The sequence below is a fragment of the Streptomyces sp. NPDC052064 genome, assembly GCF_055585925.1.
On the sequence record NZ_JBVJJE010000019.1, the window covers coordinates 1 to 56864 of the forward strand.

General features: G+C 70.3%; 44 protein-coding genes and 4 pseudogenes (1 of these 48 running past the window's edge). 15 read left to right on the top strand and 33 right to left on the bottom strand.

Annotated features, from left to right (window positions below):
- Positions 1-244: 244 nt before the first annotated feature.
- The 5 genes and pseudogenes from ACZ6TU_RS36575 to ACZ6TU_RS36595 all read right to left on the bottom strand — a co-directional run.
- A pseudogene (locus tag ACZ6TU_RS36575) lies at positions 245-355 on the bottom strand (IS5/IS1182 family transposase); the annotation flags it as partial.
- A 236-nt stretch (positions 356-591) separates the two neighbouring features.
- The gene (locus ACZ6TU_RS36580; RefSeq protein WP_469553120.1) at positions 592-1254 is read right to left on the bottom strand and encodes a hypothetical protein; all 663 of its coding nucleotides are present in this window, start codon (positions 1252-1254) and stop codon (positions 592-594) included.
- On the bottom strand, positions 1242-1781 hold the full coding sequence (locus tag ACZ6TU_RS36585) for a hypothetical protein (RefSeq protein WP_467681901.1): 540 nt from the start codon (positions 1779-1781) through the stop codon (positions 1242-1244). The genes ACZ6TU_RS36580 and ACZ6TU_RS36585 overlap by 13 nt, the downstream gene beginning before the upstream one ends.
- 91 nt (positions 1782-1872) lie before the next feature.
- Positions 1873-2070, bottom strand: coding sequence for an acyl carrier protein (locus ACZ6TU_RS36590; protein WP_467681907.1), 198 nt, complete (start codon positions 2068-2070; stop codon positions 1873-1875).
- Positions 2071-2319: 249 nt separating this feature from the next.
- A pseudogene (locus ACZ6TU_RS36595) lies at positions 2320-2586 on the bottom strand (DUF6336 family protein); the annotation flags it as partial.
- A 26-nt stretch (positions 2587-2612) separates the two neighbouring features.
- On the opposite strand from ACZ6TU_RS36595, the gene ACZ6TU_RS36600 reads away from it, so the two are divergent.
- The gene (locus ACZ6TU_RS36600; RefSeq protein WP_467681899.1) at positions 2613-3008 is read left to right on the top strand and encodes a PadR family transcriptional regulator; all 396 of its coding nucleotides are present in this window, start codon (positions 2613-2615) and stop codon (positions 3006-3008) included.
- Positions 2987-3571 carry a hypothetical protein gene (locus ACZ6TU_RS36605; protein ID WP_469553123.1) on the top strand — a complete coding sequence of 195 codons (585 nt, stop codon included), beginning with the start codon at positions 2987-2989 and terminating at the stop codon, positions 3569-3571. Before ACZ6TU_RS36600 ends, ACZ6TU_RS36605 begins: the two co-directional genes overlap by 22 nt.
- An 8-nt stretch (positions 3572-3579) precedes the next feature.
- Here the strand turns inward: ACZ6TU_RS36605 and ACZ6TU_RS36610 are convergent, their stop codons facing one another.
- A complete protein-coding gene (locus ACZ6TU_RS36610; RefSeq protein WP_467681895.1) occupies positions 3580-3813 on the bottom strand; it encodes a hypothetical protein in 234 nt (77 codons plus the stop codon).
- Positions 3814-3971: 158 nt separating this feature from the next.
- Here ACZ6TU_RS36610 and tap point away from each other — a divergent pair, with 158 nt between their 5' ends.
- Complete coding sequence (gene tap / locus ACZ6TU_RS36615) at positions 3972-6200, top strand: telomere-associated protein Tap (RefSeq protein WP_469553125.1); 2229 nt, start codon at positions 3972-3974, stop codon at positions 6198-6200.
- 9 nt (positions 6201-6209) lie between these two features.
- Positions 6210-6767, top strand: coding sequence for a telomere-protecting terminal protein Tpg (tpg, locus tag ACZ6TU_RS36620; RefSeq protein ID WP_469553127.1), 558 nt, complete (start codon positions 6210-6212; stop codon positions 6765-6767).
- Positions 6768-7266: 499 nt separating this feature from the next.
- On the opposite strand, the gene ACZ6TU_RS36625 is transcribed toward tpg, so the two are convergent.
- The 4 genes from ACZ6TU_RS36625 to ACZ6TU_RS36640 all read right to left on the bottom strand — a co-directional run bounded on the left by ACZ6TU_RS36625 (position 7267) and on the right by ACZ6TU_RS36640 (position 12573).
- Positions 7267-8418 carry a hypothetical protein gene (locus ACZ6TU_RS36625; protein WP_469553130.1) on the bottom strand — a complete coding sequence of 384 codons (1152 nt, stop codon included), beginning with the start codon at positions 8416-8418 and terminating at the stop codon, positions 7267-7269.
- Between the two features lie 86 nt (positions 8419-8504).
- Positions 8505-9059, bottom strand: coding sequence for a hypothetical protein (locus ACZ6TU_RS36630; RefSeq protein ID WP_467681888.1), 555 nt, complete (start codon positions 9057-9059; stop codon positions 8505-8507).
- 59 nt (positions 9060-9118) lie between these two features.
- Positions 9119-12034, bottom strand: coding sequence for a M48 family metalloprotease (locus ACZ6TU_RS36635; RefSeq protein WP_467681886.1), 2916 nt, complete (start codon positions 12032-12034; stop codon positions 9119-9121).
- Positions 12034-12573 carry a hypothetical protein gene (locus ACZ6TU_RS36640; protein ID WP_469553133.1) on the bottom strand — a complete coding sequence of 180 codons (540 nt, stop codon included), beginning with the start codon at positions 12571-12573 and terminating at the stop codon, positions 12034-12036. The genes ACZ6TU_RS36635 and ACZ6TU_RS36640 overlap by 1 nt, the downstream gene beginning before the upstream one ends.
- 590 nt (positions 12574-13163) lie before the next feature.
- On the opposite strand from ACZ6TU_RS36640, the gene ACZ6TU_RS36645 reads away from it, so the two are divergent.
- Positions 13164-13328: an SDR family oxidoreductase gene (locus ACZ6TU_RS36645; RefSeq protein WP_469553135.1), complete on the top strand. Its 165-nt coding sequence runs from the start codon at positions 13164-13166 to the stop codon at positions 13326-13328.
- 138 nt (positions 13329-13466) lie between these two features.
- Here the strand turns inward: ACZ6TU_RS36645 and ACZ6TU_RS36650 are convergent, their stop codons facing one another.
- From ACZ6TU_RS36650 to ACZ6TU_RS36675, 6 genes are all read right to left on the bottom strand, one after another.
- Entirely contained in the window at positions 13467-13619 is a 153-nt protein-coding gene (locus tag ACZ6TU_RS36650) for a hypothetical protein (RefSeq protein ID WP_469553137.1), read from the bottom strand.
- A 111-nt stretch (positions 13620-13730) separates the two neighbouring features.
- Positions 13731-15494, bottom strand: a complete 1764-nt coding sequence (locus ACZ6TU_RS36655) for a hydroxysqualene dehydroxylase (RefSeq protein ID WP_467681878.1) — start codon at positions 15492-15494, stop codon at positions 13731-13733.
- 382 nt (positions 15495-15876) lie between these two features.
- Positions 15877-16899, bottom strand: a complete 1023-nt coding sequence (locus ACZ6TU_RS36660) for a LacI family DNA-binding transcriptional regulator (RefSeq protein WP_467681876.1) — start codon at positions 16897-16899, stop codon at positions 15877-15879.
- Positions 16900-16976: 77 nt separating this feature from the next.
- Complete coding sequence (locus tag ACZ6TU_RS36665; RefSeq protein WP_467681874.1) at positions 16977-17810, bottom strand: ATP-binding cassette domain-containing protein; 834 nt, start codon at positions 17808-17810, stop codon at positions 16977-16979.
- Positions 17807-18820 (bottom strand): ABC transporter permease, encoded by a 1014-nt coding sequence (locus ACZ6TU_RS36670; protein WP_467681872.1) that lies wholly within the window; start codon positions 18818-18820, stop codon positions 17807-17809. The genes ACZ6TU_RS36665 and ACZ6TU_RS36670 overlap by 4 nt, the downstream gene beginning before the upstream one ends.
- Positions 18821-18945: 125 nt before the next feature.
- Positions 18946-19968 (bottom strand): substrate-binding domain-containing protein, encoded by a 1023-nt coding sequence (locus tag ACZ6TU_RS36675; protein ID WP_467681870.1) that lies wholly within the window; start codon positions 19966-19968, stop codon positions 18946-18948.
- Between the two features lie 246 nt (positions 19969-20214).
- On the opposite strand from ACZ6TU_RS36675, the gene ACZ6TU_RS36680 reads away from it, so the two are divergent.
- From ACZ6TU_RS36680 to ACZ6TU_RS36690, 3 genes are all read left to right on the top strand, one after another.
- On the top strand, positions 20215-21201 hold the full coding sequence (locus ACZ6TU_RS36680) for a carbohydrate kinase family protein (RefSeq protein ID WP_469553141.1): 987 nt from the start codon (positions 20215-20217) through the stop codon (positions 21199-21201).
- A 14-nt stretch (positions 21202-21215) separates the two neighbouring features.
- Positions 21216-21518 carry a putative quinol monooxygenase gene (locus ACZ6TU_RS36685; RefSeq protein WP_467681866.1) on the top strand — a complete coding sequence of 101 codons (303 nt, stop codon included), beginning with the start codon at positions 21216-21218 and terminating at the stop codon, positions 21516-21518.
- A 101-nt stretch (positions 21519-21619) separates the two neighbouring features.
- Positions 21620-21922 (top strand): nucleotidyltransferase domain-containing protein, encoded by a 303-nt coding sequence (locus tag ACZ6TU_RS36690; protein WP_467681905.1) that lies wholly within the window; start codon positions 21620-21622, stop codon positions 21920-21922.
- On the opposite strand, the gene ACZ6TU_RS36695 is transcribed toward ACZ6TU_RS36690, so the two are convergent.
- The 3 genes from ACZ6TU_RS36695 to ACZ6TU_RS36705 form a co-directional block, all read right to left on the bottom strand.
- Complete coding sequence (locus tag ACZ6TU_RS36695; RefSeq protein ID WP_467681864.1) at positions 21807-22229, bottom strand: DUF350 domain-containing protein; 423 nt, start codon at positions 22227-22229, stop codon at positions 21807-21809. The two genes, ACZ6TU_RS36690 and ACZ6TU_RS36695, sit on opposite strands and share 116 nt — an antisense overlap.
- Positions 22230-22613: 384 nt before the next feature.
- Positions 22614-22811, bottom strand: coding sequence for a hypothetical protein (locus ACZ6TU_RS36700; protein ID WP_467681862.1), 198 nt, complete (start codon positions 22809-22811; stop codon positions 22614-22616).
- 112 nt (positions 22812-22923) lie between these two features.
- Positions 22924-23358 carry a VOC family protein gene (locus ACZ6TU_RS36705; RefSeq protein WP_469553145.1) on the bottom strand — a complete coding sequence of 145 codons (435 nt, stop codon included), beginning with the start codon at positions 23356-23358 and terminating at the stop codon, positions 22924-22926.
- 367 nt (positions 23359-23725) lie between these two features.
- On the opposite strand from ACZ6TU_RS36705, the gene ACZ6TU_RS36710 reads away from it, so the two are divergent.
- A complete protein-coding gene (locus ACZ6TU_RS36710; protein WP_469553147.1) occupies positions 23726-24283 on the top strand; it encodes a hypothetical protein in 558 nt (185 codons plus the stop codon).
- Positions 24284-25135: 852 nt separating this feature from the next.
- Positions 25136-26458 carry a serine/threonine-protein kinase gene (locus ACZ6TU_RS36715; RefSeq protein WP_469553149.1) on the top strand — a complete coding sequence of 441 codons (1323 nt, stop codon included), beginning with the start codon at positions 25136-25138 and terminating at the stop codon, positions 26456-26458.
- Positions 26459-26863: 405 nt separating this feature from the next.
- On the opposite strand, the gene ACZ6TU_RS36720 is transcribed toward ACZ6TU_RS36715, so the two are convergent.
- Both ACZ6TU_RS36720 and ACZ6TU_RS36725 read right to left on the bottom strand, forming a co-directional pair.
- The gene (locus tag ACZ6TU_RS36720) at positions 26864-29014 is read right to left on the bottom strand and encodes an FG-GAP repeat domain-containing protein (protein WP_469553150.1); all 2151 of its coding nucleotides are present in this window, start codon (positions 29012-29014) and stop codon (positions 26864-26866) included.
- Between the two features lie 523 nt (positions 29015-29537).
- Positions 29538-31967: a SpoIIE family protein phosphatase gene (locus tag ACZ6TU_RS36725; protein WP_469553152.1), complete on the bottom strand. Its 2430-nt coding sequence runs from the start codon at positions 31965-31967 to the stop codon at positions 29538-29540.
- Positions 31968-32142: 175 nt separating this feature from the next.
- Between ACZ6TU_RS36725 and ACZ6TU_RS36730 the strand changes: the two genes are divergently transcribed.
- Positions 32143-33606: an aldehyde dehydrogenase family protein gene (locus tag ACZ6TU_RS36730; RefSeq protein ID WP_467681850.1), complete on the top strand. Its 1464-nt coding sequence runs from the start codon at positions 32143-32145 to the stop codon at positions 33604-33606.
- On the opposite strand, the pseudogene ACZ6TU_RS36735 reads toward ACZ6TU_RS36730, so the two are convergent.
- From ACZ6TU_RS36735 to ACZ6TU_RS36750, 4 genes and pseudogenes are all read right to left on the bottom strand, one after another.
- Positions 33566-33682, bottom strand: a pseudogene (locus tag ACZ6TU_RS36735) (AbfB domain-containing protein); the annotation flags it as partial. The gene ACZ6TU_RS36730 and the pseudogene ACZ6TU_RS36735 sit on opposite strands and share 41 nt — an antisense overlap.
- 137 nt (positions 33683-33819) lie before the next feature.
- Entirely contained in the window at positions 33820-37134 is a 3315-nt protein-coding gene (locus tag ACZ6TU_RS36740) for a family 78 glycoside hydrolase catalytic domain (RefSeq protein WP_469553155.1), read from the bottom strand.
- Positions 37124-38230, bottom strand: coding sequence for an alpha-L-rhamnosidase-related protein (locus tag ACZ6TU_RS36745; protein ID WP_469553157.1), 1107 nt, complete (start codon positions 38228-38230; stop codon positions 37124-37126). Before ACZ6TU_RS36745 ends, ACZ6TU_RS36740 begins: the two co-directional genes overlap by 11 nt.
- 200 nt (positions 38231-38430) lie before the next feature.
- Positions 38431-39477 carry a LacI family DNA-binding transcriptional regulator gene (locus ACZ6TU_RS36750; protein ID WP_469553159.1) on the bottom strand — a complete coding sequence of 349 codons (1047 nt, stop codon included), beginning with the start codon at positions 39475-39477 and terminating at the stop codon, positions 38431-38433.
- A 371-nt stretch (positions 39478-39848) separates the two neighbouring features.
- Here ACZ6TU_RS36750 and ACZ6TU_RS36755 point away from each other — a divergent pair.
- A pseudogene (locus ACZ6TU_RS36755) lies at positions 39849-40034 on the top strand (transposase); the annotation flags it as partial.
- Positions 40035-40098: 64 nt separating this feature from the next.
- On the opposite strand, the gene ACZ6TU_RS36760 reads toward ACZ6TU_RS36755, so the two are convergent.
- Together ACZ6TU_RS36760 and ACZ6TU_RS36765 are read right to left on the bottom strand one after the other, a co-directional pair.
- Entirely contained in the window at positions 40099-40773 is a 675-nt protein-coding gene (locus ACZ6TU_RS36760; protein WP_469553161.1) for an HAD family hydrolase, read from the bottom strand.
- An 83-nt stretch (positions 40774-40856) separates the two neighbouring features.
- Complete coding sequence (locus ACZ6TU_RS36765; protein ID WP_469553163.1) at positions 40857-41492, bottom strand: LysE family translocator; 636 nt, start codon at positions 41490-41492, stop codon at positions 40857-40859.
- Between the two features lie 377 nt (positions 41493-41869).
- Between ACZ6TU_RS36765 and ACZ6TU_RS36770 the strand changes: the two genes are divergently transcribed.
- Complete coding sequence (locus tag ACZ6TU_RS36770; protein ID WP_467681838.1) at positions 41870-42463, top strand: isochorismatase family protein; 594 nt, start codon at positions 41870-41872, stop codon at positions 42461-42463.
- Positions 42464-42778: 315 nt separating this feature from the next.
- Here ACZ6TU_RS36770 and ACZ6TU_RS36775 read toward each other — a convergent pair whose 3' ends face one another.
- The 3 genes from ACZ6TU_RS36775 to ACZ6TU_RS36785 form a co-directional block, all read right to left on the bottom strand.
- Positions 42779-43216 (bottom strand): glutaredoxin domain-containing protein, encoded by a 438-nt coding sequence (locus ACZ6TU_RS36775; protein WP_467681836.1) that lies wholly within the window; start codon positions 43214-43216, stop codon positions 42779-42781.
- Between the two features lie 128 nt (positions 43217-43344).
- Positions 43345-44838 carry an FAD-dependent oxidoreductase gene (locus ACZ6TU_RS36780; RefSeq protein WP_469553166.1) on the bottom strand — a complete coding sequence of 498 codons (1494 nt, stop codon included), beginning with the start codon at positions 44836-44838 and terminating at the stop codon, positions 43345-43347.
- Positions 44835-52988, bottom strand: a complete 8154-nt coding sequence (locus ACZ6TU_RS36785) for a type I polyketide synthase (protein ID WP_469553168.1) — start codon at positions 52986-52988, stop codon at positions 44835-44837. Before ACZ6TU_RS36785 ends, ACZ6TU_RS36780 begins: the two co-directional genes overlap by 4 nt.
- 106 nt (positions 52989-53094) lie before the next feature.
- Here ACZ6TU_RS36785 and ACZ6TU_RS36790 point away from each other — a divergent pair, with 106 nt between their 5' ends.
- Positions 53095-53634 (top strand): phenolic acid decarboxylase, encoded by a 540-nt coding sequence (locus tag ACZ6TU_RS36790; RefSeq protein WP_467681830.1) that lies wholly within the window; start codon positions 53095-53097, stop codon positions 53632-53634.
- 27 nt (positions 53635-53661) lie between these two features.
- On the opposite strand, the gene ACZ6TU_RS36795 is transcribed toward ACZ6TU_RS36790, so the two are convergent.
- From ACZ6TU_RS36795 to ACZ6TU_RS36805, 3 genes are read right to left on the bottom strand one after another with little or no spacing between them, the layout of a single operon-like run.
- Positions 53662-53907 (bottom strand): non-oxidative hydroxyarylic acid decarboxylases subunit D, encoded by a 246-nt coding sequence (locus ACZ6TU_RS36795; protein WP_467681828.1) that lies wholly within the window; start codon positions 53905-53907, stop codon positions 53662-53664.
- A 38-nt stretch (positions 53908-53945) separates the two neighbouring features.
- A complete protein-coding gene (locus tag ACZ6TU_RS36800; protein ID WP_467681826.1) occupies positions 53946-55370 on the bottom strand; it encodes a non-oxidative hydroxyarylic acid decarboxylases subunit C in 1425 nt (474 codons plus the stop codon).
- 58 nt (positions 55371-55428) lie between these two features.
- Positions 55429-56019, bottom strand: a complete 591-nt coding sequence (locus tag ACZ6TU_RS36805; protein WP_467681824.1) for a non-oxidative hydroxyarylic acid decarboxylases subunit B — start codon at positions 56017-56019, stop codon at positions 55429-55431.
- A gap of 128 nt (positions 56020-56147) precedes the next feature.
- Here ACZ6TU_RS36805 and ACZ6TU_RS36810 point away from each other — a divergent pair, with 128 nt between their 5' ends.
- Positions 56148-56864, top strand: the 5' portion of a protein-coding gene (locus ACZ6TU_RS36810) for a helix-turn-helix transcriptional regulator (protein WP_467681822.1). Its footprint extends 177 nt past the window's final position; only the first 717 of its 894 coding nucleotides appear in the window; it begins with the start codon at positions 56148-56150; its stop codon lies beyond the right edge, outside the window.

Genomic DNA, 56864 nt, shown 5'->3' on the forward strand with positions numbered 1-56864 from the left:
CCGTTGGAACAGTTCCCACAGCTCATCCGGCACCAGCCGCTCAACGATCGAGACCACGACCGACAGCCTACCGACCCAAATGAGATGACGTCTTAGCCGCCGATTCGCCGGCTGCTGACGTAACCGGTCCAGTCGCGCTTGGCCAGGGTGGCCCACCGGGCCGCATTGCTCACGCTGTATTTGTGACTTCAGCGAGGATCGACGCAGGAACGTCGGCGGCCAGCGCTAGGAGCTGTCCGGCCGATCACGTGCGAAGCCAGATGACCAGGGCGGCGGCGGTTACTGTGCCGAGGCAGACGTAGCCGCGCTTGTCGTAACGGGTGGCCACGGCTCGTGCGTTCTTGAGCCGGTGCCGGGCGCGTCTTGCGAGCTCGCGTTCAGTCATGCGGGTCTCCTAGGGACGGAAGACCCACCTGTCGATAACGTCCGTCAGTTTTAGACCTAGGCCGTTGCCACAGCTCACACCTCCTCGGGCGCCGCGGTCAACCAGGGTTGCGCGGCGGTCACAGTAGGGTCGCGCAGTTCCTCGGCCCGGAGTTCGTAGGAGGCCGGCGGGTCGCGGCGCCGGTGGAGGTACGAGACCGTGCCGGCTCAGGAACGGGCGGTTCCTGAAGGGAGGAAGGCGACGACGGCGGCGGCGATGCAGACCGCCAGGGGGACGGCGAAGGCGAAGTGCGCGCCCAGGGGGAGCAGGGCGGCGACGGCGAAACCGGCCAGGCCGTACCCGGCGCCGTTGGCGGCGTACAAGGCGGAGAACCCGGCGCTCCACGCCGACTCCGGCAGGTCCCGCTGCAGGGTCAGAGAGCGGGCGGTGAGCTGTGGCGCGGCGAACAGCCCCGCCGCCACGATGCTGACCGCGATGACCGGCAGGCTGGGCACCAGCGCCGCCGGCAGCAGGACCAGGCACAGGGCCGCCGGCAGCGCCGCCGCCTGGCGGTGGATCCTGCCCGGCCAGCGCCGCAGCCCGTAGAACAGCCCGCCCACGACGCTGGTGATGGAGTAGCCGGTGAACAGGACCCCGGCGAGCGAGGCGTGGGAACCGGAGGCGTCCAGTACGGGTGGCACCGCGGTGTCCAGGACGCCGCCGGCGAAGCCGCCGACCAGGGCCAGTGCGAGGGAGGGCAGGGCCGTGCGCAGCAGGATCGGGCCCAGCGCCAGTCCCGAAGGCCGGGCGCCGTCGGCCCCGTCGCCGTCGGACGGTGCCGCCGGCAGGCGCAGCGAGGCCAGTGCCGCGGCGGCGGCTAGCACGGCCATGGTGGCCACGCCAGCCGGGGGTCGCCGACGGCGACCAGCACGGACACGCCGACCGGGGCCACGGTCCAGGCCAGCTCCAGCAGTGTGGTGTCCAGACTCATCGCCGGGTGCAGCAGCGGCGGGTCCATGGTGCGGGCGAGCAGCGCTCCGAGCTGTCCGGGCACTCCGGCCCCGATGCCGCCCGCCACGCCCGCCAGGATCACCAGGGCCGCGGCGGGCAGCACGGTGGCGGTGGCGGCCAGCAGGGTGTAGGCGGCGGCGCGGACGACCGGCGCCACCCGCACGTAGCGGTGGCCGCGCCACCGGTCGGCGAGCACGCCGAGCCACGGCGCCGGCGCGGCCTCGGTGATGGCGTGGGCGCCGGAGGCCAGTCCGCCGACGGTGAACGATCCCGTCTGATGGCCCAGCAGCACCAGCGCCAGCGGCGCCATCGCGTCGGGGATCCGGCTCAGCAGTGTGGTCAGCGCCCAGGGCCGCCACCCGGGCACCGACATCACCTGCCGGTATCCCGCCGGTCGTGCGGTCACCCCCGTACCCAACAGGGCCCTCCCTTCCACGAACGCGGCCAGCGCTCGCACCGGCCCCCGTGGGCGCGTCGGGTTCCCCCGTGAAAGTCCGTCATGGGTGCCTCACCGTGCGCAGCCGGGCGGCGAGCGCGCCGACCGTCGGGTGGCGGAACAACTCGGTCGGCGGCAGGTCCGGCGCCAGCGCACTCATGGCGCGGATCGCCCGGAACGAGTCACCGCCCAGGGCGAAGAAGTCCGCATCCGGTCCCGGCTGCGGGACCTGCAGCACCTCGGCCCACACCGCCGCCACCCGCTGCTCCTCCGGATCCGCGGGGCCGTCGTGCGTCCCCGGCTCTCCCGTCGGCCGCGGTCCGCTCGGGGCGGGCCCCGGGCGGACCGGGAGGTGCCTGGGCCAGCCGCCGCCGGTCGACCTTGCCGTTGGGGCTGAGCGGGAGGCTGTCGGCGGCCGCGGCGGCCGCCCGCGACCAGGTAGTGGATCGCGCCCCGCTGGCCCACCAGAATCCAGCCCCGACCACGAACACCATGCACCGAAGAGGCCGATACCACTGACGACGGAGAGAAACTCTTGTCGGTCGTGGTGGTCGGCGATGCACAAGGCCGTCACCGCGAGCGGAACAATGCCCAGCAGGCCGAAGCGATCCCCTCGCCATACGACGCCACTCAGCCGCAGCCGGGGAGTTGTCACGCGGTCTTCGTCCACCCTCATGACGGCGCCCATAAAACGGCGAGCTGATCTGTCCATACCTGCCGCGAGGACCTGACCCGTCGGAGCCCTGTCATGCGTCGCAAGTATCTTGCGGCGCATGGCAATGGCTGACTATCTTGTACCGCATGACAAAGGGGCTGCCCGCTATCGGTGACCAGCGCCGTAGTCAGCTGCTGCGCGGAGTGCTCGATCTGTGCCTGCTGTCGCTGATCGCCGAACGGCCGCGCTACGGCTTCGAGTTCGTGGCGGCACTCGCTGACAGCGGGCTCGATCTCGTGAGCGAAGGCAGTATCTATCCGTTGCTCGCCCGGCTGGAGCGGGAGGGGTTCATCTCCTCGTACCGCGCCCCGTCGGCCAGCGGTGGCGCCCCACGCAAGTACTACCGCCTGACCGAAGCGGGACATGCCGAACTGGCGAGCGGCCGGGCCGTGTGGCACGCCTTCAGCGGGCGTGTGGGGCGGATCCTGACCGACACCGAACCCACGGGGGGAAGCGCACCATGCCGGACCAGCGAACCATGACGAACCAGCAGATACTCGCGGTCTGCCGCAGCAACTGGGAGTACCGGGGCATCGACGACGGATCCGTCCGGGAGATGCTCGACGAGCTCTCCGCTCATCTGGAGGACGCGGTGGCCGCAGGCCGCACGCCCCAGGACGTCGTGGGCGACGACGTCAAGGAGTTCGCCGCCTCCTGGGCGCGGGCCCGCGCTCCGTTTGTCCGCCGGCTGCTGCGCACGGCGGCGATGGTCTGCTTCGTCATCGGCTGGCTGACACTGGCCACGTGTCTGCTCCGGTGGACCACCGAACGGGTCGTCAGCGCTAACGATGTCGCCTTCTGGGCCGTCGTCGCAGCGGTCACCGTCGCCTGGGAGCTGCGGCGCGGCAGCCTGGGGCTCGGTAGGACCCTGGCGGTCGCCCTTGTCGTCGGCTTGCCCGCAGTGCTGCTCTCGCAATGGCTGGGCGGCGACGGGGTGCTGTTCACATTGCCACTGTGGGCGGCCCCGGCGCTGCTCCTTCCCGGACTGCCGTACGCCATTGCCGATGCGCGGGGCAGGAAGAGCACCGCGCCCGACGTCGACTAACAGCTGTTTCAGAATGACGTGGCGCCTGCCGTGCCGAAGGCAGGGCAGGCGACCTCGTCCACCACCGCGGGCTTCAGCTCAGGCGCGTCCTGCGGCGGAGTGGTCCAGCCGCGGGTGACGGCCCGATCGGAGCGGCGGGCGGTGCGCACCCGCCAGTGGTTCTCCTCGGCCAGTGTGCCGCGCCGGCTCCACCGCCAGGGGGAGCGCCGACTCCAGCCGGTGGGGTTGTGGCGAAGGTGCACCAGCCGTCCACTTTCACCTGGTCGAGGTGGACGGCGTCGGCGAACGCCCACCTGACACCCCTCGAACGCATATCGTACGCGTACTGTACGCATTTCATACGCGAAAGTTACGCTATCTATACGGTTCGCGCCGTAGGATGTCAGTCAGGAGGTGCTTCATGTCGGAGTTGTTCGACGCGGTCGACGCACTGGTCGCGTCCCGGGCTCCGCTGCCGCCGGCGGAGGAGCGCAAACGGCTGCGCCAGGCCCACGGCCTGACGCTGGACGACGTGGCCGCCGCACTGAAGGTGCGCCGGGCCACCGTGTCCGGCTGGGAGTCGGTCAAGAAGACGACCGAGCCGCGCGGCCCCGAACGAGAGGCCTACGCGCGGCTGCTGAACAAACTCACGGAGCTCTACCCCGCTCCCGCCGCCACCTCGGTGCCGGCCGCGTGCACCAGCCAGCCCGCCCCGGAGGAGCGGGCTCTGTCCACAGGTCCGGCCTCCGAGGCCGCGGCCATGACCGAACGCGAGAACACCCAGACCACCTCCGCTCCCGTTCCCGCCGCTGCCGAGCAGGCCTCGCCGCGCCCGGCGCGCACCGCCAGGAGCACGGCGACGCCGCGCCGCCCGGGCACGCGGAAGGCGGCTCCGGCCGACACCCCGGCGGGCGGCACCGACCCGCGCTTCGAGAACGGACCGCTGGCGGTCGTCGATGTCGAGGACGGGCAGGTCCTCGCGTACTGCACCGGCGGCCTGGTCCTGGACGTGCCCGCCAAGACCATCCCGGCACTGGTGGACTGGACGCTCAAGGAGGCGCGGCTCGGGCAGCCGAAGCTGTCCGGTCCGGGCAAGGACGCCGACCCGCTCCTCGTGCTCACCGAGTCCGCGCTGGAGCGCTACGGCCTCCCCGTCGCCCTCACGGAGGAGGAGCGGCTCGCCGGGCGGATCCCGGAGGGGCACAAGGTCATCAAGCAGCTGGCGCGCGCCGGCTGGAAGCTCACCAAGCGCGGGTTCGGGCCGTGGGCGCGGATCTATCGCCCCGCGCAGGGTTCGGAGCGGACCTGTGTCCAGCTGTGCATCCCGTCCTGGCACGCGCTCGACTCCCGCCACTGGGGCGAGGCCGGGCAGCTTCCGCCGGCGGAACTCGCCCGCGTGCTGGGCGTGTACGCGTCCCGGGTGATGACGCCGCGCGGCTCCACGGCCGTGACCGGCCTGGAGCTGATGACCGCGCTCCACCCGCCGACCCGCGCCTCCGAGCCCGACGCCGACGGCAAGCGGCACTCCCAACACAACCCCGGCTCGCTGGGCAAGGACCCGGTCGACTGCGCCCCGTGCGAGGCCCCCGACGGCCATCCGCTGCTCAAGGACCTGCCCCGATTCCACGTCCGCGGCCCGGCGGAGAAGCTGTTCGAGGAGGCGTACGACTGGGCACGGCCGATGACCGACGCCGAATGCACCCTGCGGCATCTGGTCGGCATCGACGTGAACATGGCCTTCGCCGCCGGCGCCAACGGCCTGGTCGTCGGCCTCGGAGCGCCCACGCACACCAAGGCACCGGTGTTCGACCCGAAGCTGCCCGGCTCGTGGCTGGTCGACCTGTCCCACGTCGACCTGTCGAGGGTGAAGATCGGCAAGGACAAGTGGGCGGACCTGGACGCACATCTGCTGCCCAGCCCGTTCACCCCGAAGGGCGAGCAACCGGAGGGCCCGGCCTGGTACGCCACGCCCACCGTCGCCTACGCGGTGGAGCTCGGCTACGAGGTCCGCCCGATTGAGGCATACGTCCGGTACGAGAACGGCCGCTACCTGGACGGCTGGTACAACCGGCTGCGCGACGCCTACCTCGCCACGATGGCCGACCTCGGCGTCGGCGCGGACATGGCGTCGGCCGACTTCCTGGCGGCTATGGACGGCTACAAGGAGAGCGACCCCCAGCTGGCGATCGTCGTCTCGGCGATCAAGGCCACGGTCAAGGGCGGCCTGGGCAAGCTGCGCGAGCGCCCGCGCGGCGAGGGCTGGCGGCCGGGCCAGCCGTGGCGGGCCCTGTCCCGCCCGACGTGGCGGCCGGACATCCGCGCCGCGGTCATCTCCCGCACCCGCGTCAACCTGCACCGCAAAATCGTCAAGCACGCGGCGTTCACCGGGCAGTACCCGGTGGCGATCCTCTCCGACTGCGTCGTGTACGCGGCTGACGGCACCAGCCCGCTGGACTTCCTGCCCTACCGGGACGGCAAGCCGCTGCCCGGCGGCTTCAAGCTCGGCATCAACCCGGGCCTGGTCAAGCACGAGGGCACGCAGACCGTCCTGTGGGGCGAAGAGGTCCGCGAGCGGTTCAACGCGCCGGAGCTCAACCTTGCCCGGTACATCAAGGACGGCACCGTCACCGACGTCGACAACGGAGAGTAGGAGAGGGCGATGAGCCTGTTCGGGGACGGCTTGGAAGCCGCAGTGCAGAAGTCGTTCACCCGCCCGGCGCCCAAGAGCGCGGGCGCGCAGATGCGGTACCTGGTCAAGCAGCTCAAGGGCACCAGGCCGGTCGCCCAGATGCTGCGCATCTCCCAGCGCACCGTCGAACGGTACGTGAAGGACCAGATCAAGAAGCCGCGCCCGGACCTGGCCGCACGCCTGGACCGCGAGGTGAAGAAGCGATGGCAGCCGCAGATCCGGGCCAAGGCCCGGCAGACGGCGGCGACCACCGGCGGCATCGTCATCGACACCCGTGCCCGGATCGGCTACACCGCGCCGGTCGGCACAACCGACGACGCCCGGCTGCGACACCTGACCGTGGCGCTGCCGCCGCAATACGCCGCCCGTCTCTTCGACGCCCAGCAGGCCGGCGCCGGCGACCAGCAGTTGCAGCAGATCGCCGCCGAAGGGCTCAAGGAGATGTACTTCCAGGACGGCGGCCGCCGCGCCGGCAGTCTGGAGGAAGTCCGATTCACGGACATCGAGCACATCGAGTTCAACCTGTAGCTGCTCCCCTGAGCACGCCCCTGTGAGCCGGTCGACCGGGCGAGACCGTGAGGTCCTGGCCGGGGCCGGTTTCCGGGCGTTCGGGGAAACCGGCCTCGCGCAGAACTCTCCTGCTGGTACAGGCAGGTACGCAAGTGCGGGTCACGACTTCGGGCCGATGATGCCACTGCCCGTCAATGCAGTTGCCTTAACGTCCCGCTCTCGTAGTGCCCCGTGCAGCCCGAGAGAGCCTGGGACGGTGCTTCGTCCCGATCCGCAGCGTGTCAGTGGTTGCTGCGGCTCGCCGGTCAAGACGGGCCCAATCTCGTCCGCAGCGGATGCGGCGTTGAGGTAGCGACTGAAGAGTCCGATTGCTGGACCGACAACCTCGTGGCGTTGATCGCCGCCGCAGTGACTGATGGGCGCAAGGCAGACGCTGGAAACCAGGGCGCGTATCGAGTCGTGATCATCGACTGGTCCGGGTGAGGCCTGAGTACGGGCACGGGTACAGGCGGGCCGGTCAGCGGGGTGTCGGCGGATCAGGAAGCACCGCGATCTTCTTGCTGTTGTCGGCGGCCAGGCGTACCAGGCGCTCGTACTCCTTCGGGGTGAGTGCGCGGTCGGAGGTGTGGATCTCGCCGTGGTACTGGCCCCGGCTCGCCCCGGACCCGACGGACGGCCCGGTCGCGGTGCACGACAGGTCCTCCGACTCGCCCGGCTTGATCAGGAGGGCACCTGAGCACTCCGGGTCCAGCTCCACCGGCGTCCCGTCCCGGTCGATGGCCCACGAGTAGGTCACGGGGATGGCCTTGGAGGCGTCCGGGTCCGAGGTGGACCCGAGGTACGTAACGGTCACCCGCGCGGTGAAGACGCAGGCGGTGGGGGCGCATTCACCCTTGTAGTCGCGCAGGATCTGGGTGGTCACGTCGATCCGGGGGTCCACCGAGTCGCGGATCAGGGGGAGCTTCGACCGGAAGTCGGTGGAGAACCGCTCCACCTCCTGCCTGGACATCGCCTTGATGTCGAGCACGGCCGACCCCCCGGGGAAGCTGATCCGGTCGACGAACCGGGCGCCGTCCACCCGCTCGTCGCTCAGGCAGATGGTGGTGTCGTCGGCGTGGATCGGGGTGCAGGTGTGGTCGCCCACGGTGACGGGCTTGCCGACGGTGATCTTCTCATCGGGGACGTCCTCCGCCAGCACGGTCTTCGCCAGCGCCGGAGGCGCCAGGGCCGTGGCGAGGTCCTGGGAGAAGAACATCCCCGGCTGCACCATCGAAGGGTGCTCCGCGAGCACCTTCGACTTCTCGGCCATGCCGAGCGACCGCCACGCCTCGGTCTTCCCACGCAGGAACGACTTGCCGTCGATGCCCACGTAGTCCAGTGCCGGACTGTCGGGCATTCTCAACGTACCGAGCGCGTCGGCGGGGTTGCTGACGATCAGGTCCACTCGGGCGTCCTCGCCTCCCTGGGCGCCTGTGACGCCCATGGTGCCCGTGTAGTGCAGCGCCGGGGCGTCACGCAGAAGGGCGGCGGCGCGCGCCAGGTCGGCGCGCGGCGACGAGTTGCGGTCGTCGCCCGCCCCGTTGGCCCCCTTGTCGCCGCCGGGCCCGTTGAAGATCCACAGGAGCAGGCCGGCGACGATGAGGAGAAGGAGAAGCAGGGCGAGCAGCAAGGCCCGCCGACGTGAGCGACGGCGCGCATCCGGGTCCGGGCCCGGACTTAAGGCCGGACCCGGCGACAGGGACGAGGAGTCGTCGGTCATCGCCCCTCACCGGCCTTCCCTTTGAGCGGAGTCAGACAGGTTACCGGGATGATCGTGGGCCAGGTGTACGACTTCTTCGCGACGACCTTGCCGTCGATGGTGATACGGCAAGTGGTCGTGCCGGTCCCCTCGATGTCCTCGCGGTTCGGGATGGCCCCGGTCTCGCAGGAGTCGCCCCCGGTCGCCCGGCCGAGACAGCCGGTCCCGTTGGCCATCAGGCTGACCCACACGTCCTTGCCGTCCACCGTGAGCGTGGTCTTCCACGGCGGTTCGGCCGACAGTTCCCCGTCCTTCTCCCCGAGCACCTTCATGCCGTCGGGGCCGTTGGCGTGCCCGAAGTAGTTGATCGCGACAGGTCGGCCGTAGTCGGAAGTGACCTCCAGGACGACGGTGTGGCGCTCGCCCGGTTCCTTGCTCGGGGTGGTGGCGCCCCTGCCCTTACCGCCGCCTTCCCCGTCTTTGTTGCCTCCGCCGCACGCGGTCAGCGCGAGCGCGCCGCTCAGCAGCAGGACCGCGATGCGTCGCCTCGATGTGTTGGGGGTGATCGTCATGTGTCCGCCCTCCGGTGGGGTTGGGGTCGGTTGGGTCAATGGGGCAAGCGCCCGGGTATTCACGATGACTTAGGCCGGATCGCCCCTTTTTCGGCGAGCCAGTAGAACATCGCGTCCACCGAGTCGATGGCGTTCCGGCGGGCGGTGCCCGCCGCCTCGGCTGTCGTGGTGCTCGGCCGAGCGGCCAGGGACCGGCATGTGCCGACCATCGTCCGGTGCCGGGTCAGCACACGTGCCCACATCCGCTGTCCCGCCGCGCTGGGCACGCTGAAGTACGTGCTCGCCCGCCGCGTCGCCCGGTCCATCTCCCCGCAGGTGCTCTTCATCCGGTCCATCACCCGGAGGAATTCGGCGTCGGTGGTGGACTTTCCTCCGGCCGAGAAGGCGGCGCTGTAGGTGCGTTCCGCGGCCCGCAGTGCCTGGAGCAGTTCCAGCCCTCCGGCCGCCGCCCACGCCTGGTGCTGGAGCCGGGACACCGTCGCCGAGGGCGCGGGCGTCGACTGGTCCAGCATCAGCGCCGCCGCCCGGGAGGACCGTCCGTGCGACTCGGATACGTCCACACTGAGCACCGTGGCACCGACCCCGGCCACGACGGCTCCGATCGCCGCCACGCGGACAGCGCGCCGCCACACCGGACGGAGCGAACGCTCCTCGACAGGCACGAGCCGCGCCGCCGATCGCGCTCCGGCCCGGCGCCCGGTGATTACCCACCGCCAGAGCAGCCCGGCGCCCCGGCCCACGAAGGCAGCCAGGCCCGCCACCAGCGTGCCCAGGGCCACCGCGTAGGGAAGATGGACGTCCTGCGACAGCGACCACGACGCCGTGCCCGGCCCGGCACTCGCGTCCGCCCGCATCAGGGCGTACGTGACTCCCACGCCCAGCAACGCGGTGATCCCCGCCGCCACCAGCGCGGCCGTCAGCCATCCCGAGTCCGTCAGCGCGGCGACGACGGCGGCCGTCAGGGCCATCGCGGCGCAGATCACCAGGACGGGCCCCATCATGTGCGCGAGTCGGAGCGGTCCCGTCGTCCCCGCGGCCCCCAGGTCCGCCATACGCAGCCGGACCAGCGCCACGGCCAGCCCGGCCGAGCAGACGACTCCGCCTGCCAGCCCAGCGGCCAGCAACCGCCCCGGCCCGTACGGAGCCGGAGCCGACGCCGTCGCGCCCGGCAGCGTACAAGCGAGCCACCTCGGGCGTTCCGCGCCCAAGCCGCAACTCGATCGGGAGGGGATGACCAGAGCGAGCAACGGCAGCACCCACAACAGCACCTCCGCCCACCACAGACTCCCGACACGCGAGAGCGTGCCTGGCAGGAGGCCCACCACCGCGACGATGTGCCACAGCAGCCCGATGTCCGAGGGCGGGGGCGGCAGTCCGGGTAGGTCGTACGAGGCCAGCAACCCGGCCGTCGTGAACGGCCAGCCACCCGTCAGGACCTCGCCCAGGAACCACCACCAGCACATGACGGAGGCGTACGCGAGCACGGGCACCGTCAGGCCCGCGAGCATGACCGGACCCAGCGAACGCCCTCGCCAGGTCCGCAGCCACCACTCGGCGTTCTGCGCGGTCCACGTCATCACCAGGACCAGTGCGGCCACGAGGATCAGCAGTGCCTCGGGGTGCGCGGGCAGCCACTGGTTCATCGCGGCGTGCGGCCCGGTCAGTTCCCCCACCACGACGCCGAGCCCGAGCCACAGTCCGACGGACCACCCCGAAGGGACCGGCCGCCCGGCCAGGAGCGCGTACAACACGGCACGCCACAGCGCGACGCCGCCGATTCCCACGACCAGGCCCGCGACGAGAACCGCCTTGAGCCACAGGAGTTCGTACGGCAGCGCGTCCAAGTGCCAGACGAGGATGTCCGCCGCCAGCCCGGCGAGGAGAAGGGGCAGTGCCTTCAGCGCGAACAGCGCCTTCGGGTCGGTCAGGGAGGCCCGGCGCAGCGCCTGCGACGGGTGCGTGTGCCAGAGCCCGGCGAACCGGACGAGCAGTTCCCGCCACCCTCCCTCGGAGCGCTGCCGGGCAGCGCCACCTTCCCACGGTTCCGCGCTCGCGCCCCAGCGGGCGGCCATGAGGTCGGCGTAGATCTCGCGGTGGCGCACGATCTCCAGGCGGGAGAGATAGACCGCCAGTACGAGCAGACCGCCGAGCACCTGGGCGTGCGTGTTGAACGGGGCGAACATGCCCCGGACGTCCGCCGTCCCACGGAAGAAGAGGATGTCCATGCCCACGGCCACCCACGGCAGCAGCACCAGCACGAGGAACACCCGCCACAGCGCGACCGTGGCGTAGGTGATGCCGATGTCCTTGTTGTGCAGATGCGCCAGCTCGTGCAGCACCACGGCACGGAACCGTGCCCGCTCGGTGTCGGCGGTGACCACCAGACCGCCGTCCAGGCGGATCACGGGCCGGCGCGGGCGGCCGAACGCGACGGCGCCGGTCGTCCGCGACGCCGGATCGACGACGAAGCGGGGCGTACGGTCGAGCCCGGCGACGGTCACCAACTCGTCCAGCAGCGGTCGAAGTCCGCCGTGTACGTCCATCACGTCCAGCGGTACGACCTTGGTGCGCCGCGTCCGCCACACCGGTAGCAACCAGTAGACGGCGAAGGCCGCGGCGAGCGCCACGGTCCCGAAACCGAGCGCGACCCCGGTGAAGTCCTGCGCGAACCGCGCTGTGCACTCCTCCAACGCGGCCGACTGACGCCTGGACTGGATGAAGCTCGTGTTCATCGACACGCTGGGATCGATCCCTGCCGCCAGGGAACAGGCCGCCGCCATGTCGGCCTTCTCCGAAGACGCGAGGAGGTGCCAGACGATCCGGGGAATCATGCTCGAGCCGGCCGCCGCCAACAAAGCCAGGAGCAGGACGAAACGCAGGGTCGTACCCGCCACGAGGACCCGCTCGTCGAGCGGGACGGAGGCGGCGGGCCGCTCCGCCGCTCCGGGAGCGGCATCCGTGGGTAAGACGACCATCAGGGCTCGTCCGGCCTGTCCGGCCGTTCCGGTCTGTCCGGCGTATCCGAGCCGGGCAGACCGGGTGCCCCGTCGGCCTCCGTCTCGACCAGCACCAGCCTGGTCACCACCGCGTCGGCGATCACCGCCGCGCGCTCCGACTCCAGCCCGCGCTGCGCAGCCATCGTCAGCACCGACTCCCGTACGAGCACGAGCTGTTCACGCGTCAGCGGTGGAATCGCCACCGGCTCGGACACAGGCCTGCGGAACAGCCTGCGCAGGGCGGTACCCGTCCTGGTGATCCCGTTGTCCACCCAGGTCCCCACGATCCGCTGCGCGGCCTGGTCCACCGCCAGCCACACCACCGGAGTCACCAGCGCGGCGACCTCCCCGAGCCCGAATCCCAGAGTCTCCCGCTGCCGGTCCCTGCCGCCCAGCCGCCGTACGGCCCTGGCGTCGTCGTACCCGGCAAGACCCGCCATCAGCGGCAGTTCCTCCGGGGCCACCTCGGTCACCACATCCCGGACCAGGTCGCGTACACGAATCGCTTCGCCGTCCATGACACCTCCGGGGCCGTAAACCGAACCGTGGGCCTGCTGAGGCCGTCGAATGGGAAGGCCAGGTTTCGGTGAGCCAGGTTTCGGTGAGCGAGAAGAAGAGAGTAGCGCTTCCGGCGCGCGTTTGGGCTTGGAATGTCGTCTTCTGGAGCGTTCTGCATCCAACTGGATTGGTTCCGTCTGTCCGCTGATCGGAAGCCACCGTGATCCCGCCACTGGGCGCTGGAACGGAACCGCCAGATCACCCTCGTCAGTGAGTTGGCGACGTGTCACACCCAGTGTCCTACCGGGTTCGGGGCGCTCGGCCGCAGGGCTCAGGTTGCTCGTCCCATGAAGAGAGCGTGGCCGCTAGTTAGCCTCTGACCTGCGCGATTGCCTCGAACAACCAAGATTGCAAGAACTGTTGGGCAGTTCTTGCGACAGCAGGGGGCGATCAGAGGACCTGAGTGAACAGATCTGTCGGTCGTTTCACACGGTCCCACTGAACGCACACCACGATCTGACAGACCTGGACAGCGATTCTGAGATGGCGCTCCGCATTTGTGAGGCCGACACGCCGCTTCACCATCCGGGGGCGTCGGACGGTGCGGGCGGTGCCCCACCGTCCGCACCACATCCTTCTCGGCCGCGTCGGTGTCCCCGACGAGGTGGTCAACGCGGCTGTCTTCCTCGCCTCCGAGGAGGCCTCTTACATCACGGGCGCCCATCTCGTCGTCGACGGCGGCTGGTCGTCCCTACTCCCCGGCGCTGCCGGCTGAAACGAAATTCCCCCCATGAACGCAACTGAACTCACGCCACAGCCAGGGCAGTTCTCACCCTCAAGGTCACAACCGTCTGGCCCGTCTCCGCTTGGCCACGGTGAAATACGCCCGGATCTCCGCTCGGCTGACAGGACGTCAGATGTCGATCTCCTCCTTCCGCCGCTGGGTGCATGCGACGCTGCCGGACGAGGCGGCAAGGTCGACGTCACGGTGTTGCGGGACGAGGTCGGTCAGCGCCGCCGTGGTGGACCTCTCGAACCGCCATCGCGCGTAGTAGCTGGCCGCCACTCGTTCCCACGGCTCGGGGTCGTGATCACGGAGCCCCGTTGAGACTGACGAAGTCCCGCAGATGGCGGGCAATTTCACTGGGCGCGGCGTTGTGAGCCCTTCCGGGGGCTTTCAGCCGACGTCGAAGACATTCGGCAGCCGGAGGAGGTAACGGGTGCGGTCGTGCCGCTTGAGTGCCTCCAACTCGGGGGCCCGGTACAAGGGGGTCACGGTGCACCGCTCGGCGGTCGATCCGATGTGTTCCAGCAGGGCGTTGACGGCTTGCCGGGCCGAGGAGTTGGCGCCCTCCATGGTGGCGAGATCGATGGGCACGGCCACGTAGTCGCCGGCCAGGAAGAGGTTGGGGATCTTCGTGGCCGACCGCGGGCGGTGGTGGAAGGTACCCACCGGATGGATGAGCAGCTGTTCCTCGTTGACAGGCTGTGGCGTGCCGAGTCCGTCCACGGCCGGATCGAGGAACCAGGAGTGCAGCACGGAGTCCTTCAGGACCGTACGGCCGCTGTCGTTGAGCGCCGCCTTCAACTGCGCCCACACCTCGCGGGCGACTTCGGTACGGGTGCATTGCTTGGCCGTCTTGCCGTACAGGATGCCCGGGCGGTCCCACTCGGAGACGTCCACGGACAGACAGTCCGCGACCGTACCGTCGCCGAAGTCGGCGGGGAAGTCGTGGCCCGGCCAGTGCTGGGCTTGGGCGATCGCGGTCAGCGACCACGGGGAGTCGATGAGGTCGAGGTGGCCGTGCAGGATCGGGGTACGTTCGGTGAGATAGAACTGTATGCCGGTCATCCAGTCCGTCTCCAGCCGGTCGCACTCGGCCAGTTGGGGGTCGGCGGCGCGTACGGCGGAGTTCCATGTGCGGCGGGCGTGTTCGACCGGCATCGCCGAAATGTAGTGGTCGGCGGTGACGGTCCGGCGCGCGCCCCCGGGGTCCTCCACGACAGCCCCGGCGATCACACCCCCGCCCAGGGGCAGGTCCCGTACGGTCCAGCCGACGCGGAACTCGACCCCGAGTGACCTCAGGTACGTCACCCAGGGGTCGATCCAGGCCTCGTTGGTGGGCGCGTTGAGGATCCGGTCCAGTGGTCCGTCCGCGCCCCTTCCGAGGAGGTTGAAGGCGAAGGCCTCCAGCAGGGTGGCGACCGTACGGGTGCTGGCCTCCTCCGCCTTGGTGGCCACGATGTTGCGGGTGATGCCGACGGCGAGGATCCGCTGGTAGTCGTAGGACATCCGTCCGGCCCGTACGAATTCCCACCACGGCGTCCGCTCCCATATGTCGTCGCGGCGCTCGTCGCAGCTGGTGAGGAAGACCAGGAAGCGGTTGGCGAAGTAGAGGGCCTCGTGGAGGGGGAGGTTGAAGGCCGTGTCCAGGACCGAGGTGAGGGCGCGGCGGATCTCGTCGGGGGTGAGTTCGGCCGGGGTGTTGCCGGGCCAGGGCAGTGGGATCCGGATGTCCTCACGGCCGCCCGACCGGGCGAACAGCATCTCCTTGGGGGCGACGAGGTTGTCGTGGACACCGTTGGGGTTGCCGGGGAACGGGATGCGCCGCATGGTGTCGGGCAGGTTGTGGTAGATGCCGGGGATGAAGCGGAAGCCGTGCTCCCCTGGCAGGGGACGGCGGCCGCCCGTGCCGCTGCCCGGTACGTCCATGCTGCGGGCCTTGCCACCCAACGCCTTGCGTTCGTAGACCGTGACTCGGAAGCCGCGCTCGGCGAGTTCGTGAGCGGCCGTGAGCCCGGCGACACCCCCGCCCAGTACGGCCACGGTCTGCGCCGCCGCGCCGTTCTCGGCCGAAGCCCGCTGGGGGGTTCCGAGGGCGACCCCGCCGCCGGCGGCCGCGGCAGTGCCCAGGAATGTTCTGCGCGTGGTGCCGCTCATCGCCACCCCTTACCGTCGGTAACATCGGCGCACGAGAATATGGGCGAGGCAACAATCCCGGAAGACGGCCGACACAACTTTGGCTTGATGCCGCATCACTCGGCGGCGGTCACGGCGCACGCTTCTCCAGGAAGCCGATGACGCCGCCTGCCGGGGCGGGACTGCCCCAGGGTGACGGTCGACGGGCGGGCGCGCCGTCGAGTGCGTGGCGCGACACCCGGCCGTGCGTTCCGGAGTCGGCGACAACTCTGGTGCCGTGACCGTGAGCTGCTTGCCGTGAGTGTGCTTGTGTTGGGGGGGGATTCGGCGCACTGGCCGAGAGGATCGGACGGTTGCAGGAGGAGATCGAACAGGTCGCGTCGTGACCCGCGTTGGGCGCCGCCTACGCCTTGGGCGCGGCCTGCTCCCCCGAGCCCCTGACGATCAGCCGGGTGGGAACGGTGATGGTGCGAGCCCGGGTGCGGTCGCTGTCGAGGCGGGCCAGGGCGGTGGCCGCGGCGCTGCGGCCGAGTTCTTCGGGGTCCTGCGCGACGACGGTCAGGGCCGGTTCCAGTGCCTCGGCGAGTGATACGTCGTCGAAGGCGACGACTGCCACGTCCTTGCGCTCGCTGCGCGCGAGTTCGGCGACGATGCCGAGCGCCATGATGTTGTTCCCGGCGAACAGGGCTGTGGGGGGATCGGCCAGTTCGAGGAGTTGGGCGGTCGCGGCCTCGGCGCCTGGCTGGTCGTGGGCGTTGGCGACGAGCGAGCGGTCGTACGGGAGGTCGGCTTCTTGCAGGGCCGCGCGGTATCCGGCGAGGCGTTCGCGGCGGGTGTACAGCTTGACGGGCAGGTCGCCGACGAATCCGATGCGGCGGTGCCCGTGGGCGATGAGGTGGGCGACGCCTTCTTGGGCCCCGGCACGGTTGGAGCTGACGATGCTGTCCGTGGGCAGGCCGACTCCCGGGCGGTCGAGGAAGACGATGGGCAGCCCCGCCGTGCGGTGGGACTTGAGGTGGGAGTGGTCGGCGCCGACGGACGGCACGACGATGAGGATGCTGACGCGACGGGCGAGGAACTTGTCCGTCAGGGCGCGTTCGCGGTCGGGGTCGTCCGCGGACGACCCCATGAGCAGGGTCAGTCCGCGTTCGCGGACCGTGTCCTCGATGGCGCGGGCCACGGCTCCGAAGAAGGGGTTGCCGAGATCGGGGATGACCAGTCCGATGGTGGTGTCCGGACCGCCGACGCGCATGTTGCGTGCCATGAGGTTCGGCTGGAAGCCCAGCTTGGCCACCGCGGCGAGTACCTGTTCCCGCGTCTGCGCCGAGACGGGACCGTCCTCGTTGAGGACGCGCGAGACTGTCTTGGCGCTGACGCCGACTTCTCGTGCGACATCGGCAAGGGTGGGGCGGCGACTCGCTGCCATGGAGGAAACCGTCTCCTGAGTGCTCTCGGGTTCCGGCCGCGGCCTCGGCCGGAACGTGCGAGAGCGGGGTTGAGCTGTCAAGTGGCCTGGACTCCGGCGGCTTTCGCCGCCGCGGAATCCGCTACGACAGTATCTCCGGCCTCGTCGACGCTGAGCGCGCCGGTCATGATGGCGACGACCTCCGCCATGGAGTAGTCCGAAGGCTTGATCACGGCGGCGCGCCGGCCCAGCCGGTGGACGTGGATCCGGTCGGCGATCTCGAAGACATGGGGCATGTTGTGGCTGATCAGGACGACCGGCATGCCCTTGTCGCGGACGCGGCGGATGAGGTCGAGGACCTGTCCGGACTCCTTGACGCCGAGTGCGGCGGTGGGTTCGTCCATGACGACGACACTGCGGGCCCAGGCCACGGCCCGGGCGACCGCGACGGCCTGCCGCTGTCCGCCGGAGAGGGTCTCGACCGCCTGGGTCAGCGAGCGCAGGCCGATCTTCAGGTCCGCCATGTGCTCGGCGGCCTCCTGACGCATCCGCTTCTTGTCGAGCATGCGGAAGGCGCTGCCGAGGACACCGGGGCGGCGCAGTTCACGGCCGAGGAACATGTTCGAGGCGATGTCCATGGAGGACGCCACAGCCAGGTCCTGATAGACCGTCTCGATGCCGTGGGCGCGTGCGCTCTGCGGGCCGGAGAAGGTGATGGGTTCGCCGTTCAGGCGTATCTCGCCCGCGTCGGGGACCACCGCGCCGGTGAGGGCCTTGATGAGGCTGGTCTTGCCGGCGCCGTTGTCGCCGATGACGGCGAGGACCTCGCCGGGCAGCAGGTCGAAGTCGGCGCCGTCGATGGCGGTGACGTGACCGTAGCGCTTGACCAGACCGCGGGCCTGCAGAACGGGGGTCGGGGTGGTGGTGGTCATCGGGCCTTCTTCCGGGAGATCTGGTCCACGGTCACCGCGAGGATCACCAGGACTCCGGTGATGAGGGTCTGGTAGATGGAGGCGACGCCCATCAGCTGAAGGCCGTTGCGGAAGACGCCGACGATGAGGACGCCGATGAACGTGCCCAGGACCGAGCCGCGTCCGCCGAAGAGGCTGGTGCCGCCGAGCACCACGGCGGTGATGCTGTCGAGGTTGTCGGTCTGCCCCGCCTGGGGGTCACCGACTCCGGTGCGGGAGATGAGCAGCAGGGCGGCGACGCCGTACATCAGACCGGCCACGGTGTAGACGCCGATGGTCAGCCGGGAGGTGCGGATGCCGTTCAGCCGCGCCGCTTCCGGGCTGTTGCCCAGGGCGTAGACGTGCCGGCCCCAACTCGTGCTGCTCAGTGTGTACGCGAAGAGGAGGAACAGGGCGATGGTGACGAGCGAGCCGTAGGTGATGTCGGTCTTGCCGAGCGGGAAGGTCTGCCCGAGAGCCGTCAGCGGGCCGGGCAGGCTGGTGACGGTCTGCTCCTCGGAGTAGATGTGGGTCAGCGCGAACGCCACGTTGAGCATGCCGAGGGTGACGATGAACGGCGGCAGCGGGATCTTCTGCACCAGCGCGCCGTTGAGCAGGCCGAAGCCGCCGCAGACGACCAGGCCCATCGCGATCGCGGCGAGCGGCGGCAGGGAGCCCTCGGCCGCCATCTTGGCGATCACGATGCTGCCGAACGCCATCACCGCTCCGCAGGACAGGTCGATGCCCGCGGTGAGGATGATCAGCGTCTGGCCGATGGCCAGGGTGCCGACGACCATGACCTGCTGCACGATCAGCGAGAAGTTCCCGCCGGTGAGGAACTGGTCGGTCGAGACGGAGAAGAAGACACAGGCCAGAAGGAGGGCGGCCAGCGGGCCGGTGGTCGGTTGCGTGAGCAGTCTGCGGACCGTGGTCGGTGCTTTGAGCTCGGCGTACGGCGTGGACGTGGACGGTGGTGTGGACGTGGCGGTCATGCGAGGTCCTTGTCGGGCGGCAAGAGGACGAGGGGGCGGCCGTCCCCGGTCGGGGAGGAGAGGCCGGCCGCCCCGCTGAGGGGCGTCGAACGGCGGCAGCTACATCGGCAGCTGGAGTCGGCGGCTCAGCCCCAGCAGTTCTCCAGGCCGTAGGCGGTGTCCTTGGACGTGACCCCGTCCTGCGCCTTGTCGGTGATCAGCGTGACGCCGGTGTCGGTGTAACCGGACGCCTTCTTGCCGTCCTTGGCGTACGTCGCGACGGCCTTGACGCCCTCGGCGGCCATCTTCAGCGGGTACTGCTGCGAGGTCGCGGCGATCTTGCCGTCCTTGACAGCCTGAGTGCCCGTGCAGCCGCCGTCGACGGAGAGGATCAGCACGTCCTTCTCCCGGCCCTTGGCCTTCAGCGCGGTGTACGCGCCCAGCGCGGCAGGTTCGTTGATGGTGTAGACGACGTTGATGTCGGGCGCCTTCTGCAGGCAGTTCTCCATCGCGGTCTGGCCCTTGGACTGGTCGCCGCCGGTGTCCTGGGAGCAGACGACGGAGGAGTCGCCCTCCTTGACGCCGAAGCCCTTCAGGAAGCCGTTGTGCCGCTGGACGCCGACGGAGACGCCCGGCGCGAGGTCGAGGGTGGCTATCTTCGCCGGCTTGCCCTTCATGGCGGCCTTGGCGTACTCGCCGATCAGCTCGCCCGCCTTGAGGTTGTCGGTGGCGAAGAGGGCGTCGACCGCGCTCTCCGGGTCGGTCGGGGTGTCCAGGGCGATGACCAGAACACCCTTGGCCTTGGCCTTCTCGATCGCCGGCACGATCGCCTTGGAATCGCTCGGGGTGATCAGGATGCCCTTCACCCCGGAGGCGACCATGTTCTCGACGGCGGTGACCTGCCCGGCGTTGTCCCCGTCGAACTTGCCCGCTGCGGTGACGAGTTGGACGCCGTTCTCCTTGGCGGCCTTCTCCGCGCCTTCCTTCATCTTCACGAAGAACGGGTTGGTGTCGGTCTTGGTGATCAGACCGACCTTGACGCTGCCCGATCCGGCGTTCGCCGTGTCCGATCCGGATCCGGATCCACAGGCGGTCAGGGTGAGGGCCGCGATGCCCGTGCACGCGGCGGCTCTGAGCAAGGAGGAGGGCAGACGAGAGATACGTGACATGAAACGACTCCTGCGGGATTGCGGGCGAGCGGCCGGCATCGGGGTCATGCCGCCCGAGGTGTCATCGTTGACTCATGTCATCGTTGACACTGCTTGGCGAGGATGATGGACTCCGCCTCCAGGCAACGTCAATGCCTTGCACCCGTCACAAATCGGCAACGCCGTGGCCGCCGCCCGCCCGAACCGGTCCAGGGACTGCCCGCAACGTGCCCGTTTCGCCGGCGCGTCCCAAGAGAAGAGCCGCCCATGTGCCCGCGTCAGATCACGGTCCTGGGGGAGTGCGTCGCCGACGCGTTCACCGAATCCGCAGGGGCCCGGAACGAACTCGCCCTGCGCGTCCTGCCGGGCGGCGGACCAGCCAACACGGCGGTGGCCCTGGCCCGGCTGGGCACCCCGGCCCGCTTCCTCGCACGGCTGTCCGGCGACGTGTTCGGCCGCCTCTTCCGGGCCCACCTGGAGGCATCCGGCGTGGACCTCTCGCACGCCGTCGAGGCCGACGAGCCCAGCACGCTGGCCGTGGCCGAGCTGGATGCCCAGGGGCAGGCCGCCTTCTCCTTCCACGCGCAGGCCACCGCGGACTGGCAGTGGTCGAGCGCGGAACTGGCCGGGGTGGACCTGGCCGGCACCGCCTGCGTCCACACCGGGTCACTGGCGCTGGTCATGGACCCCGGGGCAGGGGTGGTGGAGGACTTCCTGGCAGCGGCAGTGCCCCGCGCCACCATCAGCATCGACCCCAACGTCCGCCCCCTCCTGGTGCACCCCGAGGTCTACCGCGCCCGGCTGGCGCACTGGTGTGGCCTCGCGGATGTGCTGCGACTGAGCGAGGACGACCTGGATCTCCTGCTGCCCGGGACGCCGCCCGAACAGGCGTGCGACACCTGGCATGCGGCGGGAGCACGGCTCGTCGTGATCACGCGCGGCGCCGACGGCGCGCTGGCCTCACTCGACGGGGAGCGAGTGCAGGTGCCCGCGGCGGCGACGCGGGTCGTCGACACGGTCGGGGCAGGGGACTCCTTCACCGCGGGACTGCTGCACCACCTCGGCACCCACGGACTCCTCGGCGGCAGGCTGACGGACCTGCGTCTCGCCGATGTCAAGGCAGCCTGTCTGTTCGCCACGCAGGTCGCGGCCCTCACCTGCTCGGTCGCCGGCCCGAACCCGCCGTGGCAGGACCAGCTGGCGCAGTTCGCGACGGACGAGGCCGTCGTCGGGCACCTCGACTCCACCCACTGAAAGGACAGGAAACCATGACGAAAACCCTGCTCGCCGAGTTCACCGCCCGAGAGGGAGCGGAGGACGAGGTCGCCCGCCTGATCCGGGACTACGCCCTGAAGGTGCGCGAAGAGGAAGGCAACCTGGCCTTCGACGTCTACACCAAGGCGGCCGACCCGCGCGCCTACTGGATCTTCGAGGTCTACCGGGACGAGGACGCCTTCAACGCACACCTGGACGCCCCGTACGGCGCCCCGTTCAATGCCGCCCTCACCCCGCTGATCGAGGAGGACGCCTCGGTACTGACGTTCCTCGATCCCGTGGCCACGCATCCGTAACGAGCGTCGAACACCGGCGGCCACACGGAGCTGGAGCGCAGGGAGATCGGCTGTGAATCCGCTCGCCCGCCCACGTGGTCACCGCTGACGTGCGCGAGGTGATGCCGGCCGATGATTCCCTGGTCGGCGAGCAGACCCGTCGGCACCGTGATCTGGACCTGATGCACCGGGCGGCTCGCGAGACCGCGAGCCGCCCCCAGCCATCCAGGCGTTCGGCCAGAACTGTGCGATGTACCGCTCTGCACCGCGCTGTGTCTGCTCGAAGGCCGCCTTGCCGGGGAAATCGCGTCAGGCGATGGAAGCCGAAAGGATGGCCGACACAGCGAGATTGCATGACGCCGTCACCCAGACCGCGGGGTGAGGCTCCGGCTCGACCAGCGCCGCGCCCAGGCGCCCCGGCGTGATCAGGTCCACCACCAGAAACGCCACTGCCATCATCACCAGACCCAGCAGCCCGAACGCCGCTGTCGAGACCAGTCCCTTGCCGAAGTCCTCGTAGGTCGTCCAGATGGATGTGAAGACGATGCCACCGATACCGAGCAGCGCGGAGCTGAGCACCATGGCAGCGTTGCGGTTGCGCTGCTCCCAGATCTGCCGGCCGAGCTTTCCGGGCGTCAGCACGTCGACCAGGACGATGCCGAGGACCAGCAGGACCAGGCCCAGTCCGCCGTAAGCGGTGGCCCTGCCAAGTCCGTTGACGATGTCGTTCATGGTGTGGCGGCTCCGTAGTGTGAGAGATCGTGCGTGATCGCGGTTCAAGGAGGTGCAAAATGTAACGCACCTGTTCGAGGCCCTGACCGGCTCCCCTGGCAGCTCGATCGCGGTGAGGTGCGGTGCTGCTGGCGTCGGGAAGCTCGCAGTTCCCGTGTGATCGCGGAGGAGCCGGAGCTGGATCGAGGTGTCTGATCCGGGAGTGGACGCCGGTGCCCGTCACCTTGACCGAGTACTTCCTCCGCCTCGTCCTCGCCGCCGCCGGCCGCCCCCCGACGCTTGTTCCGGGCCTGGTGGAGATAGGTCGCCGTGCCGTTCATGGAGTTCCTTTGCGAGTCCTGCTGTTCAGTCCCCACCTCAGCTGGCGAACCGGGCCGCCCAGCCTTACAAGCCGGGCTTCGCGGGGTCGATGCCGCGATCCGGGCAAGCGGCCCATCCTCCCTGCGAACCCCGGATGTTGTGCAGTGCCTTCTCCAACGTGCCGGCGATGGCTTCCTCCTCGTCGGGTCGCAGCGTGTTGGCGATCTTCTCCGAGCGGCACGACCAGCATTGATACCCGCGGGCACGGACCTTCGCGTACATCGGAGTTCCGTTTCCCGCACCCGGGTAGTCGTGACCGCCGCCCACACGAGACCAGGTTGACGAGAGGCCCGAGGGAGACGGCTCCCCCGGATCTCGCCGTCGCCGAGGATGCTCAGTCGAGACAGAACTCGTTGCCCTCGATGTCTTGCATCACGATGCACGACTCGTTGTCGTCATCGGCAAGCAGCGTTCGCACGTGTACCGCACCGAGCGCGACCAGTCGTGCGCATTCGGCCTCCAATGTGGCGAGGCGCTCGTCACCCACGAGTCCGGTGCCGGCCCGCACGTCGAGATGCACCCGATTCTTGACGATCTTCCCTTCGGGAACGCGCTGGAAGAGCAGGCGCGGGCCCGCACCCGAAGGATCACTGCACGCAAAGTAGGTGACCTGATCCTCAGGGGGCAGCGAGCGATGGTAGTCCTCCCAAGTGGCAAACTCCTTCGGGATCGGCGGTACTACGTACCCCAACACCTCGCACCAAAAGGCGGCGAGGCGCGCGGGTTCTGCGCAGTCGAAGGTGACCTGGAACTGCTTGATCGATGACATCGGCGCACCATAACAGGGGACTCTGTTGCTCATCTCCCCTTGCGGATGGGCACGTTGGGGGAGGAAGCCCCTGCTGGCCGCTGCCGTGTCGTGCGGTCGCGGGGAGGAACCGATGTCGATGCCTCCAAGGGGCTGCCCGCCGTTCCGGACCGGACCGCGGCCACGGCCCTCGCCGCGTTTCCTGACGGCAGCTTGCCGACCCGGGGCCAGGCGCTCGGCCACTTTGGACATCAGGTAGTCACACCGGACAGCCCGAGAGAACGACGCATTCCCGGTGGCCTAGCCCACCGGTGTGTTCCAGGATCCAATCCCGACCAACCACCCTCATGCCAAAGATCAGTCAGGGGACAACCCTTAACCTCGCAAGATGACATCAGCGCTGCCGCCCCTACCGCCCCTGCCGCAGGTACTGATCGATCGCTTCCCACCAGCTGCGCCGCCTTCGGTCGGCAAGACGTTCGAGGAGTCCAAGGAGAGAGCCCGAGCGATGCTGCTCGAGGAGCCTGGAGTTCGGGTACCGCTGTCGGTCCGACACCACCAGGCTCTCGTGCTGGACCGTGTAGTCGACCGGTTGGGCTACGAGCCGCACGGGCACAGGCTCTATGTCCTGGAGGTCGCGGGGCCCTGCCCAAGAGTGAAGGTCGGGGCGAGCAGGGACGTCGTGCGGCGTATCAAGGAGCACATCGGGGAGATGAACACCTGGCAGCATGGTGTCCTTGACGCGCATGTCACCGACGCGTTGGACAACGCTCGCGCGATCAGCCGCGCGGAGGCAGAGGCGCAGCGCTTCATGAACAAGTTCTTCACCTCGATGATGTCCCGGGAGCATTTCACCGACGCGGACTTCTTCCAGGCCACCGTGATCGCCGATGTGGCGGTCGGGTTGAGCATGAACGTGCAGGAGCCCTCCGGCCCGCCGGTGTGAACGAGAGGGGACCTGTGGTGGGGAGCCTCAGGATGTCGGCGGACGCAATGGAACGACGTTGTCCGCGATCGGTGCCGGGGCCTCGCCTTCGTCGGTCAGAACGGCGCTGGCCAGGGGCAATCTGGCCACAAGCTGTTGTACCTGGAGGCGGGCGTCGCCATGCGCTTCGCCGGGCGCGGGCCGGGTGGGCAGGCAACGCGAGTTCTGGCAGGGAACGAAGGCCACTACCTGCGCAGCCCGGACGACGCACACATGGACGTCGGGTAGAAGGGTCAGCGCACGGTGGCCCTGACCCGGTCCGGCGTCCAGCACAGCGTTCCCGTGGTGGCGATGACGAGGGTCACGGTCGCCACCACCCCTGAGGCCCGGTCTGGTTCGGCGCCGGCCGGCGAGGGACGTCCGTCAGCACCCGCTCGGGGCGCAGGGCCGACCCCCACGCGGGCGGGAAGCCCTCGGTCACGACCACCGAGCGCCGGCTGTCGACGGACCGCGCGATCGTTGCGGCACGTCGCCCTCGGATACCAGCCGCACTGATGCTCCGTAGCCCGCCAGCCGCTCGGTCAGCAGGTCCACGGCCTCCGTCGACCCGGTGGCGGGTCCCGTCATAGGAGTAGTCCCGGGGGACCGGGGCGTCCTCGTCAAGCTCGCTCCCAGGCACGTCTCGCAGAGAGTGCCGGATCTCCGCAGCACCTCGGCGTGCGCGCTCATCCAGCCGTTCATCGGGGTGGATGGGCAAGGTCGCGACGGGTACACGCCACGAAGCCTTGTCGATGTCCGCGCCCTGTTGGCAGCAGCAGTAACGGGAGACCACACATGAGGGACAGCCGATCAGCATCCTCGTCGGCACTCTGCATGTCCGCCCAAGTCATCAACGGCCGCTACCAGTTGGGCGCCAGAATCGGTACCGGCGGCGTCGCCGACGTATACGAGGGGACGGATCTTCGCCTGAAGCGTCCGGTGGCCGTCAAGGTCTTCCGGCCCGGTGGTGATCCGGCGCTGAGGGAGCGCTTCGCCGACGAGGCCGTCCTTCTGGCGGGTCTTCAGCATCCGGGGCTGGTGACTCTGTACGACGCGGGGCGGCACGAGGACAGCGCCTATCTGGTGATGCAACTGGTGAAGGGTTCCACCCTGGCCCAGCACATTTCGGCAGGGGCCATGGAACCCCCGTACGTGGTCAGGCTCGGCGCCGAGCTCGCGCATGCTCTCGCCCATGTGCACGCTGCCGGCATCGTGCACCGCGACGTCAAACCGTCGAACGTCCTGCTGGACGCCGCGGGCTCCCCACACCTCGCTGATTTCGGCATCTCACGGATGATGAACGCCACACGGCACACGGCCTCCGGTGCGCTCATCGGCACTGCCGCCTACCTCGCACCGGAGCAGGTCCTGGGCAAGGCGGTGGGACCGCCCGCCGACATCTTCGCGCTCGGTCTGGTGCTGTTGGAGTGCCTCACCGGGGACATGGAATACCATGGCACGCCCTTGGAAGCCGCAGTGGCTCGCCTGCACCGCCGGCCCACGGTTCCCCGCGCGGTGCCCCCGAGACTGGCTCAGCTCCTGACGGCCATGACAGATCTCGACGAGAAGGCGCGGCCTGATGCCGAGGAGTGCACCGAAGCTCTGTCCGCCCTGTGCGGCATGGCTGCAGAGCACACCGTGACAGGGAGGGGCGCGAGCAGGCAGGAGCGTCCCGCACCGATTGCGCACGGGCCGCGGACCCGGCGGCAACAGGCGCTGGGCCGCCCGCGTCGCCTGCTGGCCACCGGGACGGCAGTGCTCACGGTGGTCCTCGGCGCCACGCTCGCCGTATCCCCGGACGGCGAAGGTGCCGGCGATGACCAGGCCGCTCCCGGCTCGCTCGGTTCCACGCCCGCGGAGCCGCCCCCCGGCACAGGTTCCCCCGAAAGCCCTCGGAAGGAGGTCCGGCAGCCGACCGCCTCCCCTTCCCCCGCCCCCTCGCAGGCCCCCCGCACCCTGACGTCACGGGCTTCGGACGAAAAGACCCCGATGTCACCGAGCGCATCGTCGGCCGGTCCTGGCCCGCGGACCGCAGCGGGGCACGAGGACGACCTACGTGACCGTCCACGCCCGGGCGCGGCACGAAGCGGCGACAAGAACCCTCCGGAGAAGGCGCCGAGGCCCAAAGACCGTGCCGCTGAAAAGCCGCAACGATGAGGTCGTGAACCCGCACACGCCCGGCCCTCCGGGCGCGGCGCCCCGTGTCGCAACGAGTTGGACGCAGTGGGTCGCATCAGGCTGTTCGGGGTGCCGGGCCCCTCACTGCTGGACGACGAGCCGGGCAGCGGTACCTTCGGCCTTCCCTGCTGAGTCACGAAGAGATCTCTCGCGGAACTCCACGACGCCTCAACCGTGGGCGGCCGCTGTGGGAGGCTGGCACGTCTTCCCACTGCCGACCTGCGATGTCCCAGGAGAATGGGATGCCGCGCGGGAGGTGAGGCGGGCAGCGTCCGCCTTCCGGGGCGCGGTGGCCGGGCGGCCCGGCCGCGCCCCGGAAGCGGAATCAGAGACGAACCCGCCTCCGGGGCCTCACGGTCCCGGACCGCCTCCGGATCCGTGCCGTCAGGAGATGCGGATGTCCGACCAGTTCGTGGTCTTGCCGACCTGGGACCGGCTGTCGAAACCGCCCTTGCCGTTGCCCCGGTTCAGCCAGGCTCGGCCGTCCTTGTCGAGTGAGACCAGGTCGGCCCGGCCGTCACCGGACAGGTCGAGTCCGCCGACCACGTCCTTGTAGGAGGTGCCCCAGTCTTTGAAGACCAGCGACCGCGGCTTGAAGGTGCCGGCGCCGGTCCCGTTGAACCGCCACAGCTCGTTCGACGCGTCGATGGCCAGCAGGTCGTTCTTGCCGTCGCCGTTGAGGTCTCCCGCGGCGAACAGCCTCTTGTAGCCGCCGAATCCGGACCCGGCGAGCGCTCGGGCCTTGAAGCCGCCCGCGCCGTTGTTCGCGTACACGTACAGCTTCCCGGTCGAGGCGGACCGGGTCAGCAGGTCGGCCCTGCCGTCGCCCGTCACGTCGCCGGGCGAGACGACCGCGTTGTACGCGCTCCAGTCCGAGGAGACCTTCACGGAGAACGACTGCTGGTCGGGCAGCCCGCCGCCGCAGATCGTCGGGTGGACGCGGGCCTCGCCCTTAGGGGAGCGGACGAACACGTCGTTGCAGCGGTCGCCGTCGAGGTCGCCGAAGGGCAGTACGAGCGTGCCCGTCGGCCAGCCGCTCGCGCGCTGCCCCGCGGTCAGCTTCGTCGCGTCACCCGCGTACACCTTGAGCCCGGCGCTGCCCCGGCCGAACAGGTCGGCCTTGCCGTCGTCCGTGTAGTCACGCCACTTGGGCAGCGCGCGGCCGGTGGTGGTGGCCTGGTACACGCCGTCCAGGACGGTGCTGTTCGTCTCGCTCCGCAGGTACTCGTCCCACAGCACGACGGGCCGGCCGAGCGCGTCGGCGGCCACCTGCGGCGCCCCGGTGAACTGGGCGCTCTTCGCGCTCAGCCGCCGCGGGGTGGACCAGGTGCCGCCCTTGAAGACGGCGGCCATCGTGTACTCCTCGTACGAGTAGCCCTCCCGCCACGTCACCGTGACCGTGCCGCCCGAGGTGGCGGCCGCGGCGACATGACGCACCTTCTGGTGGGTGGAGAAGCGCTGCGAGTACGGCAGCCAGAGGCCGGTGGCCGCCGAACGCACCGCGTACCAGGGGGTGGTGGGCCCGCCGGCCACGAAGAGGTCGCCGTTGGGCAGGTAGACGGGCGCCGTCATCCTGTACGTGCTGCCATGGCTGTCGGCGGACTGCGGGGTGCTCCACCGCGTGGCGCCGGCGGGTCGGCGGGAGTGCATGAGGTGCGCGAGGTCGTCGTAGAAGACGTCGAAGCCGCCCTGCGGATCGGCGAACACCTTCGGGCGCGCGAGATACTTGTCCGGGACCGGGAAGCCCTGGACCGCGGTCCAGGCGGACGCGCCGGGGGCCTTCTCCAGGGCGACGACGGCCTTGCTGGCCAGCCACTGCCACACCAGCAGGGCGGTTCCGTCCTCAGCGACCGCGAGGTCCATGTTGGCGATGTCGCGGCTGCCGGACGGCGGCTGCTCGTTGAGGTCGGCCGGAGCAGTCCAGGCGGCCTGCGGGCCGGTCTTCTCGGCGGCCCTCACGACACCGGAGACCGTCCACACGGCGACCAACCGGCCGTCGGGGGCCGCCGCCAGGTGGTGGTAGCCCTTCTCGGGGACCGCGGCGACGTATTCGGGCTCGGAGAAGGCGGTCGCGCCGGGCGTGAGGGTGGCGACCTTCAGCCAGTGGTTGCCGTGGTCGTCGGCGCGCTCGGCCCGCCAGGCCAGGCGCACCGAGCCGTCGCCGAGCGAGAACAACTCGGTGCTGTATCCGCCGGCGTCCGGCCAGGCCTGCGGGGTGAGCCAGCGGGTGCTGCCGGCGGGCCGGATCCGGGTGGAACGCCCGTCGCCGGTGAGGGAGACGAGGGCGCCGTCCCCGGCCGACACCAGGGCGTTCAGCCCGCCCGAGGCGGTACCGGGGTGGGGGGCCGGGGCGTGGAGGGCGCGGGTGCCCCACGGGCCCGGCGCACGCGTCTCGACGGCGGCCACAGCGGTGCCGGCGGCCACGGCGGTGCCAGTGGCCGTGGCGGTGGTGTGGGCGGCGGCCGGGTCGACGGCCGTCAGAGCGAAGACGGGAGTGAGCACGATGCCGAGCACCGCGCGGGACTGCGAAGTCATGGGAATGCCCCCCCCGGGCAGGACGAATCGGTTGGCACAGATTCGCCGAACTGTTCGAACAAGTCGGACGCAGCGTATATCAACCAAGATCGTCCCGCGTGGGGGAATTCCCTTCCCTGCCCGGAGGAGTTCGGCCGGGGTGCCTGGTGCCGCCGTGAAGCTGGGAGACGAACACCGGGATCGCGAATTCCAGCGCCACCACCGAAAGCGTGGACGTAAGCCCGCGCAAGGTGAAACTCAGGCGTATGTCAACGTCCGTGACCTGCCCATACCGGGGCTACTGGTGCAGTGGGTCGCGCGGTTCTTCCCCGGCCGAGCGACCTACTCGGGCCACCTGGCCGGCGCGGAGCCGTCCCCGCGGGAGGGCAAGGCGGCAGCGGAGGCGGGAGCTGCCGCGCCTGTCCCTGTGCCACCTCCGCACCGCCTGCCACCTCGCAGGAGGTCCTGCCGCCAGCCCCGGCGGTCATCCGGCCCAGGTGGTGAGGAGAAGGGGGATGCGGCAAGGAGCAGGACGAGTTGGCGTTCACTCGCTGTCAGGAGTGGGAAGTGCCTGTTCGGCCCAGATGATCTTGCCTTCGCCGGTCTGGCGAGTGCCCCACGCCTGGGTGAGCTGGGCGACGAGAAGCAGCCCGCGGCCCCCCTCGTCGAAGGTACGGGCCCGACGCAGGTGGGGGGCGGTGGTGCTGCCGTCGGAGACTTCGCAGATGAGAGTGCGCTCGTGGATCAGCCTGAGCTGGATGGGGGGTTGGGCGTACCGGATGGCGTTGGTGACCAGTTCGCTGACGACCAGCTCGGTGACGAACGAGGCCTCGTCAAGGCCCCACTCGGACAGCTGCCGGATGGCGTTCTTGCGCGCGTCGGCGACCAGGGCGGGGTCGGGTGGTACCTCCCAGGTGGCCACCTGGGAGGCGTCGAGGGCGTGGGTGCGAGCCACGAGCAGGGCCACGTCGTCGGAGGGACGGTCCGTGAGCATGGTCTGCAGCAGGGCGTCGCAGGTGGCCTCCAGATCGTCGGTCGGCTGCCGCAGCACCTCGCGCATTGCGTCGATCCCCTCGTCGATGTCGCGGCCGCGGACCTCGACGAGCCCGTCCGTGTAGAGGACGAGCAGGCTGCCCTGTGTCAGCTCCAGCTCGGTCGACTCGAAGGGCAGACCGCCGAGGCCCAGCGGTGGGCCTGCCGGAACGTCCAGGAACTCGACCGTGCCGTCCGGTGTCACCAGGGCGGGTACGGGGTGGCCCGCGCGGGCGACGGTGCAGTGCCGGGAGACCGGGTCGTAGACGGCGTACAGGCAGGTGGCCCCGATGTCACCGGCGGTCACGTCCGTGTTCTCGGCCCCGCCGGCCAAGCGGTTGACCAGGTCGTCGAGGTGGGTGAGCAGCTCGTCGGGCGGAAGGTCGATGTCGGCGAGTGTGCGCACGGCGGTGCGCAGCCGGCCCATGGTGGCCGAGGCCTGGATGCCGTGGCCGACGACATCGCCGACGACAAGAGCCACCCGGGCGCCGGACAACGGAATGACGTCGAACCAGTCGCCGCCGACTCCGGCCTGAGTGCCGGCCGGCAGGTAGCGGGAGGCGACGTCGAGCGCTGCCTGCTCGGGGAGTCGCTGCGGCAGCAGGCTGCTCTGCAGCGCGAGGGAGATGGTGCGCTCGCGGGTGTAGCGGCGGGCGTTGTCGATGCACACGGCGGCGCGGGCGGTGATCTCCTGGCCCAGCAGCAGATCATCCTGTTCGAAGACCTTGGGCTGCCGGTGACGGGAGAACGTGGCCACACCCAGGGTGAGGCCACGGGCACGCATCGGCACCGCGAGCACCGAGTGGAAGCCAAACCTCCGCATGTGCTCGGCCCGCTGCGGGGTCTGCCGCTCCACCTCGTCCAAGGTGGCGGGTGTCACGTGCTCGATGAGGGGCCGGCCAGTGGCCAGGCACACGGCCGCGGTCGAACCGTCCGGGTATGCGGCCACCACCCCGCGCCGCACGACGGCTTCGGGGGTGCCCTCCAGCACCGATTGATAGGCGACCCGGCGCAGCATGACCGGCCCGTGTGGAGAGCCCTGGGGCGGGTCCTCACCTCCCTCGATCGCCGGCAGGAGATCGACCGTGACGAAGTCCGCGAACCGCGGGACCGCCACGTCGGCAAGTTCCTGAGCCGTACGTGCCAGGTCCAGGGTGCTGCCGATGCGCACGCTGGCGTCGTTCAGCAGCACCAGCCGCTGCCGTGCCAGGTGCTGTTCGGTCATGTCGTGTGCCGACAGCAGGACACCCTCCAGCCGACCGTCGGTGTCCCACACAGGGGCGAGGGACACCGACCACACGGTCTGCCGCGCATGGCCGGCGAGGTGCAGAGTGGTCCCAAGCTCCTGCAGCCGGCCCGTCTCCAGCACGCGCCGCATGGCCGCTTCGGCCCGTTCGCTCTCCGGATCCAGGACGATCTCCGTCACCCGCAGGCCACGCATCACCTCCTCGGGCAGACCCGTCACACGCTCCATGTCCGCGTTCGCCCGGCGCAGCCGCAGTCCGGTGTCATAGAGAGCCATCGTGCAGGGAGCATGCGTAAAGCTCCGCCGGACGAACGCGTCGTCCTCGGGCCCGTGCACCGGGCGTCTCACCGGTGTCACCAGCAGCCACCCGTCGCCGTCGTCCGCCCGGCGGTGAGCCAGCAGACCGACCGTGAGGTGCCGACCGTCCTGGTGCCGCACCGTGACCGTCCCGCTCCACCTGCGCAGACGCATGACGGAACGCTGCACCTCCGCAGGCGTCACGTCCCGGAGCAGCGCGAAGACGCTCTGGCCGACGACCTCAGAGGCCCGGTAGCCGAGCAGCCGCCGTGCCCCTTCGTTCCACGCGGTCACGACACCGTGGTGGTCCAAGGCGACCCTCGCCGTGGCCGCTTCGTCGACGATCACCTGCGACCAGACGCTGCGGCCGTCGTCACCGGGGGACGCAGATCCGGTCATGACGTCTCTCGCCTCATTCCCGCGCTGGGGCCGTGTGCCCGGGAGCGGCCGGGGCCCAAGGTGCGCCACACCTTCTCTTATTACGACACTAGACAACAAGACTGACAGATACCCTCGAATCGGTCTTCATAGCAGGACCGCACCACCGACCCCGGACGGATGGAGGGCGGCACCCATGACCGTCATCGGTGAGGGGACGTGGCCGGACCCGGTCGAGTGGGCCGGGAAGATCTACAGCGAGGGCTGGCGCGACTCCGAAGGCGGCACCCGCCAGGTGATGGAACCGGCCACGGGCCGCCCGCTGGCCGAAGTCGGCGTGGCGGCCCCGGCGGACGTCGCGCGGGCCGGCGCCAGGGCGGTCCGCGCTGCCGAGGACTGGGCAGCCGCACCTCCTTCCGCACGCATCGAGGTCCTGCTGCGCACCTCCTCGGCCCTGCAGGAGCACAGCGGGACGGTCCGGGACTGGATCGTCCGCGAATCGGCCGGCGTCCCCGCCAAGGGTGACTACGAGATCGCCGCCGCCCTCGGACAGCTGACTCACGCCGTAGGACTCGCGACCCTGCCCCTGGGTGAAGTCCTGGCCCCCCAGGCCACCGGCGGAGCGAGTCTGGCCTGGCGGGTGCCGCTCGGGGTGGTCGGTGTCATCAACCCGTGGAACGCGCCGCTGCTGTTCGCGATACGCGCACTGGCCCCCGCCCTCGTGCTGGGCAACGCCGTACTGCTCAAGCCCGACCCGCTCACCCCGGTGTCCGGGGGCATCCTCGTCGCCCGGCTCTTCGAGGAGGCCGGACTGCCGGACGGGGTGCTGCACGTCCTGCCCGGAGGCGCCGAGACCGGGCAGGCGGTCGCGGCCGATCCGCATGTCGCGATGGTGTCGTTCACCGGCTCCACCGAGGTGGGACGTGCGGTGGCCCGGGTGGCGGGCGAGGGCCTGAAGCGAGTCTCCCTGGAGCTCGGCGGGAAGAACTCGATCATCGTGCTCGACGACGCGGACGTCGAGGCGGCCGCCGCGGCCGGAGCGATGAGCACCTTCGGCTACCAGGGGCAGGCGTGCGTGGCCGCCGGCCGTCACCTCGTCCATGCCGACCTCGTCGAGGCGTACACCGACGCGCTGGTCGGACAGGCGAAGGCCATGAGGATGGGCGACCCACGCACGGAGGGCGTCACGATCGGCCCCGTCATCAGCGAGCGGCAGGCCGTCCGGATCGAGCGCATCGTCGACGAGAGCGTGGCCGCCGGGGCACGGCTGCTCACCGGCGGCCGCCGCGACGGTCTCTTCTACCCGCCCACTGTCCTGGACCACGTCGGACGCACCATGCCGGCCTTCTCCGAGGAGATCTTCGGGCCTGTCGCCCCGGTAATCCCCTTCCACAGCGAGGCGGAGGCCGTCGAGATCGCCAACGACACCGCCTACGGCCTGACGGCGGCCGTTCATTCCAGCTCCGTACCGAGGGCTACCGCCCTCGCCGAGCGACTGCGCACCGGCATGGCCCACATCAACGACGTGTCCGCCAAGGACGCCGCGAACGCACCTTTCGGCGGCATGGGCGTCTCCGGCAATGGCTCTCGCATCGGCGGCACCGCGAGTCTGGAGCAGTTCACCCAATGGCGCTGGATGACGATGCCGAGATCAGCCTGATGCTCCGGGTCGGCAGGTAGTTGTAGTGGCGCAGGTAGTACCCCGGGTAGTTGTACGACTCGAAGCGCTTCTTCCTTGGGGAGGCCGAGGCCGAGGCCGAAGCCCCGGGCTACGGGGGCGATCCGCTCACGCAACGAAGGCCCGGGCCTGCCAGGACTTCTCCCTTGCGGTCGATGCGCCCGGAGCGCCCGGGCCTGCCGCCAGGTCACGCAGTTACCCGGCGGCTTCCTTGGCCTCGCCGAGGCCGCCGAGGCCGGTGTCGACGCCGAAGCTGTAGGCCCCCGATCCGACCTCGAACACGGCGGCTCCGTTCTCCATCCGCAGGAACCGGACTCCCTTGGCGGCGCCGGCCGGCCGGCCGCCTTCGGTGACCGCCCAGCGGGTCTGTGCCGGCACGTGGACTTCGGCGACGGTGTTGACCGGCACCGTCACCTTCAGGTCGATGGCGCCGTTGTGCGTGCTCCACTTCGACGCCAGACGGCCGTAGACGGTCTTGAGGCTTCCGGAGCCTTCCGTCAGGTTCCCGCCGGGCGCCGGCGCGATGCGTGAGCGCTTGTAGCCGGGCTCGATCGCCGAGAGGCCGCCGATGTTCTGGAACATCCAGTCGCCCACGGCGCCGTAGGCGTAGTGGTTGAAGGAGTTCATGTCGACCGGGCCGAAGCTGCCGTCGGGCATGATCGAGTTCCAGCGCTCCCACATGGTGGTGGCACCGCCTGCGACCTCGTAGCCCCAGGACGGGTAGTCCTTGTGCAGCAGCATCTTGTAGGCCAGGTCGTCCCGGCCGATCCTGCTCAGCGCGGGCAGCAGCAGCGGTGTGCCGATGAAGCCGGTCCGCAGGTGGTGGTCGGTGAGCGCGAGTTTGGCCACGAACTTCTCGCCGGCCTTCTCGACCAGTGCCGGATCCGAGATCAGGTCCATGCCGAGGGCCAGCGCGTATCCGGTCTGCGAGTTGCGCTTGACGGTGCCGTCGGCTGCGACGTAGGCCTCGGTGAAGGCGTCGCGGATGTCGGCGGACAGCTTGCTGTAGTCGGACGCCGCCGTTTCGTCGCCCAGGGCCTTGGCCACCTCGGCCATCATGCGGGCGTTCTCGGCGTAGTAGGCGGTGCCCAGGATGCCCTGCTCGGTGGGGTCGTCCAGGTGCAGCCAGTCGTTGGTGAAGAAGGCGGTGCGGCCGGGCTCGAGCAGGTCCGGTCCGGCGCTGTCGCGCACGAACTGGAAGAACTTCTGCATGGCGGGGTAGTTCTCCCGCAGGATGCGGGTGTCGTCGTAGGAGCGCCACACGGAGTACGGCACGGTGATCATCACGTCGGACCAGCCCACACCACTGTCGCCGAACTGGCCCTGCGGGGTCGGTACGACCGCGGGCAGGTCACCGTTGGAGTATTGGGAGTTGCGCACGTCCGCCATCCAGTGGGACAGGAACGCGCGGGTGTCGACGAGGTAGTTGGCCGTCGGCGCGAACAGGCTGATGTCTCCCGTCCAGCCCAGGCGTTCGTCGCGGGCCGGGGTGTCGGTGGGGATGGAGAGGAAGTTGCCTCGCTGGCTCCAGGAGATGTTGCTCACCAGCTGGTTGAGCATGCTGTCCGAGGTCTTGAGGGTGCCGGTGGTGGGGAGGTCGGACCCCCAAACGACGCCCTTGACGTCGGTGAGCGCGGGAGGCTCGTTCACCCCGGTGATCTCGATGTAGCGGAAGCCGTGCTGGGTGAAGGTGGGCTCGTAGGTGACCGTTCCGGTGTCGGCGAAGACGTAGCGGTCGGTGACCTTGGCGCTGCGGAAGTTGTCGGTGTAGAGGGCGCCGTTCTTGTTGAGCACCTCCGCGTAGCGGACCTTGACCGTCTGGCCGGTCGAGCCGGTCAGGGTCAGCCGGGACACGCCGACCATGTTCTGACCGAGGTCGTAGACGTAGGTCCCGGCAGTGGGCTCGGTCATCTTCCTGGCCTGCAGCACCTGGGTCCGGCGTACGGGCTCGTCGCTCTGCGGGACCAGCAGGGCGGTCCGGGACTCAAGGCTCGCGGCGGGCTCCCACTTGGCGTCGTCGAACCCCGGCCGGCTCCAGCCCGACGGCTTCAGACGGGCGTCATAGGTCTCGCCGTCCTGCAGATCCGCCTTGGCGTACGGGCCGTCCGCCGCCTTCCACGAATCGTCCGTGGCGATCCACTGGACCGAGCCGTCGGTGTAGGTGATGCGCATCTTCGCCACCAGGGCGGGGGTGTCCCCGTACTGGCGGCTCCAGCCGAGGCCGACCTTGCCGGCCCACCAGCCGTCCGCCAAAGACGCGCCGAGTACGTTGTCGCCGCCCTCGAGCAGCTTCGTCACGTCGTAGGTCTGCGACTGGATGCGCTTGTGGTAGTTCGTCCAGCCCGGGGCGAGGACCTGGTCGCCGACCGGCTTGCCGTTGATTTCCAGTTCGTAGAGGCCGAGTGCCGACGCGTAGACGCGCGCGGAGACGACCTTCTTGCCGGGCTTGGTCGCGAAGTCCTTGCGCAGCAGCGGCAGCGGGCGGACCGCGGGTCCGTAGAGGGCGTCCGTGGTGCCGGACACGACGAGGGCGGAGTCGGCGATCTCACCGCCGGTGAACGGGTTCCGGCCGGAGGCGAAGTCGGTGTCGAGCAGCTTGCTGCCGTCAGCGCTGGTCACGACGGCGTCGTAGACCGTGCCCCGTTCGCCGCAACACGCGTGTGTACGGAAGCCTATGTAGCCCTTGGCGAACGTGGAGTCGGTGAGGGTGCTGACCAGTTTGCCGTCGAGGGTCGTCTTGATGGTGGTGCCCGCCACGTCGTAGCGGACGGTGTGCCGGCCGTCGAGGAGACCGGCGTTGGTGAAGCCGTACGGCGCGAGATCCACCTGCTGGACCACGGTGTAGGTGCCCTTGATCTGCTTGTGCAGTCTCAGCATCGGGGTGGAGCCCGTGACGTTGAACTGCCACATGTAGCCGTTGCTCACATCCGAGGCACGCAGGAACATACCGAAGGCGGCACTGTCGAGCTCGAAGTCGACCGTGGCGGTGTAGTCGGTCCACTTGTCCAGCTCACTGGGAGCCGCAGGACGAGTGATCCACTGGGCGCCGCCCCAGTCGCCGGCGTTCAGCAAGCCGGTCTCGAAGTACGCGGTCGCGCTCCACGGACTGGCGACTCCCTTGTCGTCCCAGGCTCGGACGCGCCAGAAGTACCGTGTGCCCGCCTCCAGGCCGGGGCCTTCGTACCGCACACCGACCTGACGGCCGGACGCCACCTTGCCGGACGACCACACATCGGCCGATCCTGGCCTGTGGCCGACCTGGATCTCGTAGGCCTTCTGCGATGTCGCCCGGCGATCCGACGCCAACTGCCAGCCGAGGACCGGGTCCTCACCACCGATGCCCAACGGGTTCACCCGGCCGTTGGCGGTCAGGGCCTTCACGGTGAACGGAGCGTCGGACGCCGACGTCGCGGAGGACACGGGCGCCGGCAGGGTCGCCACGCTTCCGATCACGGCCAGCACCAGGAAGCCTCTGAGGAGATCGAACATGAGCGAGCGTTTACGGAGCATGGCATCTCCAGGGGTTGAATCGTTTCATATCCGGAGTGTTCGCGGCGGAATCGCCGCTGGGCGCACAGTGTGCTGTGGACGTCGGGCCGCCGTGCCGCTCAGCAGTGCCTCGAGATCGGCGGCAGCATCGACGCAGCCGTCTTCGAAAGAGCACCGTGTTCGGCAGTGCGGGCAGTCGCCGGCCGGGCAGGGCCAGGAACGGCCCCAGTCGGCCGGCCAGTTGTGCGGAGTCTCCGGGGCGGGCGTGCCGGGGCAGGGCGCCGACCGTGCGCCCCTCTCCGGCATCGTCCATGAGGTCCCGTACGGTGGCCCCGTCTGCCGGGGCAAGTCCCGCCCCCGTGCGGTGCGTCCGGTCGGCGACGGCTCCGAAGGCGTAGTGGTTGAAGGAAGCCAGGGCCATGGCGTACGCGGTCGGCGAGTCGCCCGGAATCCGGCCCGCAGGGGTGACGAACGCGTGAGTGAAGGCCATGTGGGTCCGGTCGGCGAGCGCCGAGTACCGTACGGCCTCGTCCAGGTGGCCCAGCACCTTCGCCGCACGGGCGACCACGTCCGCGCACCGGGCCAGGCACCCGGTGGCGACGACGTCCGTGGGAGTGCGCGCGACGAACGGGTCGTCCGGTGGTGCGGCAGGGGCCGGCCAGTCACCGAACAGGAAGCCGCCCGCCCACACGCCGTCGGTGGTGAGTGAGGCGATCTTGACGACCCGTGCGCGGGCGCTGGTGAACTGCCGCCGCAAGATGCCCAGTTCGCCGTACCGCTCGTACAGCACCCAGGGCACCACGGGCGCCGCGTCGCCCCAGGAGGACAGGAAGCCCGCGGTGTCGAAGAGGAAGGCGGCAGTGGGGGAGAAGCCCTGGATATCGCCGGTCCAACCGAGCCGCTCGTCACGCTGGAAGCAGTCCGTAGGTATGTCCAGGAACTTGCCGCGCGTGCCCCGGACGAAGTTCTCGTGGAACTGCTCCAGATTCGGGTCGGAGCAGGAGAACCACTGCCAGGACAGGTGGGGCTCCAGGGTGCCGACGCCGAGCGTCTCCTCCCGGTGCTCGAACCGGATGGAGACCACCGTGGTGTCGGGTTCCGGACGCTCAAGGCTCATGCCAGCCCCTCGCTCCCTACGCCGCCGTGTGCAACGTTCTACGTTTGAAACGTATCAACCCTGGGCGCAGAAGTCCGGCCCGTCAAGAGGAGCGGCGCGGGAAATTCCCCGCGGGCGGACCTCCGCCCACTCGGAGTGGGTCCGGTGTCCACCCGCCCGGACAGGGCCGCCCACCCTGCGCCACGGGCGTCCGCTGCTGGTCAGGCGCTGGGCGGTGCGGTACTGCCGCGCGTCACCAGGTGCGGCGTCGACGCTGTGACGACGGCACGATCACGCTGCTTCTCGATCCGTTCCAGCAGCAGCCGGGCCGCGGTCTCGCCCATCATCGCGCCCGCCTGGTCGACGCTGGTCAGGCTGACGGGAGCGAGGGCGGCGACGGAGGTGTTGTTGTATCCGGCGAGCGAGAGGTCGCCGGGAATGCGCAGGCCGAGCTCGGCGGCGGCCCGGAAGACACCGGTCGCGGCCACATCCGCGCCGGCGAAGATCGCGGTGGGCGGACGTGTGGAGGTGAGCAGCTCCATGGCGCCGCGGTAGCCACCCTCGTCCGAGTACCCGGAGTGCATCACCCGGGCCAGGTCCGCCAGGCCGTGCCGGGCCATCGCCTCGCGGTAGGCGGCCCGGACGTGGTGCTCTGGCCGCTGCTTCCACTGGCTGCCGACCACCGTCGGATGCGACAGGTGGGCGATGTCCCGGTGTCCGAGGCCGACCAGGTGGTCGATGACGAGGTCGACGCCGACCCCGTCCTGGTTGACGACGCTGTCGTAGGCCGGCGAGGGGTCGTGGTGGCCGATCACCACCGTCGGCACCTGGGCCGCGATGCGCACCACCTCCGTGCGGGGAACGGCGGGCGCGATCAGGATCAGGCCGTCCATCTGCCGGTCCACCATGGCATGGATCAGCTTGGTCTGGTCCTCCATCTCGGAAGAGCCGCTGGAGCCGATGAACAGTGTGTACTCGGTGTGGCGCAGTTGCGCGTCCACTCCCTCCAGGAGGTCGGCGTAGAAGGCGTTGCGGATGCTGGCGAGCAGGACACCGACCGTGTAGGTGCGACCCCTCATGCCACGGGCGGCTGCGTGCGGGCGGTATCCCAGATCGGCCATGGCCGTCTGCACCCGGTCACGCATCGAGGGGCTCACCCCGTAGGCGTTGCGCAGCACTTTTGATACCGCGGAGGTGGACACGCCCGCGCTGCGCGCGACGTCGGTGATGGTGACCCTCTTCGAGTCGCCTGCCGGTTGCACTGGCACGCACCTCCGTTGTCTTGCGACGCTCTGCCCCTTATGGCGTTTCCGCCCTTTGGGGCATCCCCTTCGTGGAACGTTACACGAAGTGCTATCGCATGGCAGGGTCCGCCAGCGGGTGGTGACGGCTCCGCTTCTGACGGCCTGCCCCTGGTCGTCTGCTGTTCGTCACCTCGTCGGTGCGGTGGGCCGGTCTGAACTGTGTTGGCTTGGTCGCATCGGCTGTCTCGTACGGTGGACAGGGGCCGGGCGCCGAGTTCAGCGCCGCGACGGGCGGCGACATGGGCGCATACGGAACCGCCGACCGCCCGAACCCTGTCATCAATCACCAACGGACCTGATTGGATTCGCGCCGCCAACGGGCCCCGACGTAGCCGCCGCTCCGCATCACTGTGCACCTGGACTCCGGCTACGACTCGGACAAGACCCGCGCCCTGCTCGACGAACGTGGCGTCCACGGCCGCGTCGCGCACCAGGGTGAGAAGGCACCCCTCCAGACAGGTCAGAGATGGCATGTGGAACGGACCTACGCCTGGCAGAGCGCCTTCCACCGTCTCGCCCGCTGGCGGAGTGAGCAGCATTCACCAACTCGCCCCAGGACCGATCCTGCGCACCGAGCTGAGTGGGTCAGCGAACCGTGCCCTCTCCCAGTCGCCTGGCCCAGTCCAGCAGTTCGGGCTCGGCCAGGCTGGTGCCCAGCCAGTCGTGGTCGAGGCCGGCTCCTGAAAGGGACGGTACGACCGCGACGTAGAGCCCAGCGGCACGCGCCGAGGCAATGCCCGTGGCCGAGTCCTCGAAGGCGACGGAGCGTTTCGGGGCCACCCCGAGTGCCTCGCATGCGGTGAGGTACAGCTCTGGTGCGGGCTTGGGGGAATGCACCTCGTCGGCGGCGAACGAGTGGGTGAAGCAGTCGGCGAGGCCGGCCGACCACAGTGCCGTGTCCAGCAGTTCCCGGGGACTGTTGCTGGCTACGGCGATGGGGACGGCTGCCCGGCAGGCTCGCACCAGTTCTGCCGCCCCGGGGAGGGCTGCGGCGCCTCGGGAAAGCTCCTTGCGGACTCTTTCGAGGAGTTCGGTGGTGAGTTCGGCACCGGCGCCGGGGCGCCCGAGGTATTGGGCCATGGCCTCTCCAGCGGCCTCCACGGTGCGGCCGATGACCAGGTCTTTCTGTTCTCGGCCGAAGGGATGGCCGTGAGCGGCGAAGATTGCGCTTTCCGCAATGGTCCAGCACGCTTCGGTGTTGACCAGCAAGCCGTCGCAGTCGAAGACCACGGCCTCGGTGCTGGTGGGGAGAGAACACATGCAGATGTCCTTTCGCTTCGGTTGATGCGCGGGTTACGCGTTCCACGGCCGTCGGTGGCCTTGCGGATGCGTCGGCCGGTGCGTCACGGCCCGAGCGCGAGGCGGATGCCGAAGGCGGCGATGGCCGTGCCGGCGATGCGGTCGAGGTAACGGCGGGCCGAGGGCCGTTGCAGGCGATGGCGGAGCACGTGGGCGAGGGCGATCAGCGCGCAGGCCCAGACGACGGCCAGGAATATGTGTACACCGGCCAGGAGCACGCCCAGAGCGATGTGCGAGGCGTCGGCCGGGATGAACTGCGGGAGCACCGCAACGTAGAAGGCGCCCATCTTCGGGTTGAGGAGGTTACTCACGATCCCTTGCCGCCAGCCGCCGAGGAGCGTATCCCCGGCGCCTGCCCGGGCCTTGGTCTCGGCCTCCGCTGTCTGTGGGCTCTCGCTCGATGAGTGGCGCCAGGTAGTCCACAGCAGCTTGCCGCCCATCCATACCAGGTACGCGGCTCCGACCCAGCGAAGTGCTTCGTAGACCAGGTGAGATGCCGTCAGCAGTGCGGTCACGCCGAGCGAGGTGAGAGTGCCCCAGACCAGCGTGCCGCTCTGGATGCCGAGGACCACGCCCCAGGCGCGACGGTGGTGCCCGAGCGCCGCGGTGCGCAGGACGAGTGCGGTATCCAGTCCGGGAGTCAGCGTGAGGAGTCCCACTATCAGAGTGAAATTCCCCATTGCGCCTAGGGTGATCATGAGCGATCACCCTAGGTCGGGAGCCATGGGACGTCTACATTTCTGCCCGATATCGGGCAGGAACTGCGGTGTTTGCCTCTGAAGTCGTGCATCGCACCTCGCGATGACGTGCCCGGGATGCGCCTCAAACGAAGGTGTAAGCCGATCAGTAGCACTGCGCAGGCCCCAACGGTCAGCAGCGCGCCGGCGAGGAAGGTGCCCTGTACGTCGGGCGAGCGGCATGGCCTTCGGTGGCTGCGAATCATTCCTGCGGTGAAGGCCCTGGGCCGTTCGGGTGAGCCCAGCCGCCTATGCCTCCGGGGGCGTGCCAGGGCCGGTAGAACGCGAGGGGTGTTCCGTCGTGCTGAAGGGTGGTCATGGTGAGCCGAGGCTTGATCGTCGTGGATGTGCAGAACGACTTCTGTGAAGGAGGCAGTATTCCGGTAGCGGGTGGCGCGCGGATCGCGACCAAGATCGCCGAGCTGGTGGAGCAGGACGCGGGCCGTGCCTACCAGTACATCGTCGCCACCCGCGACCACCACATCGACCCGGGAGGTCACTTCTCCGAGACCCCGGACTTCAAGGACAGCTTCCCCGTCCACTGCGTGGCAGGAAACGAAGGCAGCGAATTCCACCCCCACTTCGCCCCCGCCGTCACCGGCGGAAAGGTCGACGCCGTCTTCTACAAAGGCGCCCACAGCGCCTCCAAGAGCGGCTTCGAAGGAGCCGACGAAGAAGGAGTTTCCCTCGCGGACTGGCTGCGCTCCCGCGGGGTCGAGGACGTCGACGTGGTGGGCATCGCCACGGACCATTGCGTGCGTGCCACCGCGCTGGACGCCGTGAAGGCCGGCTTCCGCGCACGGGTACGTCTGGACTACTCGGTCGGAGTCGCCCCGGACACGACGGCCGCGGCCGTGGACGACTTCCACCAGGCAGGTATCGCCGTATCCGGCGAGGCACCCCTGCCGCAGTAGCTGCCCCACCGATCCCGGCGCGGGACCGGAGCGAACTGCGGTGCGCCCTGCCGCCGAGAACCAGCGACAGGGCACACCGGGGGTGACCGGCCGTACAACTCCTCCACCGCCGGCGGACGGATCCAGCGGCGCGGCGCATTCGTCAGTCGACATCGAGTTGCGACTCGGCACCGGCAGGCCACGGCCGCGGCCGTGCTCAGCAGGGTTCTGCGGCTGATCTCGCCGGTGCAGCCTGGCCCAAACCCTGTCCGGGCTCCACTGACGAACGCCGGTAGAGGCGGGCCAGGCAAGGCCGAACGGGAAACGGTTTTCTGATCACGCGGAAGAGGTGAGCTGCCGGCGCACCCATTCAGGATCAGGGCTGGTGTGCGGCCGGCCCGCCACGACGACAGTCGGCACTGTCTCATTGCCGTCGTTCGCTGCCCTCACCGCTGTGGCCCCTGCCGGGTCACGCCAGATGTTGACCCAATGCAACCGGCGGGCGCTGCGGCCCAGCCGGATGCGCAGTCGTATGCAGTACTTGCAGCCCGGCCGCCAGAAGACGACCGGCCTGCCATCGACCGCGCTGCGGCGTTGCGCCTCCAGCGCACCGATCGACCTCGGGAAGATCAGGGGAGAGTTCACGCCTGCGAGCACCAGGAACACCAGCAGGAGCGGCGTGGCTGCGCCGGCGTCTCCCGCGTAGATCAGCCCAGTCGTGACGGCCGAGCCGCAGAGCACAAGCAGCATCGGCAAGATCCAAGCCCGCATCATGGTGACGCAGGCTACCCATGGGCCTGAATGCTCCTCGAACTGGGACACTCACCTGGACATTCGTCGGTCAGGCGGACGTCATCCCCGCATGGGCAGGCCCGCCCCCGGCGAACACGTTTCCCGTCCTGCTACTGCTCTGGCTCGACCCAGGACAGCCCGTCCTCCGACGCCACCAGACCGCCGGGACACAGCGGCGCCTCGGCCTCCAACGGCCCGCCGAACAGCCCGTGTTCCTGAAGGACGGTCCCCTCCTGGAACACCTGCCGGAAGCTCTTGGACTCGTAGAGGGGATTGCGCAGTTCGTCGGCGTCGGGGAGGCGGCGCACGGCTCGCTCGAAGTCGTCGGCGACCGCAGCCAGCCGTGCGTCCGCCGGCCCGGCCCCCGTGAGCGACGCGTCGCCGGACGCCAGGCCGCCCACCAGCTCGACGAACGCCTCGAGTTCCGTCGTGCCGACGTTGGTGACCTTGCGGGCCTTCCAGAAGTACGACCGTTCGTCCTGGTGCATGTCGTAGAAGGAGACCAGGAACTCGTGGAAGAGGCCGTACTCGTGCCGGTAGCGGATCTCGAACTCGCCGAACAGACGGTCCTCGTCCAGGCCTCCGGCGAGGCAACTGTTGATGGACCGGGCGGCGAGCAGCCCGCCGTAGGTCGCGAGATGGACTCCGCTGGACAGTACCGGGTCGACGAAGCACGCCGCGTCTCCGACGAGTGCCATGCCGGGCCGCCACAGCCGTGACTTCCAGTACGACCAGTCCTTGCGGACGCGGACCTGGTCGTAGGGCGCCTCGGTGGCCTGTGGGACGCCGTCGAGGAAGCCGCGTACCTCCGGGCAGGCGTCGATCAGGCGGCGCCAGGCGTTCGCCGGGTCCAGCTGAACGGCCTCGGCGTGCTCGCGGGCGACCACGGCTCCGACGCTGGTCAGGTCGTCCCGGAGGGGGATGTACCAGACCCAGCCCTCGTCGAAGGCGGCACAGAAGATGTTGCCGTCGTTCGGTGCCGGGAGCCGCGCGCCGCCGGTGAAGTAGCCGAACACCGCGATATTGCGGAAGAAGTCGGAGTAGATCCGCTTCCCGCCGACGTGCGGGTGGATCCTGCTGCCGTTGCCGGAGGCGTCGACGACGTAGCGGGCGGCGGCCTCGTTGATCTCGCCGTCGGAGGTGGTCCAGCGCACCCCGCGGATCCGGTCCTCGTCGGCGAGTACGCCGGTCACACGGCAGCCTTCCCGTACGTCGACGCCGACCCGGCGGGCGTTGTCCAGGAGGATCGCGTCGAACCGGGACCGCTCGACCTGATAGGCGAACGAGGTCGGGTCGGCCAGCCGGGGCGACAGCGCGAAGGAGAACTGCCAGGGGTCCCGGTTGCGGCCCCAGCGGAACGTGCCGCCGCGCTTCGGCTTGAAGCCCGCATCCGCCATCTCGTCCTCGACGCCGAGGATCCGGCACACGCCGTGCACCGTCGAGGGGAGCAGGGACTCGCCGATCTGGTACCGGGGGAAGGTCTCCTTCTCGACGAGGAGGACGCGATGGCCGTGCAGGGCGACGGCCGCCGAGACGGTGGCCCCCGCCGGGCCGCCGCCGACCACGATGACGTCGACGTCCTGAGGAGGCTTGGCGGAACTCATTGGTCTCCCTTCGCCGTTCGTGAGTCGATCCAGGTGCGGATCGCCGACACGGTTGTCTCCGCGTGTTCCTGCATCATCGTCAGATGGTCGCCGGGGACGTCCACGACGTCGTGCGCCGCAGGCCAGGACGTCCGCCAGTCGTCCGCGTCCGCGGCGGCCGCCATGGCGGGCGTGGGCCGCTGAGCGCGCACGAGGAGCGTGGGCGTGGCGACCGGCTCGGGGTCCCAGCCGAGGAGGATCCGGTTGTAGGCACCGATCGCGGCCAAGGTGCTGTCGTCGTCCCCGGTGTAGAGGGGTTGTCCGGTGACCTGCGGTGGTGGGGCGGCCAGGGACAGCAGCCAGTCCTTGTCGCTGTTGTCCGGCGTGATGTGGTAGGTGTCCAGCAGGACCAGGCCGGCCGGTGCCCGGCCCAGGTTCTCCAGCTGGTGGGCCACCAGGTGCGCCACATTGCCGCCCGCCGACCGTCCTACGACCACGACGGGACCGTCCCCGACGTGCCGCAGCACGCTCTCGGCCTGCGTACGCGCCAGTGCGGCGCGGTCCTGCGGTACGGCGGCACCGGCGGCGATTCCGGGGTGCGGGAACTCCAGGACCTCCCGGACCTCCATGTCGTGTTCGAAAGCGCGGTGGAAGCGAGGAAAATCTCCGCCGTCCGACGCGAGCGACGGGTGGTAGGCCGGGAAGTAGACGACCGTCGGCCGTCCGGAGCCGGAGCGGCCGGGGGAGCGGCGGATCGGGGGCAGCGCGTGCTCGCGGCCCTGGGCGGCGGTGAAGGTGGGCAGCGCCCAGGACGCGGTGACGAGCAGGTGCATCGCCGCCACCGGTTGTCCGGCGGCACTGACCGTCCGGAACAGCGAGGAGAGCGTGTACGCGGGCCGCTCGGGCACCGTGGCCCCTTTGGCCCCCGTGGCCCCTGCGGCTCCCGTGGCCTTGGTGGCGGCCGCGTCGGCCGGTTCGCCGTCCAGCAGGCCGAGCAGGTGGCGTGCCAATTCCTCGGCCGTGCGGTGCTCGAACACCACCGCGGCCGACAGCCGGAGCTTCAGCGCCATGCTCAGCCGGTTGCGGATCTGCACGGCCGTGAGGGAGTCGAACCCCAGGTCGGCGAGGGTCTTGCCGACCGGGAGCGCGTCGGCGTGCGGGTAGCCGAGCACCGCGGCCACGTCGGCCCGCAGCAACTCCACGAGCGCCGCCCCCTGTTCGCTCCGGGGCATGGGGGCCAGCCGCTTCCGCCAGGCTCCCGGCTCCAGCATCTGCCCAGGGGATCCGGCGGAGCCGCCTGAGGCCCTCGCCGCGGCGGGCGGTCGGCGCTGCCGGACGAGTCCGCGCAACGGCGGTGGCAGGTGCCCGGCACCGGCTCGAAGGGCCGCCCGGTCCAGCAGGATCGGTGCCAGGACCGGCTCCGTCGAGCGCAGCGCGGCGTCGAACAGTGCCATGCCCTGCTGTGTGGACAGCGGCACGAACACGTCACGTGACTGTGGGCGCTGCGGGGGCTGCCCCGCCGCCATGCCGCCGGCGTGCTCCCACGGGCCCCACGCCAGCGAGACCGCCGGCAGTCCCTCGGCGACGCGGCGGTGGGCGAGGGCATCGAGGAACGAGTTCGCGGCCGCGTAATTGCCCTGGCCCGGCCGGCCCAGCAGACCGGAGACGGAGGAGAACAGGACGAACGCCGAAAGACCCATGTCCCGGGTCAGTTCGTGGAGGTTCCAGGCCGCGTCGACCTTCGGCCGCAACACGGCCGCCATCCGCTCGGGGGTCAGCGAGTCCAGCACGCCGTCGTCGAGAACCCCGGCGGCGTGCACCACAGCGGTCAGTGGCGGCTCGCAGCGCTCGACCAGCTCGGCCAGCGCGGTACGGTCGGCCGCGTCACAGGCGACGATGCCGACCCGCGCCCCCAACTCCTCCAGGTAGCTGCGGAGTTCCGCTGTTCCGGGTGCCTGCGGCCCACGGCGTCCGGTCAGCAGCAGATGCCGTACGCCGTGTTCGGCGACGAGGTGGCGTGCCAGCTCCGCGCCCAGCGCGCCGGTGCCTCCGGTGATCAGCACCGTGCCATCCGCGTCGAAGGCAGCCCCCGCGCCCGAGGCATCACCGGCCGGGGCCAGTCGCGGAATCGTCACCTGCCCGTCCCGTACCCGGAGTTGCGACTCACCGGTGGCGACGGCCGACGGCAGCGTCCGCAGCGACTCGGGCCGCCCGTCGACATCCACCAGGACGACACGACCGGGCAGCTCCGACTGCGCCGTGCGCACCAGTCCCCAGACCGCCGCACCCGCCGGATCCGGCACCGGCCCGGTGGCATCCCGCGTCACCACGACCAGCCGTGAGCCCGCCGTGCCCGGATCGTCCTGCCAGTCCTGGAGCACCTTGAGCACTCGGCTCGTCAACTCGTGTACGGCGGAGAGAGGATCGGAGCCGGTCGCAGGGGCGATGGCTGTGACGGCGACGACTTCGGGGTTCACGCCGCAGGGCAGGAACTCCGCGAGGTCCAGCTCGTCCGGCCCGTGCACCGTCCAGGCACGCTCATCAGCGTCACTGGAGATGTCGCCGGAGACGTCGAGGGCGGCCCACTCAGGGCACAGCAGAGCCCTTCGTGCGGCGTCTTCCGTCATGTCGGCCCGGTTTGCCAGGGCGGCCGGGATTTCCCGGGTGGTCAGCGAGTCCACGCGTGCCACGAGCCGGCCGGACGGGTCGGCCAGGGTCAGCGAGACCGTGTCCGGGCCCAACGACGTCACCGTGACCCTCAACTCCGTGGCTCCCGAGGCGTGCAGGCTCACGCCACTCCACGCGAACGGCACCCGGACCGTGCTCATGTCGGCGGACGCGGCCAGCAGCGGCGCGTGCAACGCGGCGTCGAACAGCGCCGGGTGGAGTCCGAAGCGGCCGGCTTCGGACATGTACGACGCGGGCAGCCGGACCTCCGCGAAGACGTCGTCGCCGCGTCGCCAGACCGCGCCGACTCCCTGGAAGGCAGGCCCGTAGGCGAGCCCGGCGTCGGCGAGGACGGCGTACGCGCCGGTGAGGTCCACCGGCTCGGCGCCCTGCGGCGGCCACTGCGTCGGCTCGTCCTGCGCAGTGCGCCCCCGGCCCAGGTGCCCCGAGGCGTTCCGGGTCCACGGGGCGTCCTCGGCGGACTCCTCCGGCTCCTGCGGCCGGGAGTAGACGTCGACCGGCCGTCGGCCCGAGTCGCCGTCCCACGCACCCACCACGACCTGGACCCGCACCCCCGCGGAACCGGGCAGGACAAGCGGCGACAGCATCACGAGTTCGTCGACCGCACCGCAGCCCACTTCCTCGCCCGCCCGCACGGCCATCTCCACGAACACCGTCGCCGGCACGACGACCCTCCCGGCGACGACATGGTCCGCGAGCCACGGGTGGGTCGCTCGGGACAACAGCCCGGTCAGCACCGTCCGCTCGGTGCCCGGCACCGGGAACGCCGGGCCCAGCAGGGACTCTGCGTCGGCCGCCGCAGAACGCGGTGCGTCCAGCCAGAACCGCTGCCGTTGGAAGGCGTATGTCGGCAGCTCCACGCGGCGCGCGCCGGAACCCGCGTACACCGCCGCCCAGTCGACAGCGGCCCCGGCCACATGCAGCCGCGCCACAGCCGACAGAAGCGTCTCCGGTTCGTACGCCCCGCCTCGTGTGGCCACGGCGAGAACGGAGCCGCTCGTTGGCGCGTCGGCCAGACAGTCGGTGGCCGCCGCGGTGAGTACGGGCCCGGGCCCGAGTTCCAGGTAGGCAAAGACCCCGTCGTCCGCGAGCCGGCGCACGGCTTCGGCGAAGCGCACGGGCAGCCGGGCGTGCCGCGCCCAGTACTCGGGCGAGCACAGGTCCGCGGGCTCGGCGAGCCGGCCCGTCACGGTGGAGACGATCGGGATGCGCGGCGGTCGGAAGGTCAACTCCCGAGCCACGGAAAGGAATTCGTCGAGCATGGGCGCCACCAGGGGCGAGTGGAAGGCGTGACTCACTCGCAGCCGTACGGCCCTGCGGCCGCGCGCCTCGAAGCCGGCCGCGACCGCGAGTACCGCGTCCCGCGCGCCCGAGATCACCACCGAACGGGGCCCGTTGACGGACGCGACGGCCACCTGTGCCACCTGCGCCCCGAACTCCGTGAGCGCGGTGACGACTTCTTCCTCGGTCCCGTCCAGCGCCACCATCGCGCCGCCGTCGGGCAAGGCCTGCATCAGCCGGCCGCGAGCGGCGACGAGCGTCGCGGCGTCGGGCAGATCGAGTACGCCGGCGACATGCGCGGCCGTCAGCTCGCCCACGGAGTGGCCCACCAGGCGATCGGATCGCACTCCCCACGACTCGAGCAGCCTGAACAGCGCCACCTCGAAGGCGAACAGTCCGGCCTGGGTGAAGTCCGTCCGGTCCACGAGAGCCGCTTCCGGCGAGCCCGGCTCGGCGGACAGCACCGCGCTCAGCGGCTGGGGGAGACGGTCGTCCAGGTGCCGGCAGACCTCGTCGAAGGCATCGGCGAAGACGGGGAACGCGGCGTGCAGTTGGGTGCCCATCCGGGGGCGCTGGGCACCTTGTCCGGTGAACAGGAAGGCCGTACGGATCTCCGGGTCCGCGATTCCTCGTACGAGTCCCGGTGTATCCCGGCCCTGCGCGAACGCGCTCAGCGTGTCCAGCATCCGGGTCGGGTCATCGGCCGGCACGAGCGCGCGATGGGTGAGGGCGGAGCGCGACACTGCCAAGGAGTAGGCGACGTCGGTGGGTGACAGGCCCGCCCGGTTCGCCGCCTCGGCCGCGAGCCGTCGGGCCTGGGCGCGCAGGGCGGTTTCGTCGGCGGCGGAGAGCAGCCATGGAACGGGCGGCGCCGCGGCTGTCTCCGGGGAGATCGCCGTCTCCGGGGAGGCCGCTGTCTCCGGGGAGGCCGCTGTCTCCGGGGAGATCGCCGTCTCCGGGGAGGCCGCTGTCTCCGGGGGGGCCGCCGCCTCCCGGGGAACCGCGGTCTCCCTCTCCGGCGCCTCCTCCAGAATCACATGCGCGTTGGTCCCGCCGATCCCGAAGGCCGAGACCCCCGCACGCCGCGGCCGGTCCGAGGCAGGCCAGGACCGTGGGGCGGTCAGCAGTTCCACGCGGCCGGAGGACCAGTCGACGTGCGGTGTGGGCGAGTCGGCGTGCAGGGTCCGGGGCAGTTCGCCGTGCCGCATGGCCTGCACCATCTTGATGACGCCGGCGACTCCGGCCGCCGCCTGCGTGTGCCCGAGGTTGGACTTGACCGACCCGAGCCACAGCGGATGCTCGCGGCCCTGTCCGTACGTGGCCAGGAGGGCCTCCGCCTCGATGGGGTCGCCCAGCCGGGTGCCCGTACCGTGCGCTTCCACCACGTCCACGTCACCGGCGCGCAGCCCCGCGTCCGCCAGCGCCCGCGTGATCAGCCGCCGCTGTGCCGGCCCGTGGGGCGCGGCGAGCCCGTTGGACGCGCCGTCGGAGTTCACGGCGGAGCCGCGGAGGACGGCCAGGACCGGATGGCCGTTGTGCCGCGCGTCGGACAACCGCTCCAGAAGGACGAGTCCCACGCCCTCGCCCCAGGCCGTACCGTCGGCCGCCGCCGAGAACGACTTGCAGCGCCCGTCCGGCGACAGCCCGCGCTGCCGGCTGAAGGCCAGGAACGGCTTGGGCGTCGCCATCACCGTGACCCCGCCGGCCAGCGCCAGCGAGCACTCGCCCGAGCGCAGCGCCCGCGCCGCCCAGTGCAGCGCCACCAGTGAGGACGAGCAGGCGGTGTCGACCGTGATCGCGGGACCGCGCAGACCGTACACGTACGAGATCCGCCCGGAGGCCACGCTGCCCGCCGAGCCCAGCCCCAGGTGCGCCTCCAACTCGTGGGAGCGGGTGAAGCGGGCGGAGTAGTCGCCGTACATCACGCCCACGAACACGCCGGTGTCGCTCTCGCGCACCGACGCCGGGTCGATCCCGGCCCGCTCCCACACCTCCCAGGACGTCTCCAGGAGCAGCCGCTGCTGCGGATCCATCGCGAGTGCCTCGCGCGGTGAGATCCCGAACAGCCCGGCGTCGAACTCAGCGGCCCGGTGCAGGAAACCGCCGTGTCGCGTGTACGACGTGCCGATCCGGTCGGGATCGGGGTCGTACAGGGCGTCCAGGTCCCAGCCGCGGTCGGCCGGGAACTCCGAGATGGCGTCCCGTCCCTGTGACAGCAACTCCCACAGATCCTCGGGGGAGTCGACGTCGCCGGGATAACGGCAGCCCATGGCGACGATCACGACGGGATCGTCCTCGGGAGACCGCTCCCGTCCGCGGTACCCCTGTGGGCGCGCCACGGGCTCGCCCTCGAAGATCGCCGTGCGCAAGTACCGGGCCACCCCGGCCGGCGTCGGGTGGTCGAAGACCAGCGTCGACGGCAGGCTCAGACCGGTCAGCGCGCCGAGCCGGTCCACCAGCTCGACGACGCCGACGGATGTCATGCCGAGATCGGTGAACGGGCTGTCCGCGCCGGGCAGATCGCCCGGTGTGCGCCGGCAGACCTGGGCCGTTTCGGTCAGCACGGTTTCGCGCAGTGCGCGCTCCTGGTCGTCGCGCGACAGGGACAGGAGCCGCTCACGCAGGGCGGCAGGGGCGGGGTCGGCCGCGACCGGGGCGGCCGGAGCGGGGGCGACCAACTCGTGCCGGGCGATCTTGCCGGACGCGGTGCGCGGGACGGCGGCGATCTCGCGGATCTCGGTCGGCACCTTGTAGTCGGCCAGCCGGGTCCGGCACTCGGCGAGCACCTGCCGTGCGTCGATCCCGTCCGGACCCGGTACGACGAAGGCGACCGGCACCTCGCCGAGCACGTCGTGCGGCACGCCCACGACCACGGCCTCGGACACGCCGGGACACCGCGACAGGGCCTGCTCGATCTCCGTCGGGTGGATGTTCTCGCCGCCGCGGATGATCAGCTCGCTGACCCGGCCGGTGAGCTGGAGATGGCCGTGCTCGACGCGGCGGCCGAGGTCGCCGGTGCGGTACCAGCCGTCCCGCAGCGCGGCGGCCGTCGCCTCGGGCTGCTCGTGGTACCCGGTCATCAGGCTCGGCCCCCGCACCCAGACCTCGCCTTCGGCCCCGTCCGGGACGTCCGCCCCGCCCCACGGGGCCACGACGCGTACGTCCATGCCAGGGACGGGCGGCCCGCAGGAGCCGTCGACCCTGGGCCCCTGGGGACGGTTCACCGCGATCATGCCGCAGGTCTCGGTACTGCCGTACGCGTCCAGCAGCGGCGCCCCGAGGGTCTCCTCCACGGCCGCGCGCAGCGCGGGGCCACTCGGGGCGCCGGCCACGACGCACATCCGCAGCGCAGGCGGGGCCTCGCCGCCCGAGTCGAGCAGCCGGTGATACGTCGTGGGCACGCCGGCCAGCATGGTGAAGGGCCCGCCGAGCCCCGCATGCGCGGTGAGCAGCTCCTGCCGCAGACCGCCTGGCGGCATCAGCTCACCGGCGATCCGGGCGCTCGCGCCCACGGCCGTCACGCCCAGGATCGCCAGCGAGTGGCTGAAGCTGTGGAACAGCGGAAGCGGCCAGAGCAGCCGGTCGTCGGGCGAGAGACCGAAGATCGGGGCGTAGCAGGCGGCCACGGACCACAGCGCGGCCCGCTGCGTGGACAGCACACCTTTGGGCCGGTGCGTGGTGCCGGAGGTGTAGAGCATCCAGGCCGGATCGTCGAGGCCGGGCAGGTCGATCTCCGCGTCCCCGTCACTCTCGGCCGCGCTCCGGAACAACCGGGCGCCGTCCGGGACCGGGCCCGGCCCGGTGACCAAGGCGCCCAGGCGGTCGTACGGCGGTCCCAGGCGCCGCAGTTGTGCGAGGTGCGCGGCGTCGGTGATGACGAATGCGGCGCCGCTGTCCTGGAGGAAGTGGGCCGACTCGACGTCGGAGGAACGCGGATCGAGCGGGACTCCGACCATTCCGGCCCGCAGGACGGCGAGGCAACTCTCCACCATCTCCACGCAGTTGCCGAGACAGATCGCGACCCGGTCGCCGCGCCGAAGTCCTGTCCGGGTCAGGTACGCGGCCAGCGAGCGCGTGCGCCGCTCCAGCTCGGCGTAGGTGACGCCGCGTGAGGAGTCGGAGTAGGCGACCCGTTGCCCAGCCATCTCGGCGTGCCGCCGTAACAGCTCCGGTACCGGTCGGATCAGCTCGTCATGCCTCATGTCCCCGCCTTCCGAACCCTCGCGCCGCAACGATGTTGAGCCTATGCGAACGGGGTTACTCGTACGGCCCGCCGCAGTGGCACCGCGGCAGCAAGGAGGTACCCCCATGGCCAGCAACGGAGCACACGTGACCACCGTCGAGAACCCTGTCCCCGCGCAGGAGCTCTCCGGGATCGTCGGCCACCGCTTCATCTACACCTACGCCAACGGCTGGCAGTACGAGATGTACGTGAAGAACCCGGCCACCATCGACTACCGGATCCACTCCGGCATGGTGGGCGGCCGCTGGGTCAAGGATCAGCAGGTCGACCTCGTCCAGCTGGACGACGACCACTACAAGATCTCCTGGAACGAGCCCACCGGTACGTCGGTCTCCGTCAACGTCATGCCCGGCAAGCGCCGCCTGCACGGCGTGATCTTCTTCCCGCACTGGGTCGAGGAACACGGTGAACGCACAGTCCTCTACCAGAACGATCACCTCGACGAGATGCGCAGGTACCGCGACGAGGGCCCGACCTATCCGGTCTACGTCGTCCCGGAATTCGCGAAGATCACCCTCTTCGAGTACGTCGGCCCCGACGACGACACGGTCATCGCCACGGCCCCCGGAGATCTCCCGCAGGGCTGTTCCGACCGCACCAACTGACCGGGGCCGACTCGGCAGGCCCGGAACTCAAGGCGTCCTCAGCGGCGGGACGGCGGGCACCTCGGAAGCGTTGCGGATGTCCTCGGCGGTCATCCGGAACGGCTCGGGGTAGGCGTGGCGCCGGGTGCGGCGGGCGGGCTCGCTCGTGCGCCACATGTACAGGCACTGCCGGCACTGCAACACGTCCCAGACGCCCGGGACGGGCGAGGTGAAGACGAGTTCGACGCTCTGGTGGGCGCAACGGGGGCAGAGGGTGGCGGTCGGGTCGGCCATGGCCGGTGTCCTTTCCGGGTGTTGGCGAGGCGCGGCGTTCAGCGGCGGGCGGCGAGCCGCTGCAGCCGGGTGAGCCACTCGGCGGCCTCGGGCAGGTCGTGGACCTGGGTGCTGTAGTTGCCGCGACGGTCGGGCTCGACCGGGGTGGTCGCGTCGATGACGAGCTTGTCGACGATGCCGGGGGACTGCGCCTGCGGGGCCAGTTCCAGCACGGACAGGTTGGGGATGGTGATCAGGTCGCCGGACGGGTTCATCTTCGTGGACAGCGCCCACATGACCTGCGGAAGGTTGAAGGGGTCGACGTCCTCGTCGACCACGATGACGGTCGTGGCGTAGCCGAGGCCGTGCGCCGTGGTGAGCACGCGCATGCCGACGGCCTTGGCGAAACCGCCGTAGCGCTTCTTCGTCGAGACGATGGCGACCAGCCCGTGGGTGTACATGGCGTTGACGGCCTGGACCTCGGGAAAGTCCTTCTTGAGCTGCTCGTACAGCGGCACGCAGGTGCTGGCGGCGATCAGGTAGTCGACCTCGGTCCACGGCATGCCGAGGTAGAGGTGCTCGAAGATCGGGTTCGTGCGGTAGGAGATCCGGTCGATGCGGATGACGGTCATGTTGCGGCCGCCGGAGTAGTGGCCGGTGAACTCGCCGAAGGGGCCTTCGATCTCCCGCTTGCGGCCCTCGATCACGCCCTCGATGACGACCTCCGACCCCCACGGCACGGGCAGTCCGGTGAGCGGGGCCTCGGCGATCGGCGCCGGGGTGCCGCGCAGCGCTCCGGCCAGCTCGTACTCGTTCTCGTCGTACTTCATCGGAGTCGACGCCACGATGGAGATCACCGGGTCGTTGCCGATGGTGATGGCGACGGGCAGGTCCTCGCCGGTCTCCTCGGCCTTGCGCAGATGCTGGGCTATGTCGTGCATGGGGACCGGCTGGAGAGCGAGCTTGCGCTTGCCCTTGACCTGGATGCGGTAGATGCCGACGTTCTGCTTGCCGGAGTGCTCAGGGTCCTCGGGGTCCTTGGAGACGACCGCGGCCTTGTCGATGTAGAAGCCGCCGTCGCCGTCGTTGAGCCGTATCAGCGGGAGCACCTGGAAGATGTCGACATCGTCGCCCTCCTGGGTGTTCTGGGCCCACGGCGGGTTGTCCCGCCGTTCGGGGGCGACGGGGAACTCCGCCCAGCGGCGGATGAACTCCTCGACCTGCTCCTTGGTACCGGTCTCCTTGGGCAGGCCGAGGGCGAGGGCATGGTTGGCCCATGAGCCGTGCACGTTCATCGCGATCCGGGCGTCGGTGAAGCCCCTCACCTTGTCGAAGTACAGGGCCGGGGCCGCATCGCCCAGGCGTGGGGCGGCGTTGGCGGCGGCGGCGATGTCCGGCTCGGGGTTCACCTCCTCGGCGATGTGAAGCAGCTGGCCCTCCTTGTCGAGGGCCTCCAGGAAGGAACGCAGGTCGTCATAGGCCATGGCGAAGATGTCCTTGTCTACGGCAGTGTGTGTGGAGGGCGGAGACGAGGGGCGGCGCTCAGACCGTGGTCCTGAGGGCGCGGGCGGCGCGCATCCCCTCCCAGCGCTTGGCGGCGGGCGCGGGCAGCTCGAACTGGTCGAGGACGCGGGCGGTGATGTGGTCGACGATGTCGTCGACGGAGGCCGGGTGGTTGTAGAAGGCGGGCATCGGCGGCACCATCTGCACGCCGAGCCGGGTCAGGGCGAGCATGTTCTCCAGGTGGATCTCGCTCAGCGGGGTCTCCCGCGGGACGAGGACGAGCTTTCGGCGCTCCTTGAGGACCACATCGGCGGCGCGGCCCACCAGCCCCTCGGCGTATCCGGCCCGGATGCCGGCCAGTGTCTTCATCGAGCAGGGCAGGATCACCATGCCGTCGGTCGCGAAGGACCCCGAGGAGATGGTGGCGCCCTGGTCCTCGGGATGGTGCGTGACGTCGGCCAGTGCGCTGACCTCGGCGACGGAGAGCCCGGTCTCCAGCTCGATGGTGGTGCGCGCCCAGCGGGAGAGCACCAGGTGGGTCTCCACCTCGGGCAGCTCGCGCAGGTTCGCCAGCAGCCGGACGCCGAAGGTGGCACCCGTCGCGCCCGTCATTCCCACGATCAATCGCACAGCGGTCAGCTCCCTCGCACCGATTCGACGACGGTGACCGAACATGTCATTTTCGGTCACCACTCACCCCCGACCACTCCACGCTAGGTGCGGGTGTCCGACCCAAGGCCATATCCTGGCGACACGCTATGAACAGAAACGGACACGACGACGTCACCGACCTCCCGTTCCGGCCGTCCGTCGGAGCCCCGTCGGGAGTCGCCGTGCTGGACTTCGCCGGGCTGCTCGACCGGGCGCTCGGCCACGGCGTTGACGCCTTCGCCCCCCTGCGCCCCGCCTTCCACCACCTGATCACGGTGCGCTCCGGTACGTTGCGCTGCTCGCTGGACTTCACCGACCACACGCTGTCCGAGGGCGACTGGCTCTGGGCGCGGCCCGGCCAGATCCTTCAGTTCGGCACCGACCTCGCCGATGCCCGAGGCGCCGTCGTGCTCTTCCCGTCCGGCTTCCTCGGCAGCCCCACGGTCGAGGCTGCCCGTGTCGACCAGCCGGCCCCTCGGCAGCCGCTCGTTCCCCGGGACGAGGATCAGCGGCAGGACGTCCGGCGGGTCCTGGACCTGTTGGATAGCGAGTACAACCGACTCGCCGAACTGCCCCTGGACGTGCACATCGAGGTGGTCCGGCATCTGCTCGCCGTCCTCGTGCTGCGGCTGGCCCACTTGCACGGCGCCCAGGACGGCGACGAGGCGGGGAGTGAGGCCTACCGGCGCTTCCGGCAGGCCGTGGAGCGTGACTTCACCCGCAGCCACCGGGTGGAGGACTACGCCCGGCAGCTGGGCTACAGCGTGCGCACCCTCACGCGCGCGACCCGCGCCGTGACCGGGTCCGGTGCCAAGCGCCTGATC

Coding starts and splice junctions, on each gene's coding strand:
- ACZ6TU_RS36580 (WP_469553120.1), bottom strand. CDS start 1,254: ATGGCCGTGCTAGCCGCCGCCGCGGCACTGGCCTCGCTGCGCCTGCCG.
- ACZ6TU_RS36600 (WP_467681899.1), top strand. CDS start 2,613: ATGACAAAGGGGCTGCCCGCTATCGGTGACCAGCGCCGTAGTCAGCTG.
- ACZ6TU_RS36605 (WP_469553123.1), top strand. CDS start 2,987: ATGCCGGACCAGCGAACCATGACGAACCAGCAGATACTCGCGGTCTGC.
- tap (WP_469553125.1), top strand. CDS start 3,972: ATGTCGGAGTTGTTCGACGCGGTCGACGCACTGGTCGCGTCCCGGGCT.
- tpg (WP_469553127.1), top strand. CDS start 6,210: ATGAGCCTGTTCGGGGACGGCTTGGAAGCCGCAGTGCAGAAGTCGTTC.
- ACZ6TU_RS36630 (WP_467681888.1), bottom strand. CDS start 9,059: ATGACGATCACCCCCAACACATCGAGGCGACGCATCGCGGTCCTGCTG.
- ACZ6TU_RS36635 (WP_467681886.1), bottom strand. CDS start 12,034: ATGGTCGTCTTACCCACGGATGCCGCTCCCGGAGCGGCGGAGCGGCCC.
- ACZ6TU_RS36640 (WP_469553133.1), bottom strand. CDS start 12,573: ATGGACGGCGAAGCGATTCGTGTACGCGACCTGGTCCGGGATGTGGTG.
- ACZ6TU_RS36655 (WP_467681878.1), bottom strand. CDS start 15,494: ATGAGCGGCACCACGCGCAGAACATTCCTGGGCACTGCCGCGGCCGCC.
- ACZ6TU_RS36660 (WP_467681876.1), bottom strand. CDS start 16,899: ATGGCAGCGAGTCGCCGCCCCACCCTTGCCGATGTCGCACGAGAAGTC.
- ACZ6TU_RS36665 (WP_467681874.1), bottom strand. CDS start 17,810: ATGACCACCACCACCCCGACCCCCGTTCTGCAGGCCCGCGGTCTGGTC.
- ACZ6TU_RS36670 (WP_467681872.1), bottom strand. CDS start 18,820: ATGACCGCCACGTCCACACCACCGTCCACGTCCACGCCGTACGCCGAG.
- ACZ6TU_RS36675 (WP_467681870.1), bottom strand. CDS start 19,968: ATGTCACGTATCTCTCGTCTGCCCTCCTCCTTGCTCAGAGCCGCCGCG.
- ACZ6TU_RS36680 (WP_469553141.1), top strand. CDS start 20,215: ATGTGCCCGCGTCAGATCACGGTCCTGGGGGAGTGCGTCGCCGACGCG.
- ACZ6TU_RS36685 (WP_467681866.1), top strand. CDS start 21,216: ATGACGAAAACCCTGCTCGCCGAGTTCACCGCCCGAGAGGGAGCGGAG.
- ACZ6TU_RS36690 (WP_467681905.1), top strand. CDS start 21,620: ATGCCGGCCGATGATTCCCTGGTCGGCGAGCAGACCCGTCGGCACCGT.
- ACZ6TU_RS36695 (WP_467681864.1), bottom strand. CDS start 22,229: ATGAACGACATCGTCAACGGACTTGGCAGGGCCACCGCTTACGGCGGA.
- ACZ6TU_RS36700 (WP_467681862.1), bottom strand. CDS start 22,811: ATGTACGCGAAGGTCCGTGCCCGCGGGTATCAATGCTGGTCGTGCCGC.
- ACZ6TU_RS36705 (WP_469553145.1), bottom strand. CDS start 23,358: ATGTCATCGATCAAGCAGTTCCAGGTCACCTTCGACTGCGCAGAACCC.
- ACZ6TU_RS36710 (WP_469553147.1), top strand. CDS start 23,726: ATGACATCAGCGCTGCCGCCCCTACCGCCCCTGCCGCAGGTACTGATC.
- ACZ6TU_RS36715 (WP_469553149.1), top strand. CDS start 25,136: ATGTCCGCCCAAGTCATCAACGGCCGCTACCAGTTGGGCGCCAGAATC.
- ACZ6TU_RS36720 (WP_469553150.1), bottom strand. CDS start 29,014: ATGACTTCGCAGTCCCGCGCGGTGCTCGGCATCGTGCTCACTCCCGTC.
- ACZ6TU_RS36725 (WP_469553152.1), bottom strand. CDS start 31,967: ATGACCGGATCTGCGTCCCCCGGTGACGACGGCCGCAGCGTCTGGTCG.
- ACZ6TU_RS36730 (WP_467681850.1), top strand. CDS start 32,143: ATGACCGTCATCGGTGAGGGGACGTGGCCGGACCCGGTCGAGTGGGCC.
- ACZ6TU_RS36740 (WP_469553155.1), bottom strand. CDS start 37,134: ATGCTCCGTAAACGCTCGCTCATGTTCGATCTCCTCAGAGGCTTCCTG.
- ACZ6TU_RS36745 (WP_469553157.1), bottom strand. CDS start 38,230: ATGAGCCTTGAGCGTCCGGAACCCGACACCACGGTGGTCTCCATCCGG.
- ACZ6TU_RS36760 (WP_469553161.1), bottom strand. CDS start 40,773: ATGTGTTCTCTCCCCACCAGCACCGAGGCCGTGGTCTTCGACTGCGAC.
- ACZ6TU_RS36765 (WP_469553163.1), bottom strand. CDS start 41,492: ATGGGGAATTTCACTCTGATAGTGGGACTCCTCACGCTGACTCCCGGA.
- ACZ6TU_RS36775 (WP_467681836.1), bottom strand. CDS start 43,216: ATGATGCGGGCTTGGATCTTGCCGATGCTGCTTGTGCTCTGCGGCTCG.
- ACZ6TU_RS36780 (WP_469553166.1), bottom strand. CDS start 44,838: ATGAGTTCCGCCAAGCCTCCTCAGGACGTCGACGTCATCGTGGTCGGC.
- ACZ6TU_RS36785 (WP_469553168.1), bottom strand. CDS start 52,988: ATGAGGCATGACGAGCTGATCCGACCGGTACCGGAGCTGTTACGGCGG.
- ACZ6TU_RS36790 (WP_467681830.1), top strand. CDS start 53,095: ATGGCCAGCAACGGAGCACACGTGACCACCGTCGAGAACCCTGTCCCC.
- ACZ6TU_RS36795 (WP_467681828.1), bottom strand. CDS start 53,907: ATGGCCGACCCGACCGCCACCCTCTGCCCCCGTTGCGCCCACCAGAGC.
- ACZ6TU_RS36800 (WP_467681826.1), bottom strand. CDS start 55,370: ATGGCCTATGACGACCTGCGTTCCTTCCTGGAGGCCCTCGACAAGGAG.